Here is a 55,054-nt window from a genome sequence, read left to right as displayed (position 1 = left end):
GGCCACGAACCCAGCCGTCCCACCCCGGCCCGCGGGCCGACTCGAAGTCATCGCCGGACCGATGTTCTCCGGCAAGTCCGAGGAGCTCATGCGGCGGGTGCGCCGGGCCACGATCGCCGGCATCAATGTTCTCGTCGTCTCCCATGCCCTCGACACACGCGCCGAACTCACCGCGGTCACTTCGCACAACGGAGTGAACATCCCGGCGATTCCCATCGGCGACGTCGCAAGTCTCGCTCGAACGGTCCGGTCCGAGGCTTACGACCTCATTGCCATCGACGAGGCGCAGTTCTTCGGCGAGGGACTGGTTCCCCTGGTCGAAGAACTCATCGCCGAGGGCGCCACCGTGATCGTGGAGGGACTGTGCGTGACGTTCGACGGGGGACCGTTCGAGCCGATGCCCCAGTTCATGGCCATCGCCGAGGCCGTCCTCAAGCTCACAGCGATCTGCACCGTCTGCGGCCGCGATGCCGTCTTCCACCAACGACTCGACCGCACCTATGCCGAGACGGAGACGACATCCGCCGAACCCGCTTCGGCCGAACCCGCGGCCACTGACATCGACGCCAGCCATATCGGCGGACTCGAATCCTATGCCGCTCGCTGTCGCGAACACTTCATGCCCGGGTCCCACACTCTCTGAGACGGCCGTTGGGACCTGACAGGGGCCTCAGTCGCCGATGCCCTCCCAGACCTCACGCCAGATTCGGGCAAGGTCGGGTATCTGATAATGGGCGTTGAGTCCGCTGGGCTGCGGGACGACGTGGAGTCCGATGTCCTCGGGCCATCCCTCGATGAGACTGGTGTCCTGCTCACCGAGCTGCGCCTTCCGTTGAGAGAACCCGATCCGGAACGAGGTGATCCCGGCGATCGCCACGCTGCGGGGTCGAATCTCGCCGAGGCGGTCGACCAGACGGGCCGCCCCGTCGCGGAGCTCCTGATCGTCGAGTTCGTCGGCACGGGCAGTGGCGCGACCGACGAGGTTCGTGATCCCGATCCCGCGGCCGAGCAGCTGCTGTTCGTCCGAGGCTGAGAGTCCGCGGGATGCATCGACGAGAGTGTCGGTCAGAGCGGCCTGGTGCAGGGACGGCCAGAATCTGTTTCCGGGGCGAGCGAAGGGCGCGTTGACCGCGGCCGTCCACAGTCCCGGGTTGATGCCGACGATGAGCATCCGCAGCGAACCGGGTTCGGCCGGGAGCACATCGTCGATGGCGTCGGGATCGTCGGTGGCGAAGTCCGCGAGATCGTCCTTCGTCGGCTTCCGGCCCTGCAGAGGAGAAGGACGGCGGCGCGAGCGGGGTGTTTCGTCATTCACGGCTTCCACACTACCGTCGAGGCATGGACCACCGACATGTGAGCACGGCACCGGGGGCGTCAGCCCCGTTCCACTTCGACAATCTGTGGCGGGTCAATGCTTCGCCGGCCGCAGTGTGGCAGGTGCTGACCCGCGTCGAAGCCTGGCCACAGTGGTGGCCTGGCCTGCCGGTGGCCGAACCCGCCGATGACACCGTGGCCCCGGGCAGTCGCGCGCACCTGCTGGTCACCAGCCCGATCGGACTCAGCCTCGATTTCGATATCGAGCTGCGCGATATCAGGACCGAACGATTCGCCGGCTTCACGGCAACCGGAGACCTCCGGGGTGTCGGCGAATGGTCGCTGAGCAGGAACGGACCGATCACGACCATCGAATCCACCTGGTGTGTGACGACGACTCGCAGATCGATCAGACTGCTCCGTCTCCTCGCGGCCCGCCTCCACGATTCGGTGATGCGGGCGGGCGAACGAGGACTCGCCGCCCACCTGGCCCAAGAACCTCAGCGTCCCTGAGGCGTACCGGTACCGCTGCTCGCTGACCAGGCGTCGATGCCGCCCGACAGCGATCGGATCCGCACCCGGGCGGGAGCACCCGCTGTGAGGATGTCGACCGCCTCGGCGGAGCGGACCCCGGACTTGCAGTGCACGATGATCTCGCGGACCGTGTCCGTGCCGACGACCATTCTCTCGGCGCTGGTATCGACAAGCGGTGCCACCGCATCCCATCCGCGGGACCGAACAGCGCCGAGCGGCACACGCACCGAACCGGGAATCGAAGACAGCTCACGTTCCCAGTCCTCGCGCACATCGATGAGCAGCCGCCCACCCTCGCCGGTGAGGAACTCAGCCAGACCGATCTCCGTATTCGATGCCGCCTGCGCAGGACCTGCCCCGTCGTCGGCGGTGTGGTCCCTGGCAGCGCAGGCCACGGCCACCTCGGCGAGGTCGGTGACCGGGGGACGATCCGGATCGGGGGAGAAACGCAGCGTCGACGACTCACCGCTGAGCGCGTCGTAGCGCAGCAGCCGACCGATGTACGGTGCGCCGATGCCGCAGATGAGCTTGATCGCCTCGGTCGCCATCGCCGAACCGACGGTCCCGCACAGCACCCCGAAGACTCCGCCCTCGGCGCAGTTCGGCACCGAATCGGCCTCGGGGATGTCGGGGAACAGGTCGCGCAGCATCGGCCCATGGTCGGGGACGAAGGTGCTCACCTGACCGGAGAAGCGGAAGATCGTTCCCCACACCAAAGGCGTGCCCGTGAGCTCGGCGGCATCATTGGACAGATACCGGGTCGCGAAGTTGTCGGCCCCGTCGATGACGAGATCATGGGAGGCGAAGAGCTCGAGCGCATTGTCCGGGCTCAACCGGTTCCTGATCGCCCGCACCCGTGCGTTCGGGTCGAGCCGGAGGAGCGCATCCCGCGCCGAATCGACCTTCGCCCGGGAGACGTCGGCATCGCGATGGAGGATCTGTCGCTGCAGGTTCGAGGTTTCGACGACATCGTCATCGATGACCGTGAGCGCACCGACTCCCGCCGCTGCGAGGTACTGCAGCACGGGTGCGCCGAGTCCGCCCGCCCCGATGACGAGCACCGAGGCGGCCCGCAGCCGCCGCTGTCCCTCGAGACCGATGCCCGGCAGGCTCAGGTGGCGGGCATAACGAGCGAGTTCGTCCCGGGAGAGCTCTTCCCCGGGTTCCACCAACGGCCCGGGATTGATCGCCGTGCTCACAGCGACTCCACCATTCCGGCGAAGCTCGAGGACGCGAGCGCCAAGGGCCGTTTCGGGATCCGACCGGCACCGGCGGCGAGATGTCCGGCCTCGACGGCCAGAGCCATCGCTCGGGCCATGGAGTTCGCATCGTGGGCGCGGGTGACCGCTGAGGCCAGGAGCACCGCGGTGCACCCGAGCTCCATCGCCAGAGCGGCATCGGAGGCGGTGCCGACACCGGCATCGAGGATGATCGGCACCTGCGCCCTGGCAACGATGGTTTCGATGTTGTGCGGGTTGAGGATGCCCAGACCGCTGCCGATCGGGGCCCCGGCGGGCATGACCGCGGCCACCCCGGCGTCTTCGAGCCGTTTGGCCAGGGCCGGATCGTCGTTCGTATAGGCGAAGACGGTGAACCCGTCGAGGACGAGTTCCTCGGCGGCGCGGAAGAGTTCGATCGGGTCGGGCAGCAGCGTGTCCTCATCGGCGATGACCTCGAGCTTCACCCAGTTCGTCTCGAGTGCCTCCCGCGCCAGCTGGGCGGTCAGTATCGCGTCCCTGGCCGTATAGCAGCCGGCGGTATTCGGCAGGACGCGGATGCCCAGGTCCTGCAGGAGTGCGAACACCGAATCGCGGGACTCGGCATCGAAGCGCCGCATCGCCACGGTCGTCAGCTCGGTGCCCGAAGCCTGCAGCGCCTCGGCGAGGATGCTCAGGGAACCGGCTCCGCCCGTGCCCATCACGAGGCGGGAGTTCATAGCCGCTCCATCGATGGTCCAGCTCATCTCAGCCTCCCTGCACAGCGGTGACGACGTCGACGGTGTGGCCTTCGTCCAGAGCGAACTCGGCCCATCGGCCGCGCCGGAGGACCTCTCCGTCGACGGCCACGGCGATGCCCAGACGTGTGCCGTCGCTCGGGGTGCCGTCGGGGCGAAGATCCCTGCCGACGATGCCGGCGACGAGCTCGAGCGCCGAGGTGGGGCCGGCGAGTTCGTGTTCCTCGCCGTTGAGTGTGATGGTCGTTGTCATGAGCGGCTCCTTGCCGTGGTCGCGTGCGGGGCAGTGAAGTTGAGGTCGGTGTCCGGGGGACGGATGTGGGCCGGAGTGGTGAACCGCTCCGGAGACACCGCATCGAGAGCCCCGGCCGGCAGCCACTCACAGTCCTCGTCGCAGGTGACTCCGCTGTCGGAGGCGAGTTCGGTGGCGAGTTCGGCGGTGAGTCTGCCGCCGAAGGGGGCGAGCAGGATGCCGTGGCGGAAATAGCCGGTCGAGATCACGCACCCCGGGTCGATGCGGCCGATGATCGGCACATCGTCGGGCGAACCGGGTCGGGCTCGGGTGGTGATGTCGGTGATCTCGGCGTCGAGGATGCCGGGGACGAGTCGTTCGCCGTCCTGGAGCAGCCGGTGGACTCCGCCGGCGTTGAGCCCGCCGCGTCCGTCCTCCCGGGAGGTGGCTCCGAGCACAAGCTCCCCGTCGGGTCGCGGCACAACATAGATGGGACGAGCATTGACCAGACCGCGGACGGTGCGGGTGAGCAGAGGCGGCGAACTCTCCGGTAAGCGCAGACGGATAACCTCGCCCCACACCTCACGCAGCGGCAGGCTCGGGGCCCCGATGATCTCATTGCAGCCAGCCCCGGCGGCGATGACGACCTGGTCGGCTTCGAGCCTGCCTCCGTCACCGAGGTCGACTCCGCAGGTGCGCTGCCCCGACCGGACCAGACCGGTCACTCGCTGGGTGACGAGATGATCGGAGACGGCCGAGAGAAGTGCCGCAGACAGCCGGCGAGGATCGATCGCATGGTCGCCGGGGATCCTCACCGCCCCGCACACGCCCGGCCCCAGCGAGGGTTCGAGCTCGCGGGCCGTCGACCCGCTGAGCAGCGTGGTCTCGAAGCCGTTCGCCTGCTGTAAGGCGGTGAGTTCGCGCAGCGAAGCGAGATCCGCCCGGTCTCCGGCGCAGACGAGGGTCTCGGCGTACGAATGCCCCAGATCGTGACCGGTCGCGCTCGCCACCGCTGCGGCGAACTCCGGGTAGAGCTCGGCGGAGGCGCGCATGAGCGGATACAGGGGAGACTGACCCCAGGCCACCTCGGCGGCGGGGGCGAGCATCCCAGCGGCGGCATGCGTGGCACCCGAGATGGGGGCAGGATCGACGATGGTGACGGCGGCACCGGAACGGCGCAGGAACCAGGCCGTCGACAGGCCGATGATCCCGGCCCCGACCACAATGGCGTGCATGGGCTTCTCCCTCCGGCGGCATGATCCGCATCAGGTCTGACGGTCGGCACGAAGCCCTCTCAGCCTCTTTATGAGGCTCCCGCGAACTCCTCTACTCTAGGATCATGGCCGCCGATAAGACAATGCGCACCGCAGTCCGAGACGCTCCGAGTCCGTCCGAGACCAGGACCAGAGGCTTCCGCGAAGACCGGCTCGAGGAGGCGAGGCTCTACGTCTGCACCGATGCCCGCAGTCAACGAGGCGACTTGGCCGAATTCCTCGACGCCGCCTATGCCGGAGGAGCCGATATCATCCAGCTCCGAGACAAGGGCCTCGAAGCCCGCGCGGAGATCGACGCGCTCATGGTGCTCAGAGAAGCAGCACACCGGCACGGAAAGCTGTTCTCCGTCAACGACCGTGCAGACGTCGCACTCCTCGTTGGCGCCGACGTCTTCCACGTCGGACAGGGAGATCTCACAAGTACGCAGGCACGGGACGTGCTGGGACCCGATGTGATCCTGGGGCGATCGACTCATTCCCTCGAGCAGGCGAAGGCCGCCGAGGCGGACCCCGACGTGGACTACCTGTGTCTGGGTCCCGTGTGGGAGACCCCCACCAAACCCGGCCGCGCAGCCATCGGGCTCGAGCCGCTGCGTGGCCTCGGTTCGGCGGTGAGCAAGCCCTGGTTCGCGATCGGCGGGATCTCTTACGGTGAGCGCCTCGCCGAGGTGACTGCGGCAGGAGCCGGTCGCATCGTCGTCGTCCGTGCGGTCACGGAGGCAGATGATCCCCGGGCGGCCGCAGGCGCGCTCAGGACCGCAGTGACGACGAATTCTGATGACAGCAGCGAGGTTCGCTGAGATGGGAGCACAGGACATGAAGATCCTCATCGCCGGCGCCGGAGCCACCGGCGGCGCGTTCGGAACCCGGCTGCTCGAAGCCGGACGTGACGTCACCTTCCTCGTCCGTCCGGCACGGGCGGAGAAGCTGCGCGCGAACGGCCTGCGCTTCATCGCCCCGGGGGAGGATCAGACGAACGACGTTGCCGTGCTCATTGCCTCCGAACTCGCCGAGGCGGCCGGGCCCGAACATGGCGACACCGCATTCGACCTGGTGATCGTCGCCGTCAAGGCCAACGGTCTCGAATCGATCATCGACGACATCCGCCCGGCGGTGGGCCCCGGAACGCAGATCATTCCCTTCCTCAACGGCATGGCACAGATCGACCGGCTGACGCAGGAGTTCCCCGGGCAGGTCCTCGGCGGACTCGTCAAGATCGTCGGCACCATCAAAGACGATGCGATCGTCCAGATGACGGATCTGGCGGTGATGACCATCGGCGATCTCGACGGAGCCGAGGTTCCGGCCGACATCAGTAAGACACTCGACGTCCCCGGCTTCAAGCTGCAGATCATCGGCACCATCGTCGACGGACTGTGGGAGAAATGGGTCTTCATCGCCGCCGCCGGTGTCGTCACCTGCCTGTTCCGAGCCCCGGTGGGAGCGATCATGGAAGCAGGCGGCCGGGACCATGTGGTCGCCATCGTCGACGAACTCGAGGCCATCGCCGCGGCCGCCGGTCATCCGGTGTCGAAGAGCTCGCGGGAGATGACACTGTCGATGCTCACCGCTGCAGGATCGGAATTCACCTCATCGCTCTACCGGGATGTGACAGCGGGTCTGCCGAGCGAGACGGAGCACATCCTCGGCGATCTGGCCCGAGCGGCGAGCGAACTCGGTGTGGCCACGCCCCTGCTCGACCTCACACTTGTGCAGCTGCGAGCGGGTGAGTCCCTCCGAGTGCGGTGACCTCGTCCTGACCGCGGCGCAGCATCGCCAGATAGGCCTCCGTCGGTACAGTGTGTTCGACGTCCGCGGCGCCGTGCGGGGCCGTGAACGTGATCAGCGGCACCTCGTCCCGGCGGCCGAGGACGAGCAGCGTCTCATAGCGTCCCGGTCCGACGGCATGAGAGGCACCGGAGGGCAGTTCGAAGGCGAGCCGCTCTACGGAATTCTCCGCAGACGGGGCGCGGTGCATCTCCTGTTCGGCGACATCCGCGAACTGTTCGGCGGTGATGAGATAGGCCTTGGCCGGCGTGGGACCGGGCACGGCGTGGTCGTAGGATGCCATGCCGCCGCCCCAGACACTGGAGTTCCCGGCGAAGTAGATCGAGCCGTGCAGTTCGATGCCGGACTCCGCCCGCGGCTGACTGTGGTCCCGCGCCCCGGGATAGGTGACGAACGCTCCCTCGGGACGACCGCCCTCGAGATAGCAGGCGAGCCTGTTCCGGGCCATGTTCGATCCGTAGCTGACGTACCAGACGAGTGATTCAGACATCTCCGTCTATCGTGCCATGTCGGCCTGAACTGTCGTCGAGCGGGTCGGTTCTCGGTGTGTCCGACCGGTGCCGTGCGGAGAGGATCGGTGCTCGGCGATCCGCCGGACCACCTCGGCGATGACGGTCACCACGAGGGCGATCCCGACTCCCAGCGCCACACCGAGCAGGGGACGGTCCTCGAAGACCAGCCCGCCCAGCAGGCCGATGGATGTGGAATAGCTTGCCCAGGCGAGCGCACCGAGGGAATCGAAGATCAGGAACCGTCCCACCGGAAACGCGAGCACCCCGGAGGCGATCGTCGCCGCCGTGCGCCCGCCGGGCACGAATCGGCCCGCGATGAGCGCGGCACCGCCTCGGCGGGAGAAGATCTCCTCGGAACGGGAGAGGACCCGGCCCAGGCGCGGATGGCGGCGCCACCGTTGGACCACTCCGCCCCCGCTGCGACCGACGAGGTGGGCGGCGAAGTCCCCGGCTACCGCACCGACGACGGCCGCGGTGAGCAGACCGAGAGGATGCGGCTGCCCGGTGGAGGCATAGGCGGCCGCCGTGATGAGCACCGTCTCGGACGGGACCACGGGCAGCAGCGAATCGAGTCCGGCGCAGACGAGGATGAGCAGGTACACCCATGGGGAGGTCACGGTGTCGGTGAGCATCTGCAGGGCGAGGTCCATACTCATCTACGGTAGTGACCCGCAGAGACGGCGGATACGAGGCACAGCGCAGGGCTGAGGTCGGTGGACCCGAGCACGGCCTGAGGTTCACCCGGGGCGTGCGCGCAGGCATGCCGGCGTCGGTATGCGGGAAACCGGAAGTTCGGACTGCGGTCGAACCCATGGGCGCGGGCAGACCCGCGTTGCTACGATCGACCCATGCCCTGGCCGATGTCGCTGACCGCTCGGATTCCCCGCGAGTCCCGCATGTTCGCGACCCGTTGGGCGGCAGCAGTGTGGGGCGTGCTCTGGGGCGGACTGCTGTTCCTGCCCCTCATCCTCGTCTCCTGCCTCCCGCCGAGCTCCCGGTGGGCGCACAGAGTCAGCGGCTGGGAGCGCGCACGCCAGTTCCGCGGCTTCGGGATCAGCCTGGGCCCGGATCCGGGACGACGCGTGTTCTTCTTCCTCAACGGCCTCATCGCCATCCTCATCCTCATCCCGGTCCTCAATCTGGCCAGCGGCTTCCTCTTCGTCACCCTCGGCTCGCTGATCCAGGGACTCTTCATCGGCGGCAGCATCACCATCGGCTTCGACGCCTGGACGATCACCCAGCCGACGCTGTTCGTCGGCGTCCTCTACGGGGCGGCGAACCTGCTGGGTGTGATCGCGCTCGCCGAGGCCGCGAGCTGGCTGCACGGGAAGGTCGACGGAATGGTCACCGAGGTGACCCGGCCGCATGCTCATCACACCCGCATCACCGAACTGCTCAAGACCCGACAGGGCGTGGTCGTGGCCATCGACGAGGAACGGCGCCGGATCGAACGCGACCTCCACGACGGGGTGCAGCAGAACGTCGTGTCCCTGTCGGTGCTCATCGCCCGGGCACAGCGTGCGCAGGATCCTGCCAAGGTCGCCCACCTCCTCGACGATGCGCTGGTCCAGTCCCAGGACCTCATCGATGAGATGCGGGAGGTCGCCTGGAGGGTCTACCCGACGGCACTGGACGAACACGGTCTGGGCACCGTGCTCAACCGGGTGGCAGATCACTGCCCGATCCCGGTGACGATCCTTACGGTCCCCGACCGACGGGTGCCCCAGGCCATCGAGTCCGCCGCCTACTTCGTCGTCCGGGAGGCAGTGACGAACGTCGTCAAGCACGCCGAGGCCGCATCCATCACGATCAGCGTCACCGCCGGGGAGCAGGCCCTCATCGCCGAGGTGGTCGATGACGGCCGTGGGGGAGCGGACCCGCACGGAAGCGGGCTGCAGGGACTCTCCCGCCGGGTGGGAGCCCTCGACGGCAGACTGAGCATCGACAGCGACGAGAAGACCGGAACCACTGTGAGAGCGGAGATCCCCTATGCCTGAGACCATTGCAACCCCGCACGCCTCGGAGACCGCCGAGGCGATGCGGGTCGTCCTCGCCGACGATGCTGTGCTGCTGCGTGAAGGAGTGCGCAGCCTCCTCGAAGACGAGGGCATCTCCGTCGTCGCCTCGGTCGATGACGGAGAGCAGCTGCTCGAAGCCGTGGCCGCACTGCGCCCGAACCTCGCCATCGTCGATGTCAGGATGCCGCCGACCCACACCACGGAGGGGCTCGAAGCGGCACTGACGATCAAACGCACCTACCCGGACATCGGGGTGCTCGTGCTCAGCCAGTACGTGCTGCGCGAATGCGCCACCGAGCTGCTGGGCACCGAAACCGTGGGAGTCGGGTACCTGCTGAAGAACCGGGTGACCGATATCGACCGGTTCCTCGAATCGGTTCAGCGGATCGCGGCGGGCGGCACCGTCATCGATCCCGATGTCGTCCGCCAGCTGCTCAACACCTCGGAGAAGCAGAATTCCCTGTCCGCGCTCACACCCCGGGAGAACGAAGTCCTCGAGGCCATGGCCGAAGGCCTGTCGAACCGCGGCATCGCCGAGCGGCTCTACGTCTCGATCAGCTCCGTCGAGAAGGCGATCAGTGCGATCTTCGACAAGCTCGGACTCCATGCGGGAGAGACGACGAGCCGTCGAGTGGCAGCGGTGCTGGCCTTCCTCGACCAGTCCTGAGGCCGCGCACCCCAGCCAAGGACACCTGAATGTGGTAAGAATGGCCGGGTCCCGGTTGGGACACCAGTTCTCCGACAGGCAAGGGACACGATGAACGCAACAGCCACCTCGGCGGGGGAGACCCGCCAACTCAGGCGGGGGCTGAAGTCCCGGCACCTGCAGATGATCGCCATCGGCGGAGCGATCGGCACCGGACTCTTCCTCGGCTCCGGCGGGACGATCTCCCAGGCCGGCCCCGGAGGTGCGCTGCTGGCCTACGCGGCGATCGGGATCATGGTCCTCTTCGTCATGCAGTCCCTCGGGGAGATGTCGACCCACCTGCCCGTGGCCGGTTCGTTCCACACCTACGGAACCAAATACGTCAGCCCCTCCTTCGGCTTCGCCATGGGCTGGAACTACTGGTTCAACTGGGCCATCACCCTGGCCGCCGAGCTCGTCGCCGCCGGCGTCATCATGTCCTTCTGGCTGCCCGATGTGCCCGCCTGGGTGTGGGCCGCGATCTTCCTCGCGCTGCTCGGTGGACTGAACTTCCTCTCGGCCAAGGCTTTCGGGGAAGGCGAGTTCTGGTTCGCCGCGATCAAGGTCGCCGCGGTGCTGGTCTTCCTCGTTCTCGGTGTGCTCATGATCGTCGACATCATCGGCGGAGACTCACCCGGGGTGAGCAACTGGACCCGAGGTGAAGCCCCGTTCGTCGGTGGTTGGGTCTCGATCATCAGCGTGTTCATGATCGCCGGCTTCTCCTTCCAAGGTACGGAACTCGTCGGCGTCACCGCCGGTGAGTCGGAGAATCCGCGTCGGGACATGCCCCGCGCCATCCGCACCGTGTTCTGGCGCATCATGCTCTTCTACATCGGCGCGATCGCCATCATCGGCTTCCTCCTGCCCTACACCGATCCGTCGCTGCTGACGGCGGCGAACAATGAGGACATCACGGCCTCGCCGTTCACTCTCGTGTTCGAACGCGCCGGGATCGCCGTGGCCGCCTCGGTGATGAATGCCGTCATCCTCACCGCCATCCTCTCGGCCGGCAACTCCGGCCTCTACGCTTCGACCCGCATGCTCTACGCCATGGCCAAGGAGGGAACCGCGCCGAGGCTGTTCGCCCGCCTCAACGAACGTGGAGTTCCCGTCATGGCGCTGTTGGCCACCGCAGCGATCGGTCTGTTCGGCTTCCTCACCGAGGTGATGGGAGACGGGGGTGCCTACACCTGGCTGATCAATGTCTCGGGCCTCTCCGGATTCATCGTCTGGGTCGGAGTCGCCTTGAGCCACTTCCGCTTCCGCCGTGCCTACGTCCGGCAGGGGAAGAACCTCGCCGATCTGCCCTACCGGGCCCCGCTGTTCCCGATCGGGCCGATCATCGCCCTCGTCATGCTCGTCGTCGTCATCATCGGACAGAACGTCCAGGCGGTCGTCGACGGTCACGTCCTCGAGGTGGCGTCGGCCTACATCGGTCTGCCGGCGTTCCTGCTGCTGTGGGGCATACACCGTCTGGTCACCGGCCGAGCGTCGCGCACGGTTAGACTTGAGGAGATGGACGTCGCGGGAATCGAGATCAAACCGGCCTGAGAGCCGATCCAGAGATTCGCGGAGGAGTGGCCGCAGGCCGTGGAGCGGGTTCGCGGCGAGTTCTCACAATGCGTTAAGCTAGGCTGGCCTAACACTTGAAGAAGGATCTCATGCGCAGAATTCTCGCTCCCATTTTCGCCTCCGTACTCCTGCTCTCCGCCTGCGGCGGCGGAGGGGGAGACAGCACCGAGGACACCGCCTCCGGCACCAGCGTCGACACCAAGTTCGGCAGCGTCGAGGTTCCTGCCGACCCGCAGAAGGTCGTCGCCCTCGGCTGGGGTGACGCTGAGACCGCTCTGGCCCTCGGCGTCCAGCCGGTCGGTGCCTCCGACTGGGTGGAGTTCGGCGGCAAGGGCGTCGGTCCCTGGGCCGAGGACCTCTACGACGAAGACCCCGAGATCATCGCCACCTTGGAACCCGACTATGAGGCGATTGCGGCCCTGGAGCCCGACCTCATCCTCGATACGAACAGCTCGGGCGAGCAGGAGCGCTACGACCGTCTCTCGGAGATCGCCCCGACCGTGGGTGTGCCCGAAGGCGGCGACAACTATCTGACGACCATGGATCAGCAGGTCGACCTCGTCTCGCAGGCGCTGGGCAAGCCCGACGATGGGCAGAAGCTCCTCGACGATCTCGACGGAAAGTACGAGGCGGCACGCAAGGCGCACCCCGAATTCGACGGCAAGTCGGTCACGGTCGCGGCGAAGACCGCCGACGGGTGGGGCGCCTACGTCGAAGAATCCGGACGCGTGCAGGTGATGAAGCAGCTCGGCTTCAAACAGTCCGAGACGATCGCCGCGCAGAAGGCCGAAGGCTTCTCGGTGCCGATCTCCGAGGAGAAGCTGAGCGATCTCGACGCCGATCTGCTCCTCGTTTTCCCGATCTACATCGAGGATTCCGAGGTCACCGACGACGCGGGGTTCAAGCGGATCCCGGCCGTCGAGGACGGACATGATCTGGTGCTGACCAACGACGAGGATGACATCCGCAAGGCCTTCTCGCTCAACTCGATCCTCTCGGCGGGCTACACCGCGGAGAAGCTTCCGGACCTCATCGCCGACAAGGTGAAGTAACGGCGCATCGGGAGGTGGCCTAGGTCACCCACCGGTGGGCTGGCCACCTCCCGATAGGCGGTCGCCTGCCGGTGACTCAGACTCACACAGCGGCGACTCACACAGCGGCGACCCGCACAGCGGAACCTCACACAGCGGCACGCCATGCATCAAGACCGATGTCGATGATGCGGGCGTGCCGTTCGTCTGCCAGCGAGTCGATCGACACCCATTCGGCGCGATCGGTCGTCCCGTCGACTTCGAGGGTGCCGAGCGTGCCACCGGTGATCCGAGCCTGATAGACGACCCGCACCCCTTTGAACGGACGCGGAGTCGACCTGCCGAAGGTGGGGCTGCGACGATTCTCGGTGAAGCTGTGGGTCGTCAGCGGTCGAACGAGCTCGGCATCGAAGCCGGTCTCCTCCTTGATCTCCCTGATCGTGCCGACCTCGATGCTCTCCTCGTATTCGATCCCGCCGCCGGGCAGCGTCCACAGCGCATGAGCGCGATCGTTGCCGCCGTTGAACCAGCTGAGCAGGATCTCATTGTCCTCGTTGACGATCACCGCATATCCGGCAAGTCGCGTGTCATAGTCGGAGAAGTGCATGAACTCACCCTACCTGCGCCGGCCTCTTCCCATCCCGGTGCGGGGTGAATAGGCTGTGACCATGGCCGAAGCAGCGACATACCCCAATGAGCACATCGTCCGCACTCGCGTGATCTCCGCCCCCGCCTCGGCGATCTTCGCCCTTCTCGCCGATCCCAACCGACACCCGGACACCGAACCGGGCGACTGGGTGAGAGGCGCCATCGACACCGGACCGATCACAGCGACCGGACAGATCTTCTCGATGGACATGTTCCACGAAGCGGCCGGCGGTGCCTACCGGATCGACAACACCGTGACCACCTTCGAACCCGACCGGGCGATTGCCTGGGATCCCGGCCAGGCCGACGAAGCGGGCACCGTCGTTCCTGGGGGATGGCGGTGGCGCTATGACCTCGATGAAGGCGAGTCCGGCACCGAGGTGACGCTGACCTACGACTGGTCGCGCACCACCGAGGAGACCCGGGAGGCCTTCGGCGGATTCCCCGTCGTCCCGCCCGAATACCTCGATGCCTCGCTGGAGACCGTGGAACGGGCCGTGACGGGAGCGGAATGAGCGTCCGGGTAGGCTGGTGATCGTGACTGAGATCGCCAGCAGACTGGTCGGTGACACCGGCCCACGCATCGTCTTCCTCCACGGGCTCTTCGGCCGCGGTAAGAACTTCACCTCGATTGTCAAGGCACTCGAACCCGAGTATTCGAGCCTGCTGATCGATCTGCCCGACCACGGGGATTCGGAGTGGACCGAGGAGTTCAGCTACATCGGCATCGCCGATTCCGTGGCGGAGAAGATCGCCGAGGTGACCGCCCCCGATGATCTGCCCGTGCACCTGGTCGGGCACTCCCTCGGCGGCAAGGTCGCCATGGTCCTGGCACTGCGGCATCCCGAGCTCATCGACCGCCTCGTCGTCGTCGACATCGCCCCGCAGGCCGGCGGCTCGCTCGGAGTGTTCGAGCATCTCCTCTCCAGCCTCCAAGCCCTCGATCTCGACGAGATCACGAACCGGTCCGGGGCCGACCGCGCCCTGCAGGGCCCGATTCCCGAGGACACGATCAGGGGATTCCTGCTCCAGAACCTCAGACCCACATCGGCGGGATATGCCTGGCAGCCCAACCTCGATCTCCTCTACCGGAGCCTGCCCGCCATCGGCGACTTCCCCGAGATGGACGGCCGCAGCTTCGACCACCCGGTGCTGTGGGTAGCGGGGGAGCGGTCGGACTACGTGTCCCGCGACGATCTGCCTGCCATGCGGGCCCTGTTCCCGCGCACGACTCTGCTCACGGTCAAAGGCTCGGGCCACTGGGTGCATTCGGAGAAGCCGCAGGCCTTCGTCTCCGCACTGCGGACCTTCCTCGCTCGAGGCTGAGCGCGCAGTCCTGCGTGGGCCCACTTCGAGTCGCCCCGCCTGCGCGACGACCCCGCGACACGGCGCTGCAGACCCACATGACGCCGGGAATGTCTTCTCGTTCCGTTGCGGAATATGCTGGTCGGAGACGCTGTTGAGTCACACAGCAGGACGATTGTCACGACGCCTCAGGAGGATTGAGTGAGCACAACCATTCCGGCCGATCCCACACCGAAGTTCGCCGACTACGCCGACGGCTCCCGATTGGTCAGCACCGAATGGGTCGCCGAACACGCCGGCCAGCCCGGGCTCGTCATCGTCGAAAGCGACGAGGACGTCCTCCTCTACGAAACCGGGCACATTCCCGGAGCCGTCAAGGTCGACTGGCACACCGAACTCAACGATCCCGTCACCCGCGACTACCTCGACGGCGAAGGCTTCGCGAAGCTGCTCTCGGCCAAAGGCATCTCCCGGGAGGACACGATCGTCTTCTACGGTGACAAATCCAACTGGTGGGCCGCCTACGCCCTGTGGGTCTTCTCACTGTTCGGGCACGAGGACGTCCGCCTGATGGACGGCGGACGCGCCAAGTGGCAGGAAGAGGGCCGCGAACTCACCACCGAGAAGCCAACCCTCGAACCCAGCGAATACCCGGTGATCGACCGCGATGACTCGCGCATCCGTGCCTTCCTCCCCGAAGTCCGCGACACCCTCGGCGACCTGCCGCTCATCGATGTCCGCAGCCCCGAGGAGTACTCCGGCGAACGCACCCATATGCCCGCCTATCCCGAAGAGGGAGCGCTGCGCGGCGGACACATCCCCGGTGCCCAGTCCGTGCCCTGGGCGAAGGCCGCGAACGAGGACGGTACGTTCAGAACCGCGGATGAACTGCGTGAGATCTACACCGATCAGGCAGGTCTGGGCACCTCCGACGAGGTCATTGCCTACTGCCGGATCGGGGAGCGCTCGAGCCACACGTGGTTCGTCCTCCAGCACCTCCTCGGCTATGACAATGTGCGCAACTACGACGGGTCCTGGACCGAATGGGGCAATGCTGTGCGCGTGCCCATCGCCACCGGCTCCGAGGCCGGAGAGGTTCCTGGCCGCTGATGACTGCCGACACCGACCCGATCGCACCCGAAACGACCGATCTTCCCGAGTCGCTGGCCGAGATCGTCACCGACTTCGCTGAGACCGATGCCGGGGACCGTCTGCAGCTGCTGCTTGAGTTCTCCTCCGAGCTGCCCGATGTGCCCGAGCGCTATGCCGACCACCCGGAGCTGCTCGAAGCCGTCCCCGAATGTCAGTCGCCGATCTTCCTCGTCACCGAGGTCGACAACGCCGAGGCGGGGGAGGAGGCCACCGTGCACCTGCACTTCTCGGCTCCACCTGAGGCACCGACGACCCGCGGGTTCGCTGGCATCCTTCATGAAGGACTGGACGGCCAGAATGCGGGAGTGGTGCTGGCGATTCCCGCCGACCTTCCTCTGCGGCTGTCGATGACGGAAATCGTCAGCCCCCTGCGTCTGCGGGGCATGAGCGGAATGCTCGCCCGTATCCAGAGGCAGGTGGCCGAGAGGATCGGAAAGATCACAGCGAACTGAGGCCGAAATCGTTTGGCTGAGCGAATGGTTTGAGCTACATTGTGGTTAGCCTGCCCTTAACTCGCCAACGCTGAAGGACCACATCTATGACCGGTCTCGCCACCACACCTCAGGCGAGCGCATCAGCCCAGATCGGTCAGAAGACCTCGAAGGGCCTGCGCGCGAAGCGGGCTATCGGCCTCGTCGCCGCGATCATCGTGCTCGTCCTCGTGGTCTTGGCCTCGCTGGCCATCGGTACGAGAGACATGCCGCTCTCAGAGGTTCTCGACGCATTCTTCAACCCCAGCGGCTCCGATGATCAGCTCGTCGTCCTGGAGTTGCGACTGCCCAGAACGCTGCTCGGGATCCTTGTGGGCATGGGGCTCGGTCTCGCCGGCGGACTGATCCAGGCGCTGACACGCAACCCGCTGGCCGATCCGGGAATCCTCGGAGTCAATGCCGGAGCCTCGTTCGCCGTCACGATCGGCATCGGCTTCTTCGGTGTCACCTCGATCAACGGATACATCTGGTTCGCCTTCGTGGGAGCGCTGCTGGCCACCACCGGCGTGTACATCATCGGGTCCTCCGGCCGGAACCGTTCCGTCGATCCGATCCGTCTGACCTTGGCAGGTGTTGCCGTCGCGGCCGTGCTGGCCGGTCTGACGAAGGGCATCCTGCTCACCAACGAACGGGCCTTCGACGCCTTCCGCTCCTGGGATGTGGGAGCGATCGCCGGACGCGGGTTCGACACGATCACCGCGGTTGCGCCGTTCATCATCATCGGCATCGTGCTCGCGCTGTTCCTCTCCCACTCACTCAACGCTGTGGCCCTCGGTGACGATCTGGCTGCCAGCCTCGGCACCTCGGTCAACCGCACCAGGGTGTTCTCGATCCTCGCCGTCACCCTGTTGGCCGGCGGAGCCACCGCTGCGGCCGGCCCGATCGGGTTCATCGGACTGATGATCCCGCACATCGCCCGGTGGATCGTCGGGCCCGACCAACGGTGGATCCTGAGCTATTCGGTCATCCTCTCGCCGATCCTCCTCCTCGTCTCCGACGTTCTCGGTCGCATCGTGATGAAACCGGGTGAGCTGCAGGTCGGAGTCGTCACCGCGTTCGTGGGAGCGCCCGTGCTCATCGCCCTCGTCCGTCGAAAGAAGGCAAGCGGCCTGTGAAATCAACGAATACCTCCGCGCCGTCCGCGGAGCTGGTTCCCCGGAAGGGCTCTGTGGCCGGGGAGAAGATCGATTTCGGTCGCCCCATGGTGCGCGTCTTCGGTCATCGCATCGATGTCCGGGTCGTCGCCACCGCGGGCATCGTCATGCTCCTCGCGTTGGCCTGCGGCTTCGCCGGTCTGCTGCTCGGCAAGTTCTCGCTGACTCCGATCGAGGTCTTCCAGGGACTGTTCGGACAGGCTGAGAAGCGCATCGTCAATACCGTCGTCGGGGAGTGGCGGGCACCGCGAGTCCTTGCCGGCATCGTGCTCGGGGCGGGGCTCGGTGTCTCCGGTGCCGTGTTCCAGTCGCTGACCCGCAACCCTCTGGGCAGCCCCGACATCATCGGCTTCTCCACCGGCGCGTACACCGGCGGCATCGTCACCATCATCTTCTTCGGGACGAGCTTCGTCTCCACCGCCTTCGGTGCGATCGTCGGGGGCATCCTCACCGCGGCCCTGGTCTATGTGCTGACCTGGAAGGGCGGAGTCCAGGGCTTCCGACTCATTATCGTCGGCATCGCCCTGACCGCCATGCTCAATGCCTTCAACACGTGGCTGATCATGCGTGCGGACCTCGACCTTGCGATGGCCGCCGCCACTTGGGGTGCCGGCTCACTCAACGGAATGGGTTGGTCGACGATCCTGCCAGCGGCGATCGGCACCATCCTCCTCGGCCTCGGCTGCGGTCTGTTCGCCCGGGATCTCGGAACACTCGAACTCGGCGACGACACCGCGAAGGCACTTGGTGCGCGCAACGAACCGGTCCGTGCCGTGCTCATCCTCGTCGCCGTCGCCCTCGTCGCCGTGGTCACCGCGGCGGCAGGACCGATCGCATTCGTGGCGCTGGCAGCGCCGCAGATCGGACGTCGGATTGCCAAGGCACAGGGCACGAGCATGCTCAGCGCGGCCGCCGTCGGCGCGCTTCTGCTGGTGGCCGCCGACCTCATCGCCCAGCATGCTTTGGGCGACATCCAACTTCCCGTCGGTGTCGTCACCGTCTGCATCGGCGGAATCTACTTGATCTGGCTCCTCATCCAAGAAGCTCGGAAGGCACAATGAGCATCATCACCGAACCCTCACAGGCACCGTTGGTCGCGCAGGATCTGGATCTCGCCTACGACAATCGGCAGATCGTCAGCGACCTCAATGTCGCTATCCCGGAGAGGAAGTTCACCGTCATCGTCGGGCCCAACGCCTGCGGCAAGTCGACTCTGCTGCGTGCACTGGCGCGTCTGCTTCCCCCGGCCAAGGGCGCGGTGCTGCTCGATGGCAGCAACATCGCGAAATTGAAGACGAAGCAGATCGCTCGTCGCCTGGGTCTGCTGCCGCAGAGCTCGATCGCTCCCGAGGGCATCACCGTCGGCGAACTCGTCTCTCGCGGCAGGCATCCGCACCAGTCGTTCCTCAAGCAGTGGACCGATGCCGATGAGACCGCGGTGCTGGCAGCGCTGCGGGCGACGAACACGGAGATCCTGTCCTCCCGCCTCGTCGATGAGCTCTCCGGCGGACAGCGTCAGCGCGTCTGGGTGGCCATGGTGCTGGCGCAGGAGACTCCGCTGCTGCTACTCGACGAACCGACGACCTTCCTCGACGTGGCCTTCCAGATCGAGCTGCTCGACTTGTTCTCCCAGCTCAACAACGAACACGGTCACACACTCGTCGCGGTCCTCCACGATCTCAACCAGGCGTGCCGCTACGCCGACGAGATCATCGCGATGAAGAACGGTGCCGTCGTCGCTCAGGGTGCGCCTTCCCAGATCGTCACCTCGGAGCTCGTGCATGAGGTCTTCGGAATCGAATGCACCGTCATCGATGATCCGGTCACCGGGGCGCCGATGATCGTGGCGGGCAAGCCGAAGAAGACCTTCGCCGAACGAGATGCGTCCACCAGGCTCTGAGTTTGTCGAGGAACCCTCACACGGCCGGGCTCCCATCACCACCCGACTGACAAAGGAATAGCAGATGAAGCGCATCTCGATCACCGTGTCCGCCATTGCCGCCTCCGCCCTCCTGCTCGCCGGATGCTCTGGCGCGGAATCGGCCGCCGATGAGTCCTCGGAAGCCCCCATCACCGTTAAAACCGGTCAGGGCGAGGTCGAGGTTCCGGCGAACCCTGAACGGATCGTTGCTCTGCAATCTGCGGCAGCCGACGTGGCGGCGGCGCTTGGGAAGGCACCGAGCGCTGTGGCCGGTTCGACCATGGCCGGTGAGGACGGACGCTATCCCTGGCAGCAGAATATCGACGCCGAGACGGTCGATATCACGCTCGTCGGGGAAGAGGACTTCACCGTCGACGTGGAGAAGATCGCTGCACTCGAGCCCGACCTCATCTTCGCAGCACCCTGGAACGTCACCGATAAGAAGGTGTACGAACAGCTCTCGGAGATCGCACCGGTGGTGACACCGGACTCGGAGGCAGCCAATCCCGACTGGGACTCCACAGTGAAGACAGTGGGTTCGGCGCTTGGTCTTGATGACGAAGCCGAGGATCTCATCAGTTCGACAGAGTCAGAACTCGGCGAGGAAGGCAAAGAACTCGGCGTCCAGGGCAAGACGTATCAGCTGATCTCTCCGCAGCGGGGTTCGATCTTCTTCGGCAAGGCGAAACCGCTCGAACTCTACGGACTCGAACCGGGCAAGCATCAGAGCGAAGACGAGGTCAACAGCTACGAACTTTCGTTCGAGAAGATGAGCGAACTCGATGCCGACTACCTGCTGATCTGGCCCTTGGACGATCAGGGCAAGAAACAAGTCGAAGAGAATCCGGCATATGACTCCCTGCCATCGGTGAAGAACGGAAACGCGGAATTCGTCGACACGGAGTTCGACTCGGCGCTCAACGGTGCGAGTCCGGCCAGTCTGACCTGGCTGAATGAGCAGGGCGGGATGAAGGAGATCTTGGGAAAGTAGGATCGCGGTCGCCCAGAGTCGCCGGTCTTGTGGTCAGGCCTCTGCGGTCCTGTGCTTGCCGCCCTTGAACAGCTTCGTGAAGGCGATGGCAATGCCGGCGACGATCGCTCCCCAGATGGCCCCGAGGATGAGTGAGAAGAAGGTGTTGACCAGCCAGGCGAGGAATCCTCCCACGCCTGCAACCGCGGCCAGGGGTTCCTCGAGGTGGTGGACGAAGCCGTAGAGCGCGTGCCAGCCGAGCTCGTCAGTGCCGACGAGGATGATGTGGCCGCCGACCCAGAGCATCGCGAAGGTGCCGACGACGGACAGGCCGGCCAGCAGCTTCGGCATAGCTTGGACGAGGAAACGGCCGAACTTCTGGGGTCCCGGTGCGACCCTCTGTGCCATGTGCAGGCCGATGTCATCCATCTTCACGATGAGTGCGACGACTCCATAGACGCCGATGGTGATGGCCAGAGCGACGATGACGAGGATGATGGCCCGGGGCAGGAGCGCTTCACTGGTCACCTCGTTGAGGGCGATGACCATGATCTCGCAGCTGAGCACGAAGTCGGTGGTGATGGCGGAGCGGACGATCTTCTTCTCGGCGTCTCCGTCGTCGGACTTCCCGTGCTTCGATTCCTTCTTCGGTTCCTGGTGGTGTTCGATCCAGCCGAACTTCTCGAAGATCTTCTCCGCGCCTTCGAAGCACAGGTAGGTGCCGCCGACCATCAGCAGGGGCGTCAGCAGCCAGGGCACGAACTGGCTGAGCAGAAGGATGATCGGCAGGATGATGACGATCTTGTTGACCAGCGAGCCCAGGGCGATGCGTTTGATGATCGGGAGTTCGCGGGCGGGGTTGACGCCCTCGACGAATTTCGGGGTCACTGCGGCATCGTCGACGACGACGCCGACGGTCTTCGCTCCTGCGCGTGAGGCACCCGCGGCGACGTCATCGAGGCTGGCTGCGGAGAGCTTGACCAGAGCCGCGACGTCGTCGAGGAGTGCGAAGAGGCCTCCGGCCATCTATCGTCGCCCGCCGCTGGTGTCGGGGCTTTCGGCAGCTTCGTCTCTGATGAGCACCCCGAGGTTGTTGTCTTCTGAGTCGTAGAGCTTGAGTTCTCTGCCGTCGGGTTCGACTCGACGCGCCTTCGTCACCCAGGTCACCATGTTGGGCGCTGCCATGAGCGTCGTGAGCGAGGGCTTCACAGTGGGGCCGTTCTCTTCATCAGTCCAAGTGGTGACGATCCGGTTGGCCCCGTCGCTGCCGGAGAGCGAGCCGTCTTCTTTGAACTCGAGGAATGCGCGTGCGTTCTGCTCGGCAACCCATTTTCCGATGACCGAATGTGTCATTTGTCTTCCTTCTCCAGTCCGCCGATGACTTTGCCTTGACCGTCCATGACCTTCATGACATTGCCTTCGATCGATGCGCTGGCTGCTTTGCTCAGCCAGGTGTCCACTCCGGCGCAGGCCTTCTGTGTGGACATGAACGATTCGATGGTCACTGTGTCGTCTTCGACCTTCCACGTCGTCGAGATCGCGTTGCACCCGTCCGAGCCTTTGAGCGAGCCGTCTTCGGCGAACGCGAGGAATGGGTCGCCAGCTTCGGGGGAGGTCCATTTTCCGGTGGGATCGAGGGCGCCGGCGTCATAGGTCGGGCTCTCGCTGGCAGCGGATTCGCTCGGGGACGAAGTGCTCGGTTGTCGGGGGTCGACCCCGGTGTCGCAGGCGGCGAGTGGAAGAGCACAGGCGAGGATCACCACGCCCAGGGCGAGTCGGGCGCCGCCCCGGGACACGGCTGAGGTTCTGAACAGAGTGTGGTTCGGCATGTCCCGATCATAACTGGGGCTCTTGGCCGTCGTCTGGACACAACGCTGAGAAGCCGATGAATCCGACTTCTGTAAGTTGTGTTCACGAGCAACATGCATTGTTCTTGCACCTCGTCGTGATCAAACCGTAATCTTTCAGAGGTTGAAAGACTGCGCCCGGTCGCCGGGTCAGACGATCGCAACAGAGAATCCGATCAAGGGAATCAAAGAGTATGCAGAAGAAGCTCGTTCAGAGTTCGCTGGCATTGAGCGCCGCAGCGGCGCTCGGCCTCGGCGGTGCGCTCACTGCGTCGCCAGCCATGGCCGACAACGGTCCGCAGAAGTTGGATGTCCAGAGCGAAACTCAGGTCCAGAAGGCCCTTGCCGACGTCGACGGCATCAACGCATATGGTGCCAAGGGCGGCAAGCTCAACCTCGGCGTCGAGAAGAAGACTTCCGAGATCAAAGATCTCGAGAAGAAGTACAAGAACATCAATGTCACCGAGGGCGTCAAAGAACTCAAGCGCTACGCCGAGAACGATGTCGTGGGCGGCGCCGGTTACCTCGCCGAAGTCGACGGGGGATCGGGAGCATGCTCGACCGGATTCTCCGGTTGGGACGGTGACGGCAACCCGGTCATCCTGACCGCTGGTCACTGCTCGAAGATCATCGAAGAGTCCGGTGAGATCACTGGTGATTCCACCGTCAGTGAGACCGAAGAGCCTAAGTCCGCGCCCGCCAACGGCGGAGAAGGCTTTAAGAAGTCCGGCAATGGAGTGCTCGGTGACTGGGGCTACCACAGTTACGGCAGCGGAGATCTGCTCGATGGAAGTGAGGACCCGTCGACTGCCAAGGCCAGCGACATCGACTTCGCCGTAATCAACGTCGACAAGTCGAAGTACAACGTCAAGAATGGCGTGACCGATTGGTCGAGCGCAGATTCGAACGACCTGTCGTCGAAGTTGGCCACTGACATCACCAAGGTCGGTGCACACAAAGACGGAAAGATCCAGAAGTCGGGCCGGACTACAGGACTGACTGAAGGGGATGTCTTCACCGAGTACAACGATCAATTTGACTACGCGAACGTCGGCGGATACTGGGTCCACGGCTTCGGCGTGACTTCTCCCGAAAGCAAGCCCTTCTCACAGCCGGGCGACTCCGGTGGCGCAGTCTTCCAGGGAGACACCGCAGTCGGCGTCATCTCCGGTGGCGGACCTCTGGACGACGGCAGCGATCGCCAGTTCGGCTGGGTTGCCGATCTCGATCACTCGCTCGAGGAGTCCGGTGTCGATTTCAGCCTCAAGGACCCTGCCGATGAGACCCCAGAGGCCCCGGACGCTCCCGAAGCCAAGGATCAGACGATCGAACCCAAGGGTGATGTGAAGGGCAAGGCCGCAGCCGGTGCCGAGGTCAAGGTCGAGTGGCACGCCGCCAAGGGGGCCCAGGCCGCCAAGGATGGTTCTGAAACGGTGAAGGCCGACAAGGACGGCAACTTCACTCTCGAGGGCCCCGAAGCCGAAGGCGACTACGACTACTCGGCGACCGCTGTCGTCGATGGGCAGGAATCCGATTCGACCGACTTCACCGTCACGGTGAAGGAAGACGAGACCGAGACTCCTGCTCCTGTAGAGCGCGAGATCAACGTTGACCCCAAGGAGATCGCTGCCTCTGACTTCGTGAAGGAAGACAAGGGCGTGACGGTCTCGGTCAAGGGCTTCGAAGAGGGCGAGAAGGTCACCCTCAAGGTTGCTTCCGGTCCTGAGAACGTCAAGGGCATCACCCTCGACGAGACCGCCAATGAGGAAGGCGTTGCTGCATTCTCCATCTACGGAACCAGCGACTCCGACCCCTCGGTCTACCTCGGCAAGTACGACGTCCAGGTCACCGGCGCCAACGACACGGACGATGAGAAGGCTCTGGCCGGATCGTTCAACGTCGTCGAGGACGAAGACGGAAACGGCGGCGGCAACGGCGGCGATGACGATGGCAACGGTGATGGCGGATCGGATCTGCCTCGCACCGGTGCTGAGCTGACCGGCCTCGCGGCTGGTGCAGGTCTCCTCGTTGTCGGTGGAACCGCGGTGTTCCTGACCCTGCGTCGAAACAAGAAGAACTGAATACGGCTCACAAGGTCGCGTCAGTGACCTGCTGAGTGCACAGCTGAGCGCCCCTGGTCTTCGGACCAGGGGCGTTCTGTATTGTCGGCGGCTCCCGGGGGCGGACTGCGGGTCGAGGGCATTCAGCAACGCCCTTTGTTTCGTTCATTTAGTTCACAGTTTTCGAGCCCATTTCTTGGTACTCGCTGACCGCAGGCCGTAACCTTATCGTGACTTAGGTCATCAAGTTGTGATATTTCAAGCTCCCGATAAGAGAGACGAACACATATGCAGAAGAAACTCGTGCAGAGTTCGCTGGCACTGACCGCCGCAGCGGCGCTCGGTCTCGGCAGTGCGTTTGTTGCTGCCCCTGCCATGGCCGACGCCGGGCCGCAGAAGCTCAACGTGCAGAGCGACGCTCAAATTCAGAATGTACTTTCCGGCGTCGAAGGCGTGAACGCCTACGGCGAGAAAAATGGAAAGCTGAATCTCGGTGTGGTCGAGAAGACGGCCGACATGGAAAAGCTTGAGAAGAAGTACGAGAACGTTAACTTCGTCGAAGGGATCAAGCAACTTGATCCTTACGCGGAGAACGATCTCGTAGGTGGTGCAGGGTACCTCGCAAACTCTCCCGCGGGGAGTGGCGCTTGTTCGACAGGTTTCTCTGGATGGAACTCGGCGGGTGATCCCGTGGTTCTGACCGCTGGACACTGCTCAAAGAATTACAATCCAGACACCGGCGTGATCTCCGGCGACACTACCGTCAACGAAACCGAGTTGCCTTCGACCGCTCCTGCCAATGATGGAGAAGGATTCGATCCATCGGGCAACGGCGTCATCGGCGAGTGGGGCTTCCACAGCTACGGAAGCGGGGATCTCCTCACCGGCAACGATCCGGATGCTTGGCCACAGCCGAAGGATTCGGACATCGACTTCGCTGTGATTAACGTTGACGATTCGAACTACGCTGTCAAGAATGGCGTGACCAACTGGGATTCCGCCAGCACAAACGACTTGGGTGCAGATCTTGCAACCGAAATCACCAAGGTCGGTGCGCATTCCGACGGCACTGTGAGTAAGTCCGGGCGCACCACGGGGCTGACCGAGGGTGAAGTCTTCACCAAGTACAACGACGCATTCGATTTCTCCAACATCGGTGGTTACTGGGTGCACGGCTTTGGTGTGCTCTCACCACAGTCGAAGCCGTTTTCGCAGCCGGGCGACTCAGGTGGTGCGGTATTCCAGGGTGAGACGGCGGTCGGAGTCATTTCCGGTGGTGGACCTTACGATGCGACTCAGCAGTTCGGCTGGGTAGCCGACCTTGACTACTCGCTGGAGCAGTCTGATGTCGACTTCTCGCTTGAGAAGCCGGACGAGGAGCCTCCGGGTGACGACGATCAGAACGCCGACGCCGCTGCTGAAGGTGACGACGCGAACGCTGATGACTCTGCCGATGGCAACGAAGCAGAAGCCGATGCAGATGCTGCCGCTGAAGGCGACAACGCTGATGCCGACGCCGCTGCTGAAGGTGACGACGCGAACGCAGATGCCGCCGATGACGCCAAGGGAGCAGAAGCTGACGCCGCTGCCGAGGGTGACGACGCGAACGCTGACGACTCTGCCGACGGCAAGGATGCGGAAGCCGATGCAGCTGCCGACGGCAAGGACGACGATGCTGACGGATCTGACGACGGTGACGAGCCGACCGCTCCAGATGCGCCCAAGGTCGGAGACCAGACTGTCGGCGAAGGCGGAAACATCACCGGCAAGGCTGCTCCCAATGCAGACGTGAAGCTGAGCTGGAAGGCCGCAGGCGATGCGCAGGCAGGCTCTGCAAAGGCACAGGCTGACGTCCCGGCAGCGGGCAATGTCACTGTCAAGGCTGACGGTGAAGGCAACTTCAAGGCTGAGGCTCCTGCCGAAGCCGGCGAGTACGCCTACACCGCCACTGCAACCGTCGACGGAGAAACCTCCGAGGCCACCAGCTTCGTGGTGACAGTCGAAGCCTCCGACGACGCTCCTGTTGAGCGCAAGCTGACCGTTGACCCGAAGGAGGTCACCGCCAGCGACTTCGTGAAGAAGGACAAGGGCGTGCAGATCAAGGCCGAAGGCTTCGAAGAGGGCGAGAAGGTCACCCTCAAGGTCACCTCGGGTCCTGACAACGTCGAAGGCATCACCCTCGACGAGACTGCCAACGAAGACGGCGTCGCCGGCTTCTCGATCTACGGCACCAGCGCCGCCGACCCGTCCGCTTACCTCGGTAAGTACGACGTCCAGGTCACCGGCGCCAACGACACCGCTGACGAAGAGGCCCTCAACGGCTCCTTCGAGGTCGTTTCCGATGAAGACGGAAACGGTGGCGGCGGTAACGATGGTGACGACGACGGCAATGGTGACGGCGGATCTGATCTGCCTCGCACCGGTGCTGAACTGACCGGCCTCGCGGCTGGTGCGGGACTCCTCCTCGTCGGTGGTGCCGCAGTGGTTCTGACCCTGCGTCGCAACAAGCAGAACTGAAGACAGCGTTGACGGTCACACAGTGACTGCCAACTGAGAGTTCACAGGAATGCCCCCGGTCTTCGGACCGGGGGCATTCTCTATGCGCGAGAACGGGCAGCGAACCGAGCTGCCGGCTGAATCCTGAGGAAGCCGACGGCAGTGCCGTGCTCCCACTCCTCACACAGAATCGCGTAAGCCACCGTGTCACGTGCATGACCGTCCGCAGTCGGCCAAGCACGACGATAATGCGCTTCCTTCGTCCACCCAGCACGTTCGAACATCGCCGTGTCATCCTGCAGATCTTCGAAGCGCAGATATCCGACCCTGCCCAGGACATCGTCATCGAGCCAATAGGCGGCAGTTTCGTCGCTGCAGAAGTCTCCCGCGTCGATGTGGTCTTCGATCTGGACACGCGTCCACGGCCCGGATCGCACATGGAACGGAAAGTCGTTGCTCGTGAAGAACTCGATGAGCGCTTCCCGGTCGGAGCCCTGCGGGTCGATGCGGTTCAGCGTTATGCTCATGCTTACAGACTAGAGGCACCTGCGGCGGCGACCGCGGGCGAAGCGGCAGAGGGGAGTCGTCAAGTGAGCATCGAAGACGATCCGTTCGACTATCAAGTGACGAAATCCGGTGTGCTCATAATCCGCCGAGGCGGACGAGCAGTGAGGAAAGAAGGCTGCCGCCCTGATTCCGAAGCTCGGACGAAGTGACGAGGCTGATCAGCAGGTGCTCGCGCGAGTCACCGGGAACTACCGCCGAGGCAATGAAAGGCAGACCCAGAGGCCGCACTGACTGTACGATCGTTCAGTACTTGGTAATGTGTCTCACATGAACCCATCGTCACAGAGCGAGTTCGCTCGAGCCACCGCCGTCGAACGCCGATCCGCGAACACCTACTCAGCAGAAATCGGCACCGGCTGGAGCGTTGCCGGAGCCGTCAACGGGGGATATCTCCTGGCTCTGGCAGGACGCACCCTGCGGGAAGCCAGCCCGAACACCCCCGATCCGCTCGTGGTCTCGATGTACTACCTCGGCCCCGGAGGAGAAGGCCCAGCGGACATCAGCACACGCACCATTCGTGAAGGCAGGTCCAGCGCCACCTTCGCGCTCGACCTCGCCCAAGCCGGCGCCCCGAAGATCACCGCACTGGCGACGATGGGCAACCTCGGCGGGCTTCCCGATGATGTGGCGACCACGGCCACGCCGCCTGACATGCCGTCTCCTGACTCATGCATCGATGTCGCCGAGGCGAGCGAGGAGTTCCTGGCGGTCGCGCCCCTGCTCGGACGATACGAGATGCGCCTGGACCCGGCCACCACCGGCTTCGCCGTGGGCAAGCCCAGCGGGCGCGGCCTGCTGCAGGGCTGGGTCCGCTTCGCCGATGGGACCGAACCCGACTCGCTGGCGCTTCTGGCGTTCCTCGACGCGTTCCCGCCGGTGATGTTCGACCTCGGGCGGTTCAACTGGGCGCCGACCATGGAACTGACTGCGCATGTTCGGGCGGTTCCGGCCCCCGGGTGGATCGGGGTGAAGGTCTCTACGCGCAATATCGCCGGCGGGATGTTCGAAGAGGACTGCGAGCTGTGGGACTCCGCAGGCCGGCTCGTCGCCCAGTCTCGACAGTTGGCCAGGCAGCCCCGTGACTGAGCTCGGACTCGTGCCCAACTTCGAAAACAGAGCATCGGCGGTCAGGTGAGACGTGCAATGACCCTCGGTGACGGGCGAAGACGGCCGATGGACACCGATGACGGCACCGGTGCCCGTGTCATCGGACCGGGCTAGAGTGGGAGGCACGAACCGGTCACCTGGAAAGGACCTGTGCCATGGCATCGCTGTCGTCATTGAGCATCACCTTCGACTGCAAAGACGTCGCCATCCAATCGCTGTTCTGGGCCGAACTGCTCGGCGCCGAGATCGATGAGGGAGCCAATGACCAGGTCGCAAGCATCGGCGGCGTCCACAACGGCGAATCGCCGACTCCGGGCATGCTCTTCCTCCGGGTCGATGACCGGGCGGAGAGCAAGAACCCGTTGCACATCGACCTCGACGATCCGAACTACCCCGCCGACGTCGACAAGGCGCTCTCACTGGGTGCCGAACGTTTGGCCTCCTTCGACGAATACGGCATCGAATGGACCACGCTGAAGGACCCAGAGGGCAATGTCTTCGACATCGGCCGCAAGAAGCAGACCGGAGAGAGCGAGCCTGCCGCATGAGTGATCCGCTGATCGAGCCCGCGGATGCTCCGAGCGAACGTCAGGGCCTCGAAGAATTCCTCGACTACTACCGGCAGGTGATGCGACGAAAGGTCTCCGGACTCGATTCGACTGCGCTCTCACACACGATCGCCTCCTCGACTCTCACCCTCGGCGGAATCATCAAACACCTCAGCCTCGTCGAAGAGTCATGGTTCGCCGAAGACATCCTCGGCCAGGAACTGGGCGAACCCTGGGCTGACATCGACTGGAAAGCCGATCCGGAGTGGGAATTCCGCACCGCTGCCGATGACTCTCCTGAATATCTGCTCGGCCTCTATGATCGCGCCTGTGAGCGTTCACGGGAGATACTGGCGGGTATCGACGACCTCGACACACTGGTCGCCCGCGAGAGCAGCTCGGGACACCGATTCAACGTCCGCTGGGTGCTCATCCATATGATCGAGGAATATGCCCGTCACGCCGGCCATGCCGACCTCATTCGTGAGGACATCGACGGTGTGACTGGGGACTGAACGGGTGTGAGCAATGACGCTGCACATCATCGAGGTCAAACCCCATAGGGTAGAGGCATGACGGCGAACTCCCCTTCAGAATCAGCTGCTGAGAATACTCATACCACGAGCCCGCCACGGTCGAAGGCGTGGATTCCCCTCGACCTGATCCGCGGCTTCCTCATCGGCAGTGCAGAACTCGTCCCGGGAGTCTCCGGCGGCACCATCGCCCTGGTGACCGGAGTCTACGATCAGCTCATCGACTCCGCCGCCCACGTCGTCAAGGCAGCCAGAATCCTGGTCACCGGCCCGAACCGTGTGCGGGGAGCCCTCTCCGAACTGCGCCGCACCGATTGGTTCCTCATCGTCCCGGTGCTGCTGGGTATGGTGACGGCGGTGTTCGGGATCGCCGGACTGATGGAATCCTTCGTCACCGCCAACCCCGAACTCGCCCGCGGTCTCTTCTTCGGCCTCGTCGCCGCCAGCATCGCTGTGCCCCTGCGGATGCTGCCGACCCGAACGTCCCGTCAACCGCTGCTGTTGGGTCTGCTCGCGTTCATCGCCGCAGCCGGGCTGGCCTTCTGGCTGACAGGATTGGCAGGAGGCTCCGATGTGGAGGATCCCTCCTATATCGCCGTCTTCTTCGTCGCCTCGATCGCAATCTGCGCGCTCGTCGTGCCCGGCGTTTCGGGATCGTTCTTCCTCCTCGCCGTCGGCCTGTACTCGACGACACTGAGAGCCGTGGATGAACGCGACCTCGGATACCTCGGCGTCTTCATGCTCGGGGCGATTCTCGGACTCGCGCTCTTCGTCAACATCCTGCGCTACCTCCTCCACAACCACCGGTGGTGGACCCTCGTCGTCATGGCCGGACTCATGCTCGGGTCCCTGAGGGCACTCTGGCCCTGGCAGTCCGCTGCCGAGACTGGTGCGGACGGAGAGCCCCATGGTGCCGGCGGACTGCTTGCTCCCTACGACCCGACCGGCGGTCCGATTCTCCTTGCCGTGATCGGTGCGGCACTCGTTGTCGCGCTCATCATCATCGAAGCGAAGTTCTCGACCGCCAAAACGGAGGCCCATCTCGACAAGGAGAGCTGACAACAGTGTTTGTTAAGTTTTCTCCCACGATTCGCTCAGACTTCAGGGTATTCAGGCTAGAGTGAGAGACCTGAATCACAGTCATCTCGTCTGAACTCCTGGAGACTCATGCGTCTGCGCACCCTTGCCTCGTCCACTCTGGCACTGACCCTCATCGTCACTGGCCCCGCCGCTGCCTCGGCAGCCGTACTCGGGGACGGAGCATCCACCGGCGATGCGCAAGCCGCCGCCTCCGGTGAGCTCACACTGCTGGCAACCACCGATGTCCACGGCCACGTGCTGAACTGGGACTACTTCGCCAACAAACCGTTCCCTGACGGCGAGGAACTGGGCATGTCACGGGCCTCCACCCTGATCAAGGGAGTCCGCGAGGAGAAGGGGTCCGACTCGGTGCTCCTGGTCGACAACGGAGACACGATTCAGGGCAACCCGCTCGCTTACTACTATGCGAAACAGGAACGCATCACCGACACCGGTGAGACCCACCCTCTGGCGAAGACGTTCAACCATCTCGACTACGACGCGCAAGTCGTCGGGAACCATGAGTTCAACTACGGGCTCGACCTCCTCGCGAAGTACAAGGAGCAGGTCGACTTCCCTGTCCTCGGCGGCAACGTCATCGACGACGATGACAACGATCCGCACCTCGACCCCTACACCATGGTCAAGAAGCAGGTCGACGGCCAGGAGATCACCGTCGGCGTCCTCGGCGTGACGACACCCGGCAGCCGGATCTGGGACAAGAACAACCTCTCGGGCAAAGTCCACTTCGACGACCCCGTCGAGACCGCACAGAAGTACGTCCCCGAGATGAAGAAGGCCGGAGCCGATGTCGTCGTCGTTCTCTCGCACTCCGGTAAGGACCCGAAGGGCCAGACCTGGGATCCGGAGAAGCTCCAAGAGAACGTGAGCACCTCGGTGGCCAAGGTTCCCGGAGTCGACGTCCTCGTCGCCGGGCACACCCACCAGAACGAACCGAGCGAGGTCGTCACCCGCGAGGACGGATCCAAGGTGCTCATCACCCAGCCCAACTACTGGGCTCGCTCGGTCTCCGAGGTCGACCTGCCGATCAATCTGGACACCGGCCAGGTCGACTGGGGCACCGCAGAACCCGGAGCCACTCCGTTGGCGACCCAGGGCGATGTTGCCGAAGATCCTGAGATCAAGGACCTCGTCGCCTCCCAGCACGAGAAGACCATCGACTATGTGAACACGAAGATCGGCTCGGTCACGGAGACCCTGTCGGCGAAGACGTCCTACTACGAGGACACCGCGATCCTCGACTTCATCTCCAATGTGCAGACCGAAACGGTGGAGTCCGCTCTCGCCGGGACCGAATACGAGGACCTGCCGGTGATCTCACAGGCCTCACCATTCAGCCGCACCGCCGAATTCCCGGCCGGAGACATCACCATCCGCGACGTCGCCGGACTCTACGTCTTCGACAACACCCTCGGGGGAGTCGAGATCAACGGAGCGCAGCTGCGCGACTACCTCGAGTACTCGGCCCGGTACTTCAACCAGACCGAGGAGGGCGCAGAGTTCGACCCCGAGACCGGGACGAACGCGGTCGACGAGGCCAGCGGTGCCCCGATTCCCGACTACAACTATGACGCCCTGGCCGGCGTCGACTACGACATCAACGTGTCGAAGCCGGTGGGTGAGCGGATCGAGAATCTCACCGACGCCGAGGGCAAGGACATCGGCGACGATGACAGATTCGTCCTCGCGATCAACAACTACCGTCAGTCCGGCGGTGGCGACTATCCCGTCGGTGACCTCAAAGAGGTCTACAACGAACAGGTCGAGGTGCGGCAGGCCCTCATCGATTGGGTGGAGGATCGGGAAGTCGTCGATCCGAAGGACTTCTCCGACGAGAACTGGCGGGTCGTGACCAGCAGCCAGGATCCCGGTGATGATGATGCCGGAGACGACGCGGATGCTGGAGACGATGCCGACGGCGGCGACTCCGCGGCCGGCAGTGATACCGCCGACGGCAGCGACAGCGCAGACGATGGAAACGGCGCCGAGGCGGACGCGGACGGTGCGCAGGCCGGCGCAGACGCCGACGGCACGGACGACGCGGAGGGCGGGACCGCCTCGGCGTCGGGATCCGAGGATGCAGGAGCCGGATCGGACTCCGGCACTGACGGCTCCAGCACCGGCGATGACGGTTCCGGCGATTCCGACGGTGGGGGAGACCTGCCGCGCACCGGTGCCGAGATCGCGACCGCGATCGGACTGGCCGTCGGCGCCATCGCCATCGGTGCGGCACTGCTCATCTTCGCCCGTCGTCGCCGCATCTGAACAGCAGATTCCGCTCACCGCCCACTCACGTAGAGTGGGCGGTGACAGCAGTCAGAACTGATGAAGGAGAAAGCGAAGAATGGCGAACACAGCATTTCAGGGAACTCCGGTCAAGACCGTCGGCGAGCTTCCGGGCACGGGTGAGCAGGCTCCTGCCTTCAGCCTCGTCGGCACCGACCTCGGAGAGGTCAACTCCCAGGACACAGCGGGCAAGCGCGTCGTGCTCAACATCTTCCCCAGCGTCGACACCGGTGTGTGCGCCGCCTCGGTGCGCAAGTTCAACGAACTCGCCGCAAGCCTGGACAACACCACCGTCCTCTGCGTCTCCAACGATCTGCCGTTCGCCCAGGGACGGTTCTGCGGTGCCGAAGGCATCGAGAACGTCACCGCAGCCTCCGGATTCCGCAGCGCCTTCGGCAAGGAATTCGGCGTGACCATGGTCGACGGACCCCTGGCCGGTCTGCTGGCCCGCTCGGTCGTCGTCCTCGATGAGAAGGGCACCGTGGTCTACACGCAGCTCGTCGATGAGATCGGCACCGAACCCGACTACGACTCCGCGGTCGCGGCGCTCGGCGCCTGATCCTGGCGTAAAACTGCTGATGGCGGCCGGTATCCGGCCGCCATCAGCGTCTCACATCTCGAAGACCTGCACGGGCAGCGCGCACTCCACGCCTGCCCGTGTTCCGGCTTCCGAGGCGATCCCCGGGATCATCTCGTTCGGAGCAGGGTGGTCGCTCAGCGCTTCGAGATAGACCCGGTGTGCTTCGAGTGAGTGCACCGCCCGATCGACATGCTCCCGCTCGAGTTCGACGGCGTGCGTGGCCTCGGCACCGTTGACCAGGAGCTTCTCGGCCTTCCAGGGGTCGAGGCCCTCGTCGCTGAGTTCGGGGAAGAGCCACGGATTGTCCGCGTCGCGGATCGCATCGACCGTGGCGATCCCTGCCGCCCTGTGGTCGACATGGTTGAGTCCCCACGGGGTCTTGAGGTCCCAATTGGTGACCATCACCGCGTCGGGGCGGAACTGGCGGATCTTCTTCGCTATCGCCCGCCGCAGCTGCAGGTCGGGTTCGAGGAGTCCATCGGGGAAGTCGAGGATCTCGAGGTCGTCGACCCCGACGATGGTGCAGGCTTCGCGCTGTTCGCCTTCGCGCAGGGCGGCTACCTCGTCGGGATGCATATCGCGGATGCCGGCCTCGCCGCGGGTCAGCAGCAGGTAGGCGACCTCTTTGCCCTGAGCGGTCCACTTCGCCACCGCCGCTGAGGCGCCGTATTCCATGTCATCGGGATGGGCGACGATGCACAGGAGGCGGGTGACGTCGTTGTCATCGAAGAGCGGGAGTTCAGTCATAGTCCCCAGGCTATTCGCCGGGACGCGAATCGGCCAGAGTTCTCCGCGTTCGGGCTTTGCTGGGTACGATGAAGCAGTCAGATCGGCACACTGAAGGTGGGATGAATGCGACGGAGACCTCTGCTCATCGGTGCCCTTGCCTGCAGTCTGCTCGTCTCCGGGTGTTCGGCGCTGAAGATCAGCACAGCAGACGGCGATTCCGGACCGGGGAGGATCGGGATCAGCAGCGGTGAGCAGGATCCTCAGCCCGAGGAGTCGTCGTCCGCAGCGCTGCCCGAGGGGATGGAGGCGGTCACCGCCGACCTCGGCTCCGAATGCCCGATCGAGATGTCGCTGGCAATGGACTCCAGTTGGAGCGACGGAGCCGGATTCGACGGCTATCAGCTCTTCTCCAAGGACTCTGGTGCTATCATCACCCTCAACTGCAACGAGGACAGCGATGAGTCTCCGCAGGCGGTCATCGATTCGGCGAAGCGACAGATGTTCAGCGAGTCAGGATCGACGAACCTCGGCGAGAAGTTCGGTTCGCTGCCCGGAGGCCAGTACTGGACCTTCCACGGCGATCTCGCGGCTGCGGACCTGCGGGCCGTCGATGGTGAGGAGTCCGTGATGTACGGGGTGGTGGCTGGGGTCTCGAAGGACGGCCGGCTCTACAAGGTCACCGTCGACATGCTCGCCCAAGCCAGCGACACCGAAACCGACCAGGCGTTCGCGCAGATGCTGCCCACGGTGAGAATCGATGCCCAGGAACTCGAAGCTCCCGATCTGCGCTGAGCGACTCAGGCAGTATCTGCTGATCCCGACGCTGAGGTGGTCCGACTCCTGCGGCGGGAGCGCCCCAATCCGCCGGGGATGCGCTTGAGCAGTTCCCGGGCCGCGATGCGACCGGCCCGCGTAGCTCCCACGGTCGAACTGGCCGAGCCGTAGCCGACGAGGAAGAGGCGGGAATCGTCCTTGACCGCGACCTCGGAATCCATGGAGATCCCGCCATCGGGAGTGCGCAGTTGCAGAGGCGCCAGATGGTTGAGAGCAGCCCGGAAGCCCGTATTCCAGAAGATGACGTCGACCTCTTCGACGCGTTCCTCCGTAAACGGTGCCCACGATTCCGGGACCGCGAGACTGTCGCTGGCTGAAGGACCGAGACCCTCCGAACTGACCGCTTGCGTGCCCGACCAGCCGGGGAAGCGGACTCCGTGGGGGAGGATCCGATCGAACATGCCACGGGAGACGAGGACTCCGGAATCGATGCCCCGGCGGAACTCTTCCCTGATGGGCAGGCCGGTGGTGCGGACGACGCTGGCCGGGGCCAGTCCCGCAAGGGTCCGGGAGCGGACCGCACGCTCGACTTCGAGGCCCCAGTTGCCGTCGAATTCCCTCGACGTGAAGTTCGGGGGTCTGCGCGTGGCCCACAGCGTCTCGGTCACCTCGGCGAGTTCGAGCAGGAACTGGGTCGCGGAGATTCCGCCGCCGACGACGAGCGTACGCAGACCGCGGAAGTACTCGACATCGCGGAAGTTCGCGGTATGGAGCTGATGTCCTTCGAACTCGGCGATGCCGGGGACGAATGGAACGTACGGGTGTGTCCAGGTGCCGGTGGCATTGATGAGGTAGTCGCTGGAGAGATGAACACGTTCACCGTCGATATCGACGGTAATGCGGAGCCGACCGGAAGCGCGCTCCTCGGAAGTCACGGTGACCACCTCGGCGGGGCGGACGACGCAGAGTTCGAGTTCCCGTTCGAACCGCTGGTAATAGTCGGAGACCACCGTCGAGGCGGGGACGGAGGGGTCGGGTCTGCCCAGGGGGAATCCCGGCAGATCGGCGACATGGTTCGTCGATCCCAGGGTCAGCGAGTCCCAGCGTTCCCGCCAGGCCCCACCGGGTCCGTCTCCAGCGTCGAGGACGATGAAGTCCTTGCCGGGTTTGAGACCATCGCGCCAGAGATAATGCGCCGCCGAAAGTCCGGCCTGACCCGCACCGATGATGACGATCGGCCAGTGAGAGTCGATGAGGAGCTCGTTGATTCGGCAGACCATGCTGTCATTGTTCCAGGTTCTGTCCGCCGCCGTCGCCGAGTGATCGGTCACATGGCGGGAAACGCGGTTGACCGGGGTGGTGATCGGGACAATGATGAGTCGGTGACTTCTCAACCGGCTGCTCCGGCAAATCCCTGGCGGGCCCTGTGGGCCCTGTGCATCGGCTTCTTCATGATCCTCGTCGATTCGACGATCGTCTCCGTGGCGATCCGCGACATCATGAGCGATCTCAACGCCGATATCAACGCCGTCATCTGGGTGACCTCAGCGTATCTGCTCGCCTACGTCGTGCCCCTGCTCATCACCGGCAGGCTGGGAGATAAGTACGGGCCCAAACGCGTCTACATGGTCGGTCTCGTCGTGTTCACCGTCAGTTCCCTGTGGTGCGGTCTGACCGACAGCGTGGAGATGCTCATCGTCGCACGCGTGGTTCAGGGACTCGGCGCCGCGGCGATGACACCGCAGACCATGGCCGTGATCACCCGCATCTTCCCGCCGGATCGTCGCGGTGCGGCGATGGGCATGTGGGGTGCCGTCGCCGGCATCGCCACCTTGGTCGGTCCGATCCTCGGCGGCCTCCTCGTCGATGGTTTCGGCTGGGAGTGGATCTTCTTCATCAACGTTCCCGTCGGGCTCATCGCCCTGGTCATGGCCTGGCGGCTCGTGCCCCGACTGGAAACGCATCCGCACAGCTTCGATTGGCTCGGCGTCGTGCTCTCGGCGTGCGGTCTGTTCCTCCTCGTCTACGGCATTCAGCAGGCGCATGGGGTCGAATGGGGTGCCCTGATCGGGCCGATCACCGTGCCCTTCGTCATCGGCGGCGGCATCGTCTTCCTCATCGCCTTCGTGCTGTGGCAGAGATTCACCCGCGCCGAGGTGCTGGTGCCCCTGTCCCTGTTCAAAGACCGCAACTTCTCGTTGGCGGCCATCGCCATGACGACGGTCGGGTTCGGGGTGACGTCGATGGCCTTTCCGATCATGCTCTGGGCTCAGACCGTGCTCGGATACACGCCGACCCAATCGGCGCTGCTGTTGGCGCCGATGGCGATCCTCTCCGGAGCCCTCGCTCCGTTCGTGGGCAGGCTCGTCGACCACGGCAGTCCCCGAGTGCTCGCCGGCATCGGTCTGGGTTCGTTCTCGGCGGCATTGTTCTGGCTGGGCGCGATCCTCGACTCGGGCACTTCCCTATGGGCGGTGATTCCGCCGGTGCTGCTGCTCGGCGTGGCGAACGGCTTCATGTGGGCACCGATCAGTTCGACGGCGACGCGGAATCTGCCCCTGCATTACGCGGGAGCCGGGTCCGGTGTGTACAACACCGTGCGTCAGGTCGGGGCCGTGCTCGGCAGTGCTGCCATCGCGGTGGCGATGGAATCCCGGTTGGAGGCGAACATCGGTTCGTCGAGCGGGATGGCCGGTGGCGCCGGCGCCGGCGCCGAGGCGGGTGCTGAGTCTGGTGCGGGTGCCGCGGGCGGCATGTCCGGTGGTCTGCCGGACTCGATCGCATCAGGGTTCGCTCACGCCATGGGGCAGTCGCTGTGGGTGCCGGCGGCACTCGTTCTCATCGGCTTCGTCGCGGTGCTGTTCTTCGAGCGGCCGAAGGCACGCGTGCGCTGACTTTTGCCCGGGGGAGCCGTGTTTCGCTCTTGTCTTCAGACTGTTGTGGTCTATGTGCAGTCGGGACCGCTTGGATTCGCATAGCAGTCCTCATCGACGAGGTAGCGATGGAATCGGTAGACGTCGATGTCGATCTCATTGCTGGCGACGTGCGCATAGCCGTCGATGGGCAGCCAGGGGCCACCGTCGACGGAGAACTCTCCGGTGAACGTGGCCGTCATGACGACGGTTTTGGTGCCGGTCTTCTGGTATTCGTGTCCGATCTGAGGGTCTTCGCCGGGGAGTGGTTTCGATCCTTTGTCCGAGGTGGACCCGCCCGTGTCGTCGCCGAAGTCCCAGTTGAACTTCTCGGGAGTGACCTTGACCTGCACCGCGTAGGTCAGGAGGGTCATGTCGATATAGGCGACGTCGGAGTCGGTCCAGAAGGCGGCCGGTTTGCCGATGACGGCCCAGTCCTTGGGCCAGGCGTGGATAGTTGGTGCGGGGATGTCGAAGGTCTGGAACTGCGACTCCGGGATGCGGGTCGGCGGCTCCGGTCGAGCGGGAGCACCGCCACCACCGCCGCCCCCGCCTCCGCCGGGACCGGGGAGGCTCGAACAGATGTAGCCCGTCTCTTCAAGCGGGCAGTCGGGCAACTCGCCACTACCGCCGCCGCCACCGCCGGAACCACCGCCGCCGGAGCCGTCATCACCTGAACCTCCTCCGCCGCCGGACCCGCCGCCACCCGCGCCTCCGTCGCCATCGGAACCTCCGCCGCCACCGCCTGGGCCGGGGCCTGGTGCTGGAGGCTCAGTGACCCCACAATCACGCCCTGTCATGGAACCACAATCTGGGCCCGATGCGAGGCTCGGAATTGGTATCAAAAGCAGAATCGCGAATGCGACAAGAGCCGTGAACAGACGTACGCCGACTACAGTGAATCGCACGTTTTACTCCGCAAATATTGATTGGCGACTTTCCACTCCTCGTCTGAGAAGGTGACCACGTGTTGCATAGTGATTCCTTTAGGCGAATTGGAAGGAAGTTGCTTTCCCTCATCGACTACTTGCCACTCGGAGTCTTTCGTACAAAACAGGATTGAGACAGACTCTTGTACCGAGTCAACTTCTTCGATCTCGATGTCATATGTCTTGTATTTGCCGGCCATATATTGGTCTGACGACTGCATCCTTTTGGCCTCAGATTTTATCGAATCCAGAGATCCGTCACGAGCAAAGCGATCTATGTCTTCGTCGTCCTTCCCGCCGGACGAAAACACGCGATTGATCGTTTCAATGTACCCCTCGAACGCCACCAGCGCCCCTTCGACGGCTTCCTTCTCCTCATCGTTGAGGTCGAGTTCGGTATCGTATTCCGGGATGGACGGCTTGTCAGTTTCGCCCGACGAATCGTCAGCAGGATCCTGGGCTGGCAATGTGGAAGTCGGAGCCGCGACGGGGGAGTGATCGTCGCATGCGGTCAGTGCCAGCGGCAGCGTGACCGCAAGTGCCAAGGCAACGCAGGCTGATGCACGGTGTCGAACTCGTCGCTTGGCTCCAGTCTTCATTCCACGCCTCTGTGGTCAACAACTGCGGCGCCGACACAGCCCTGACGCCCGGAGTCCCTACATTATTCGAGAACGCGCACTTTGAGAACAGATGAAGTCAAATCTGTGGATAACTGATGTGCAAGTGGAAGAACCTACTGCTGCTCGGCCTTCGCCGCCTTCGCAGCGGCCTTCTGCTGCTTCTTGAACGCCCGGACTTCCAGCAATGTGCCCTCGTCGACGACATCGGCGATCGAGCGGCGACTGCCATCGGCGCCGTAATCACCGGCTGCTTCCTGCCATCCATCGGCGCTGAGGCCGAACTGCTTGCCCAACAGGGCCAGGAAGATCTTCGCCTTCTGCTCGCCGAAGCCGGGCAGCTTCTTCAGCCGTTTGAGCACCTCGGGGCCGGTCGGGTCATCCTTCGTCCAGATCGCCGCAGTATCGCCGTCATAATCATCGACGATCGCCTCGGCGAGCTTCTGCACCCGTGTGGCCATCGACTTGGGAAAGCGATGCACGGCGGGCTTGATCGAGAACTTCTCGAGGAAATCGTCGGGATTCATCTCAGCGATCTCCTCGACGTCGAGCTTGCCCAACCTCTCCGCCAACTTCGCCGGGCCGGCGAAGGCCACCTCCATCGGCACCTGCTGATCGAGGAGCATGCCCATCAGCAGTGCGAACGGATCATCGGCGAGGATGGCATCGGACTGAGGATCACCGGAGAGGAATACTGAGCTCATACCCCCATAATCGCATGCAATCGGACAGCGAGCACCCCCGGAGATATCATCGGCCCATGATCTGTCCCTGCTCCGGCCGACCGCCGGGAACCACCTACGACCTCTGCTGCCGCCCTGCCCTCGACGGCGAAATCTGGCCGACCACCGCCGAGGCGCTCATGCGATCCCGCTACACCGCGTTCGCTCTCGGCAACGACGACCACCTGTTCCGCACCTGGCACGCCCGGACTCGCCCCGCGGACGTCGGCGTCGATGATGACACGAGGTGGCAGGGTCTGACGATCCTCGACACTACGGACGGAGGCGAGAACGACACCACCGGGACGGTGCACTTCCGCGCCGCCTACAGGGACCACCTCGGCGACCATGTGCTCGAGGAGAACTCCATGTTCGTTCGACGTGCCGGTCGGTGGATGTACCTCGAGCCCTTGGAGTCCTGAGCACTAACTGCCTACAATTGCCCCAGCGGCGCATCCAACGCCCAGCCCAGATCGTGGCCCCAGCACACGATCGCATGGCGAAGGGGAGGAGATCCTCGGACGAAACCGGCACGGTGCTTTCCTGACCCCTGACCAGGTTTCGTGCTGGGGAGGAGCTTGGTTGTCGAAGGAAGACCACCATGACCAAGAACAAGGATTTCAAAACCCTCGTGCGTGCGCGGATGTCCGCGACCGGGGAGAACTACACCTCAGCCCGATCGGCGCTGATCACCCAGGATCTGCTCGAAGCCACGGCACATCAGTGTGCCGCGCACCCCGAAGATCCCGAACTCGACACCGCGCTCGAGGCCTTCAGACGCAAGACCCGATCTTCCTTCATGCCGGGGACGACCCTGCTCGCGATTCCGACGAAGCGGCGGGCCCTCGTCGTCATCCTTCTCGACCTCCTGACGACCTTCGACCCGGATCGGGTCTACACGGAACCTGAGGTCAACGACCACCTGCGACGATTCCACCCCGACTGCGCACGACTGCGCCGCGAACTCGTCGACTACGGCTACCTCGGACGCGATCCCCACACCGGTCGCTACTGGATGAACACGGCTCTTCCCGATCGGCGCGGCAACCAGGCACAAGAGGCGAAGGACCTCGAATCGTTTCTGCGGTGAGTCGGCGAACACGTATCCTGGACTCTCGGCCACCACCGGAAAATCAACTAGGAGTCTTCATGGGCCAGGCATATCACGCCGATTCGAGCGATCTCAACGACAAAGAGATTCTCACCTGGGACACATTCGGCACTTCGGCCAGAGACTTGGCGCAGACGATCGCGGACTCCGACTACGATCCGGAGATCGTCATCGCCGTGGCCCGCGGAGGACTGCTTCCCGCCGGTGCCCTGGCCTATGCGCTCGGCCTCAAGCTCTCCGACGCGATCAACGTCGAGTTCTACACCGACGTGCATGAGACCCTGCCCGACCCGATCCTGCTGGCCCCGATGCTCGACATCGACGCGATCAAGGGCAAGAAGCTGCTCGTCGTCGATGACGTCGCCGACTCCGGACGGACCCTGGCCCTCGTGCTCGAGCTGCTGCGCAAGCACGGCGCCGAGGCCCAGTCGGCCGTCATCTACGCGAAATCGGCGTCGATCATCGACCCCGACTTCGTGTGGAAGCGCACCGATCAGTGGATCGTCTTCCCCTGGTCGGCCGAACCCCCGGTCCAGCCCAGCAAGTAGGCACACCGACAGACCGGACCACCAGCAAGTAAGCTGACGACGTGAACACGACACGGGAGATCCATGCTCCGTGCGGACGCGTCCGCGCCTACGAAGCCGGCGAGGTGGTCCGGGCACGGGGCATCCGCTATGCCCGCGCAAAGCGCTTCGCCCCGCCGGTCGACGAACCGTCCGTCGACAGCATCGACGGAGCGGGACCGGGACCAGCCAGCCCGCAGCTGCGCCGCGATCCGAACGCGGGCATGACCTTCGATCAGCTCGGCGGCCTGCCGATCAGTGAAGACTGTCTACGCGTGAGCGTGACGATGCCTCGGGACGTGCACACGCCCACGGACGCTGCCGGCGCCGGTGCAGAGCCATCACGGCTGCCGGTCCTCGTCTGGATCCACGGCGGCGCCTACGTCGCAGGCGCCGGAGACGCGGAGATCTACAACCCGCACTCCCTCGTCACCGAACAGAACATCATCGTCGTCTCGGTCACCTACCGCTTGGGGATCCTCGGCTATCTGGGTCTGGGGAAGCCCGAGCACTCGAACCTCGGCCTGCTCGATCAGATCTCGGCCCTGCGCTGGGTCCAGCGCAATATCGCTGCGTTCGGGGGAGACCCGGACAACGTCACGATCGCCGGACAGAGTGCCGGCGCCGACGCCTGCGCACACCTGATGATCGCCGAGGCGACCGAGCACTTATTCCACCGCGTGATCATGGCCTCCGCCCCCTTGGGCCTGGCCGGAGGCACCGAACCGATGAACTGGGCGATGGCCAGAGTCGCGCAGAAGATGAACCCGGAGGCGAACCTCGCCGAGGTTCTCGCCACCCAGGAAGAGGTGCACAAGGCCGCGCTCGTCGGTGGTCTGCATGCCGGAATGTGCTTCGGCGTCCACTACGGTGACCACCCCCTGCCTCCACGCTCCGAGGCCGGGGCGGCCTGGGCCGAATCGGCTCGGAAATACGACGTGCTGATGACCCGCACCGAACGCGAGATGGCCTTCTTCGCCGGTTTCGTCCCCGCCATCCGCCGCCTCCACGACCGACAGCTGACCTCCCCGATGCTCGAATCGCTGATCTCGGGGATGACCTCGGCGGTGTACACACGAGCGGCGAAGGAATTCTACGATCGGCACCGCATGTCCGGCGGGCAAGGTGCCCGTCTGCTCATCGTCTCCCGCGGCGACGGCAGCTTCTTCGATGCCGCTCACGCCGGTGACCTGCCGCTGCTGTTCCCCGGTCAGATGTGGCACAAGAGTTTCCTCGACTACGGGGAGACCGCAGCGATCGCCGGTCCCGAGCTGCGGACCATCTGGGGTCGCTTCACTGCCACCGGAGCATTGCCGCGGGTTCCCGTGCCCGGTCTCATCGACATCCTCGGGTGAACCCCGGACCTCTCGACTATCGTTGAGCCATGGACACAAGTCAGGTCTCCGCCGCGCGTTTGATCTCCCAGGGGCTCATCGGCCCGGCACCGACGTCCCCGACCGGCAGCGCACTCTCCCCGGCAGCTGCTGTCGTCGAACACCTCGGGTGCGTGCAGGCACAAGCCTTCGGCGGAGCTCTCGTCTCGGTTGCCCTGCGCGCCGATTCCCGCCCGGGTGAGGACGCCCCGGACGGTTCGGGAACGGGCGTGGACGCGGTAAGAGCCGCCTTGGACTCCGGAGAGATCGTGCGCACCTGGACCCAGCGGGGAACCATCCACCTCACGACCGCGAAGGACGTCGGCTGGATCCTCGGCCTGACCGGACAGCGATTGATCAAGTCCACGGCCAAACGTCGCGAATTCTTCGGCATCACCGATGCCATGCTCGACACCGCCGCAGACCTGGCCGCCGAGGCGATCCGTGACCGTGGTCCTCTGACCAGGCAGGAACTCCTCGATGCCTTCGCCCCGCTCGACGCCGGAGACGAATACGGGCACGACCGGTACCTCATCACCACCCTCGCGCTGCAGGGCATCATCGTCCAGGCCCCGACGATCACGGACAAAGACGATCTGAAGTACGTCCTCACCGACGAATGGGTGCCCCCACCGACCCTCCTCGATGCGGAGGCCGCCCTGCACGAATGGACCAGGCGCTATGTCCTCAGCCACGGCCCGGTCACCGTCGACGACACCGCCCGCTGGATGGGACTGCCGAAGACCGGAATCAAGAAGGCACTGGCAGCCGCGGTCGAATCCGGGGAGATCGTGCAGGCCCACGTCGATGGGATCGATGTCTTCCACGCCCCCGACCTCGAAGAACGACTGGCCGATTGGGAAAGAGACGCCCAGGCCACCCTGCTGCTGCCCGGCTTCGACGAGATCATCCTCGGCTACAAGGACCGCAGCGCCACACTCGCCCGGACACATGAGAAGGCCGTCGTCCCCGGCGGCAACGGCATGTTCAAGAACACGGTCATCCAAGCCACCACAGCCCGAGGCACGTGGAAGCGCTCACCCCGAAAGACCGGTCCGCGCGTGGTCATCGAACCCTTCGACGGTGAGAACCCGGACATTGAGGCCGCCGAGGCGGTCGCCGCGACCCATCCTGCCTTCGGCTGATCGCGCGCCCACAGCGGTGGGGTGGAGAAAGGAGGACAGGAAAATGGTCACGGATGACCTCGTGCACGTCGGAATCATCGTCAATCCCAAACATGCGCGCACCACGCGAGCCTACGCAGATCTGGTTCGGCGGCTCAGGGCACAGCGGATCCGGTATCGCAGCTTCTCGACGACACCCCAACGATCGGGCGCCTGGCAGGCGAGTGACCTCATCGCCTGGGGCGCGGACATCGTGATCATCCTCGGAGGGGACGGAACGATCCGCGCCGCCGCACCGGTGCTGGCGGCCGCCGAAACACCGGTGATGCTGGTTCCGACCGGGACGGCGAATGTGCTCAGCCGACATGTGGGGATCCGGTCCCACCGGCATGCCATCGCGACGTGCGTCAGCCACGCCATCACGGCGTGCGCCAGCCGTGCCATCGCGGCGTGCGCCCAGCCCGGGTCGACGCGGGAGATCGGGGTTCCGATCAATGACGTCGAATACCTCGACGTCGACGGACACTGGCAGCGCAGCCACTTCATCTGCCTGGCAGGCCTCGGCGGAGACGCTCGGGCCGTGGCAGAGCACGGACGCGCCCCCGGCCTCCTCGGCTACGCCCTCGGAGGAGTGCGGGCACTCTTCGCCCCGAGCATGGACGCCCGAATCGATGCGCCCACCGCCGGGGTTCCCGATACCAACGGAGCACCATCGCCGAGGTGGTCGATCATGGCCTCGAAGGTTGCCCGCCCGGCCGGTCCCATCCCGGTGTTTCCGCAGGCCCGGATCGACGCGGACGACTTCTCGTTCCTCAGCGTCGGGCCACTGGCCGAGGAACCGGGGGACCGCCTTGGCGACTGGGCCCGCATCGCCGCCGCCTGCCTGCAGGGTCGACCGGGTGCGCCGGCGACCATGAACTATCGGACGGGCCGTGAACTCACGATCGGACTCGACTCCCCGGAGCCGGCGCATCTCGACGGGGACCCCATCGGAGACTGTCTGGGCATGCGCATCAGCGCCGGGACCACACGGCTGCGAGTCCTCGTCCCGGAGGCAGAGGACTGAGCATTCCGGACCTGATGCGGCATTCCGATCTTCAGGATCGGACCGAGCTGCCGCACCGGGCGGAGAACCCTAGCGGCGACGGCGTGAAGTGCCGAAGATGCCGCGGGCGATCTCCCTGGCGGCGGTGCGGGTGAACTGTTTGAACGCGGAGGACTTCACCACCTGGGAGAACATGTTCTCCTCCGCGGGCTCCTTCTTCGACCGGGACTTCGAACCCGGTGTCGACCCGGTTTCCTCCGGGAACGGCACCTTGTCCGCAGAGTCCGAGGAACCCTGAGGATCCGGCGTCCCCGGCGAGGACTGACCCGCGGCCTGCTCCTCGGCATGAGCCTCGGAACCGGATTCGAGGCGTTTGGCGAGGATCTCCCGGGCCGACTCGTTGTCGATCGCGGTCCCGTACTTCTCGTACTGATCCGATGCCTTGACCGCCGCGGTGACCTCGCCCTCACCCATCGGACCCATCTTCGATTCCGGTGCCCGCATCCGCGTCGGCGCCACGGGAGTGGGCACACCGTCGGGGTCCATCACGGTCACCACGGCCTCACCGGTACCCAGGGTCGTCAGCAGTTCGGCAAGGTCGTAATCGGACTTCGGGAAGGTCTGCACGGTCGCCTTGAGCGCCTTCGCATCATTGGGGGTGTGCGCCCGCAGCTGATGCTGGATCCGCGAACCCAACTGGGCGAGCACGTCCTCAGGCACATCCTTCGGCGTCTGGGTGACGAAGAAGACGCCCACGCCCTTGGACCTGATGAGGCGCACGGTCTGCGTCACCGACTGCAGGAACGCCTTCGAGGCATCGGCGAAGAGCAGGTGCGCCTCATCGAAGAAGAAGACGAGGGAGGGCTTGTCCGGATCGCCGACCTCGGGCAGATCCTGGAACAGGTCCGCGAGCAGCCACATGAGGAAGGTGGAGAAGAGGGCAGGGGACTGGTTGAGCTTCTGCAGCTCGAGCACGGAGACGATGCCGGCACCGTTGTCATCGGTGCGCAGCAGATCGGCTGTGTCGAACTCGGGTTCGCCGAAGAACACGTCTCCGCCCTGCGCGCTCAGCTCGGAGATCTTGCGCAGGATGACGCCCACGGTGGCCTTCGATGCCCCGCCGATGCTCTCGAGGTCGGCCTTGCCCTCAGCAGAGGTGAGGAAGTAGAGCACGGCCTGCAGATCGCTGAGATCGAGCAGGGCCAGTCCGGCCTTGTCCGCGTAGTGGAAGACGAGCGAGAGCACGGATTCCTGGGTGTCGTTGAGCTCGAGGACCTTGGCCAGCAGAATCGGACCGAAGGAAGTCACCGTCGCGCGCAGCGGAGTGCCGAGTCCGGAGTCGCCGAGCGTGTAGAACTCGGTCGGGTTGGCCTTCGGCTCCCACTCCTGACCGGCCGCGTCGAGGCGTTTGCGCAGCTTCTCGGATTCGGTTCCGGCCGCACCGATGCCCGAGAGGTCGCCCTTGATATCGGAGGCGAAGACCGGGACACCGGCGCGGGAGAGCTGTTCGGCGAGCACCTGCAGGGTCACGGTCTTGCCCGTTCCCGTGGCACCGGCGACCAGGCCGTGCCGGTTGAACATGCCCAGCGGGATCGAGATCGGGGTGTCCGGTGAGAGCTCCTCGCCGTCGAGGGCCACTCCCAGCTGAACTGTCGGAGTGTCGAAGGTGTAGCCGTCCTTGAGCGTCTGCAGTGGCTGAGTAGTCATAGGGCAATCTTTACACAGCCGCACCGAGGTGGTGGAGGAATTCTGCGTGGATTCGCAGGTCCTCACCCAGCTCGGGATGGAAGCTGGCACCCCACACATTCGCCGCTCGCACGAGGACCGGATGCCCGTCATGACGCGCGAGGATCTCGACTCCTGGGCCGCTGTCGAGGATCCGCGGCGCCCGGATGAAAGTGGCGGTGAAGTCTCCCGACAGGCCGGTGATCGCCACAGGCGCCGAGAACGACTCCCGCTGCCTGCCGTAGGCATTGCGCGCCACCGTGACATCGAGCCCGCCGAGGCGGTCGTACCCGTCCAGCGAATCGTCGCCGAGGCGATCGGCGAGCAGGATGAGACCGGCACAGGTGCCGAATGTCGGCAGTCCCGCCCGGATCGTGCGTCCGAGGACCGGGAAGAATCCGGTGCCGGCGGCGAGGCGGACCATGGCGCTGGATTCTCCGCCGGGCAGGACGATCGCATCGAGTCCGGGCAGATGCTCGGGGCGGGTGACCCGACGGGTCTCGGCCCCCAGGGAGGTGAGCATCGTGAGATGTTCGCGGAAGGCTCCCTGGAGGGCGAGGACGCCGACTCTCACCATCCGCGTTCGGCCAGACGGTGGGGTGCCGCAACGTCGGCGACATTGATCCCGACCATGGCGTCACCGAGTCCGCGGGAGGCATTCGCCACGGCTGCCGCATCATCGAAGTGGGTGGTCGCCTCGACGATGGCCTTCGCCCGGGCCTCGGGGTTGCCGGACTTGAAGACCCCCGAGCCGACGAAGACGCCGTCGGCTCCGAGCTGCATCATCATCGCCGCATCGGCCGGGGTGGCGATGCCGCCGGCGACGAAGGTGACCACGGGCAGTCGTCCGAGGCTCGCGACCTGCTTGACCAGTGGGTACGGCGCGGCGATCTCCTTGGCGGCGACGTAGAGCTCATCCTCGCTCTTGGCACTCAGGGCGCGGATCTCGGAGTTGATGGTCCGCAGGTGGCGCATCGCCTCGGAGACGTCGCCGGTCCCGGCCTCTCCCTTCGAGCGGATCATCGACGCACCTTCGGTGATGCGGCGCAGGGCCTCGCCGAGGTTGGTCGCCCCGCAGACGAAGGGCACTTCGAAGACGGACTTGTCGATGTGATTGACGAAGTCGGCGGGGGAGAGGACCTCAGATTCGTCGATGTAGTCGACACCGAGGGTCTGCAGGATCTGGGCCTCGACGAAGTGTCCGATGCGGGCCTTGGCCATGACCGGAATTGAGACCGTCTCGATGATCGACTCGATGAGCTCTGGATCGCTCATCCGGGCGACGCCGCCCTGGGCGCGGATGTCGGCGGGCACGCGTTCGAGGGCCATGACGGCCGAGGCGCCGGCGGCTTCGGCGATGCGGGCCTGCTCGGCGTTGACGACATCCATGATGACGCCGCCCTTGAGCATCTGGGCCAGGCCGGTGTTGAGCAGAGTCTGTGTCTGGGTCATTGCGGTGATTTCCGTTCACTTCGGGTATGCGCATCTGCCGCCGACGGTCGACGAAGAGAGTCGGTGGCAGATCTGAACTGATGGGTGAACGGCCGTTCTCGTTCAGCCTAAACCGACCTTTGGCTCAGTGAGAGTGCCAGAGATCGCGCAGAATTTTGGGCCAGTATGATCGGAGCATGGACACATCACTGCGGAACGGACGGCCGCCTCGGCGAGGTGAGTCGACCTCACCCGGATCTGCGGTCGCACCGATGCCGCGCGCCGACGGTGTCGCACTGCCGGTCGAGGTGAGCCGGGAGAGTTCCACGCCCCTGCCCGATCAGCTCGCCCAGGAGATCCGCCGACTCATCGCCTCCGGAACGCTGCGCCCCGGCGAACCGGTGCCCTCGAGCCGGAGGCTGTCGGCGCATCTCGGGATCTCTCGCGGGTCGGTCGAGACCGCCTATACCCAGCTCGGGGTCGAAGGGTTCCTCGTCAGCGCCGAGCGCTCGGCCACGCGGGTCAACCCTGAGCTCTCCGGCACCGGGCACCTCAGCGTTCACCGGCCGGCCACGTCGGAGTCTCCGCGCCGGCGGCTGCGCAACTACGTCGACCTGCGGCCGGGCTTCGGCGGTGACGACCCCCTCCGCGAGCCCGCCTTCCGACGTGCCTGGCGTGAATCGCTCGACACCGATCCCGGGCCGATCGATCCGCTCGGGCAGCCGAGCGCCCGGTGGGCGATCGCGGACTATCTGCGTCTGAGCCGTGGGATGGCCGTCGACCCTGATGATGTGATTCTCACGAGCGGCTCACGCGACGGTCTGCGGCTGCTGCTGACGGTGGGAATCACCGGGGCGATCGCGGTCGAGAACCCCGGCTTCCCGGGCCTGCGACAGGCGATGGCCGATCGCGATCTCGTACCCCTCGACTCCGCGGTCGATCCCACCGCCTCCTCGGATCCTCGTGTGGGTGCCGTGGTCGTCACTCCCAACCACCAGTTCCCCCATGGGACCCCGATGCCGGTCGACGAACGGGTCAGGCTGCTCGAATGGGCGGCACGCAACGACGTCATCGTCATCGAGGACGACTATGACAGCGAAGCCCGCCTGACCCGCACGCTCGTGCCCACGCTCTACGACCTCGCCGAATCCGGCAGCTCGTCGGCGCAGGTCGTGCACATCGGGACGTTCTCGACCCTTCTCACCTCGGCGGTGTCGACCGGGTACCTCGTCGCCCGCGGCAGCATCGGCATCCGACTGATGGAGCTGCGTACGGCGCTCGGTCCTGCGTTCTCCCCGGTGATGCAGACGGCGATCGGCTCGTACCTCAGCTCCGGCGGACTGCGACGACGCATCTCCCGGGGCCGCCGCAGGCTGCGCGCGGCCGAGTCGGTGGTCTCCGGCATCGGTGAGATCCCCGGACTCGTCCACGACGGACGCACACTCGTCATCGAAACCGGCGAGGCGGAGGCGCAGACGCTGCGGACCCAGCTGAGGGAACGCGGCATCCTCGTGGCCTCCCTGGCCGAAGGATGGGCCGGCGCGAACGATGTCCGACACGGCATCGTCATCGCGCATTCGAACGTCGAGGCCGAGGTACTCCGGCAGGCGCTTGAGACGCTGCAGACCCTGTTGAGTAGGCTGGTTCCATGTTGAAGTTCGGGTTCGTCGCCGATGGCGTCTTCAAGCTGCTCGTCGCCGGCGCGATCTGCGTCTTCCTGCCTGCAGTGGAGAGCTTCCTCCTCGCGCCGAGGTGGTTGTCCATCACGGCCGTGGTGCTCCTCTTCCTCAGCGCGGCCACGGAGATCTCCTACGGAGTGCGCAAGGGTGAGAGGAGCCACGCCAGATACCTGGCGCTCTTCGACTCCCTGTGGCTGTTGTCGACGATCGTCGCGGTGGTCCTTGCACTGGAGGACAATCCGGCGGCGGCCTTCGTGTGGTTCGGCTATCTGGGACTCGGCTCCCTGGGCGTCGCCGTGGTCTTCACCACCGGCGCCAACGGCCCCGACTTCGCCGGAGACGAGGCAGACGATCGCGCTCAGTGACCTTCTGAGGGTCATTCCCCTTGCACGGGCTTCTCAGTCCACAGTTCCGTCGTCAACACCGTCTCCCGAGACGGTGTTGACGACGGAACTGTGGATCGAGGGCGAAAGCCTCTCGCTGACGCCTCGTGTCTGCGACCGATCCGACGGGCTGCACAGACTTCGAGTCAGCGGTTGAAGGCGATTGCGGCGCGGTAGCTCTCGGGAATGCCCGCCACGAGGTCGTCGATCTCGACGTCCGGATGCGGTGACTGCGGTGCAGTGCCCGTGCCGATGTAGTCCATCCCGGGGTCGCGGGCCAGTCCGGTGCTCAGCGCTTTGAGGAAGGCTTCTTTGCGCGCCCAGACGCGCACGAACTCTTCGGCCAGGGATTCCTCGGGAAGCTGTTCGAGCTCGGCGCGCTCCTGTGGGTGCAGCAGCTGCATCGCCTCGGCGGCCACGGCGTGCTCGGGAACGGCTTCCAGATCGACTCCCACCGGATCCTCACCTACCGCCACGAGGACCAGGCGCCGGGCGCGGGTGACGGAGAATTCGCATTCGTCGACCCGGGGCTTGCCGGCCGAGTCGAGGCGGATCTCGATCGATGCGGGGTCCTTCTCGAGGTGGGAGCCGAGGACGTGCCGCAACACGACTCGTCCGGCCGACCAGGTCGTCGCGACCTCGGGGTCGAACTCGGCGGCATAGTTGATCTCCTGCTCGGTGAGCACGGAGTCATCGGTGCGGGCCCATTCGGCAACCGCGGCGGTGTCGGCGAGGACGAGGGCGGCAGGGAGCTCAGTGGGCAGAACGGTGAAACTGGGGTGGAACGCCATCGATCAGCGGCCCAGCGCCTTGTCGATCTTCTTGAGCTTGCGGCTGAGAACGAAGATGCGCACAGAGCCGATGATGCCGGCAATGAAGATGCCGCCGATGGCCGCGAAGAGCATGGCGACTCCGAGCGGCAGCTGGAACTGCCAGCCGAAGTACTGGAAGTCGGCGGGAACATTGTTCTGCAGAATGAAGATCAGGAGCAGTACGACGATGACGGCGCCGAGGATGAGGGAGATCCACATCCCCGCCGACATTCCGGACCCGCCCTTGGCTGTGGGCAGCTCGGATTTCCGGCCGGCAGGGGTCGGCTGCTGACCGCCCTGCGTGACCTCGCCACCTCGTGTGGCGCCTCCGCCCTGCGGTTCGACTTCGCGAGTGTCACCGGTCGTCGGAGCGTCCTCACCCAATACGGATTGGGTCTCGGCCAACAGCTCTTCGGGCGTCTGGGATTCGCCACGCGGGTCTTGAGTACTCATGCGCCCCATCATAGTCGCTGATGAGGCGCATGAGTCGGTGGTCCCGGAACGGATCGAACCGAGTCGATCAGACCTTTTCGCTGAGGGTGGCGATGATCTCGTTGAGCGTGGCCGAGGGGCGCATGGCCGCTTCGGTCTTCGCATCGTTGGGGTAGTAGTAGCCGCCCAGGTCGACGGGGCTGCCCTGGATCTCGAGCAGTTCGGCCGTGATCGTGTCGGCCTTCTCCGTGAGTGCCTTCGCCACCGGTGCGATCGCCTCGGCCAGTGCCTCGTCGGAGGTCTGTGCCGCCAGCTCCTGCGCCCAGTAGAGGGTGAGGAAGAAGTGGCTGCCGCGGTTGTCGATCTCGCCAACTTTGCGTGAAGGCGACTTGTTCTCTTCGAGGAACTTGCCAGTGGCCGCATCGAGGGTGTCGGCGAGCACGCCGGCACGCTCGTTGCCGTGGACGTTGAACTCGTGGCGGAAGGATTCGGCCAGGGCGAGGAACTCGCCGAGGGAATCCCAACGCAGGTGGTTCTCTTCGACCAGCTGCTGCACGTGCTTCGGGGCCGAACCGCCGGCACCGGTCTCGAATAGTCCGCCACCGGCGATGAGCGGAACCACGGAGAGCATCTTCGCCGAGGTGCCGAGCTCGAGGATCGGGAACAGGTCGGTGTTGTAGTCACGCAGCACGTTGCCGGTCACCGAGATGGTGTCCTTGCCTTCGCGGATCCGGTCGATCGAGAACTGGGTGGCCTCCACCGGGTTCATGATCCGGATGTCGAGGCCTTCGGTGTCATGATCGCCCAGGTACTGTTCGACCTTCGCCCGGATGTTGCGATCGTGGGCGCGGGTCTCATCGAGCCAGAACACGGCCGGGGTCTCCGACAGGCGGGCCCGTGTGACGGCGAGCTTGACCCAGTCGCGGACCGGGATGTCCTTGGTCTGGCAGGCACGCCAGATGTCACCGGCGGCGACCTCGTGGCTGAGCAGCACCTCGCCGGCGGAGTTGACGACCTCGACGACACCCGCCTCGGCGATCTCGAAGGTCTTGTCGTGGCTGCCGTACTCTTCGGCCTTCTGCGCCATCAGACCGACGTTGGGAACGGTGCCCATCGTCGTCGGGTCGAAGGCGCCCTTGGCGCGGCAGTCCTCGATCACGGTCTGGTAGACCCCGGCATAAGAGGAATCGGGGATGACAGCCAGCGTGTCCTGGGTCTGGTCGTCCTTGTTCCACATCTTGCCGCCGACGCGGATCATCGCCGGCATCGAGGCATCGACGATGACGTCGGAGGGCACGTGGAGGTTGGTGATGCCCTTGTCGGAGTTGACCATGGCCAGGGACGGGCCGTCGGTCAGGCCCTTCTCGATTCCGGCCTTGACTCCGGCGGCGACGTCGGCAGCGAGCTCGTCGAGCCCGCCGATGATGGCGGCCAGGCCGTTGTCGGAGGTCAGTCCCGCCTCGGCGAGGGCCTCACCGTATTCGGCGAAGACCTCGGGGAAGAAGGCCTCGATGACCTTGCCGAAGAGGATGGGGTCGGAGACCTTCATCATCGTGGCCTTGAGGTGGACGGAGAAGAGAACCCCTTCGGCCTTGGCGCGTTCGATCTGAGCCGTGACGAACTCGCCGAGGGCGGCGGCGTCCATCTTCGTGGCATCGACGATCTCTCCGGCGAGCACAGGCAGGGACTCCTTGAGTACCGTGGTCTCTCCGGCGGCAGTGCGCAGGCGGATCTGCAGGGTGTCATCGGCCTCGAGGATCACTGACTTCTCGTTGTCACGGAAGTCGCCTGCCGCCATCGTCGCGACATTGGTCTTCGAATCAGCGGACCAATCGCCCATGGAGTGCGGGTGGGCCTTGGCGAAGTTCTTCACGGCCTCGGGTGCGCGACGATCGGAGTTGCCTTCACGCAGGACCGGGTTGACGGCCGAGCCCTTGACCTTGTCGTAGCGGGAGCGAACGTCCTTCTCCTCGGCGGTGGCAGGCTCCTCCGGGTAGTCGGGGAGATCGTAGCCCTGCGACTGCAGCTCGGCGATCGTGGCCTTGAGCTGGGGCACCGAGGCAGAGATGTTGGGCAGCTTGATGATGTTCGCGTCCGGAGTCTGAGCGAGCTCGCCCAGTTCGGCCAGCGAGTCGGCGACCTGCTGGTTCTCGGGGAGGCGATCGTTGAACTGCGCCAGCACGCGCGCGGCGAGGGAGATGTCTCGGGTCTCGACCTCGACACCCGCCGAGGTGGCGAAGGCTTCGATGATCGGCTTGAGCGAGTACGTCGCCAGAAGCGGCGCTTCATCCGTGCGCGTGTAAATGATTTTAGCCATAGTGATGGACTACTCCGCATCGTCTTGGGGTTTGTCAGCTTCATCTTACCTTTCCTGTGATTTCGGTAGACGGCGGCCTGTGATGAGAGTGCTCACACGCGGGGGCGGAACCGGCAGACGGAACCGGTAGTCTTCTGTGTCGGCACGGACAGTCGCCACGGGCAGTCGGCACGGACAACAGAAAGAGGAGCACGGTGGCCAAACTCTACTTCCGCTACGGGGCGATGAACTCCGGCAAGTCGACCGCGCTGCTCCAGGCCGCCTTCAACTACGAGGAGCGCGGACAGCGGGTGCTGCTGGCCAAACCGGACATCGACACGAAGGGCGCCTCGGAGATCGTCTCCCGCCTCGGCGTCACCCGGGAGGTCGACTTCCTCATCCCACCCGAGGCCGATGTCGAGACCATCTATGCCGAGCACGCCGACTACGTCGACCACGACGCTCTCCTCGAATCCATCGACACTCCGAAGGCTCCCGTGGCCTGCCTGCTCATCGACGAGGCGCAGTTCCTCAGCCCCACACAGGTCGATTCGCTCATGCGCATCGCCACCAACGCCTCGGTGCCGGTGATGTGCTACGGAATTCGCACGGACTTCCGGACCAAGGCCTTCCCCGGATCGGGCCGACTGCTCGAGATCGCCCACACCCTCGAAGAACTCAAGACCATCTGCCGCTGCGGTCGCAAGGCGATGT

The 55,054-nt window shown here is 64.9% G+C and carries 58 protein-coding genes and 1 riboswitch (2 of these 59 only partly in view); of the genes, 36 read left to right on the top strand and 22 right to left on the bottom strand.

Annotated elements, in window-relative coordinates:
• Positions 1–643 carry the 3' portion of a thymidine kinase gene (locus ACH82I_RS03615; protein WP_413335544.1) on the top strand. Its footprint begins 2 nt before the window's first position, so the window shows 643 of its 645 coding nt (coding positions 3–645); only part of the start codon is in view: it crosses the left edge, with 1 base visible at position 1; it ends in the stop codon at positions 641–643.
• Between the two features lie 27 nt (positions 644–670).
• Here ACH82I_RS03615 and ACH82I_RS03610 read toward each other — a convergent pair whose 3' ends face one another.
• On the bottom strand, positions 671–1,315 hold the full coding sequence (locus ACH82I_RS03610; protein WP_413335542.1) for a mismatch-specific DNA-glycosylase: 645 nt from the start codon (positions 1,313–1,315) through the stop codon (positions 671–673).
• Between the two features lie 23 nt (positions 1,316–1,338).
• Between ACH82I_RS03610 and ACH82I_RS03605 the strand changes: the two genes are divergently transcribed.
• Positions 1,339–1,827: an SRPBCC family protein gene (locus ACH82I_RS03605; protein WP_413335540.1), complete on the top strand. Its 489-nt coding sequence runs from the start codon at positions 1,339–1,341 to the stop codon at positions 1,825–1,827.
• On the opposite strand, the gene moeB is transcribed toward ACH82I_RS03605, so the two are convergent.
• The 4 genes from moeB to thiO all read right to left on the bottom strand — a co-directional run bounded on the left by moeB (position 1,815) and on the right by thiO (position 5,269).
• A complete protein-coding gene (gene moeB, locus ACH82I_RS03600) occupies positions 1,815–3,047 on the bottom strand; it encodes a molybdopterin-synthase adenylyltransferase MoeB (protein ID WP_413335538.1) in 1,233 nt (410 codons plus the stop codon). The two genes, ACH82I_RS03605 and moeB, sit on opposite strands and share 13 nt — an antisense overlap.
• Positions 3,044–3,811: a thiazole synthase gene (locus tag ACH82I_RS03595; protein WP_413335536.1), complete on the bottom strand. Its 768-nt coding sequence runs from the start codon at positions 3,809–3,811 to the stop codon at positions 3,044–3,046. Before ACH82I_RS03595 ends, moeB begins: the two co-directional genes overlap by 4 nt.
• Before the next feature lies 1 nt (position 3,812).
• Positions 3,813–4,055: a sulfur carrier protein ThiS gene (gene thiS, locus ACH82I_RS03590; protein WP_413335534.1), complete on the bottom strand. Its 243-nt coding sequence runs from the start codon at positions 4,053–4,055 to the stop codon at positions 3,813–3,815.
• Positions 4,052–5,269, bottom strand: coding sequence for a glycine oxidase ThiO (gene thiO / locus ACH82I_RS03585; RefSeq protein WP_413335533.1), 1,218 nt, complete (start codon positions 5,267–5,269; stop codon positions 4,052–4,054). Before thiO ends, thiS begins: the two co-directional genes overlap by 4 nt.
• Positions 5,260–5,362: riboswitch (TPP riboswitch) on the bottom strand. (Overlaps the previous gene by 10 nt.)
• Positions 5,363–5,373: 11 nt before the next feature.
• Here thiO and thiE point away from each other — a divergent pair.
• Entirely contained in the window at positions 5,374–6,108 is a 735-nt protein-coding gene (gene thiE, locus ACH82I_RS03580) for a thiamine phosphate synthase (protein WP_413335531.1), read from the top strand.
• 1 nt (position 6,109) lies between these two features.
• Positions 6,110–7,057, top strand: coding sequence for a ketopantoate reductase family protein (locus tag ACH82I_RS03575; RefSeq protein ID WP_413335529.1), 948 nt, complete (start codon positions 6,110–6,112; stop codon positions 7,055–7,057).
• Here ACH82I_RS03575 and ACH82I_RS03570 read toward each other — a convergent pair.
• On the bottom strand, positions 7,011–7,586 hold the full coding sequence (locus tag ACH82I_RS03570; RefSeq protein ID WP_413335527.1) for a histone deacetylase: 576 nt from the start codon (positions 7,584–7,586) through the stop codon (positions 7,011–7,013). The two genes, ACH82I_RS03575 and ACH82I_RS03570, sit on opposite strands and share 47 nt — an antisense overlap.
• 6 nt (positions 7,587–7,592) lie before the next feature.
• Positions 7,593–8,264 (bottom strand): DedA family protein, encoded by a 672-nt coding sequence (locus ACH82I_RS03565; protein ID WP_413335525.1) that lies wholly within the window; start codon positions 8,262–8,264, stop codon positions 7,593–7,595.
• A gap of 192 nt (positions 8,265–8,456) precedes the next feature.
• Here ACH82I_RS03565 and ACH82I_RS03560 point away from each other — a divergent pair, with 192 nt between their 5' ends.
• From ACH82I_RS03560 to ACH82I_RS03545, 4 genes are all read left to right on the top strand, one after another.
• Positions 8,457–9,605 (top strand): histidine kinase, encoded by a 1,149-nt coding sequence (locus ACH82I_RS03560; protein ID WP_413335523.1) that lies wholly within the window; start codon positions 8,457–8,459, stop codon positions 9,603–9,605.
• Positions 9,606–9,645: 40 nt separating this feature from the next.
• Positions 9,646–10,293 carry a response regulator gene (locus ACH82I_RS03555; RefSeq protein WP_413336736.1) on the top strand — a complete coding sequence of 216 codons (648 nt, stop codon included), beginning with the start codon at positions 9,646–9,648 and terminating at the stop codon, positions 10,291–10,293.
• Positions 10,294–10,383: 90 nt separating this feature from the next.
• The gene (locus ACH82I_RS03550; RefSeq protein ID WP_413335522.1) at positions 10,384–11,862 is read left to right on the top strand and encodes an amino acid permease; all 1,479 of its coding nucleotides are present in this window, start codon (positions 10,384–10,386) and stop codon (positions 11,860–11,862) included.
• 110 nt (positions 11,863–11,972) lie between these two features.
• Positions 11,973–12,935 carry an ABC transporter substrate-binding protein gene (locus ACH82I_RS03545; protein WP_413335520.1) on the top strand — a complete coding sequence of 321 codons (963 nt, stop codon included), beginning with the start codon at positions 11,973–11,975 and terminating at the stop codon, positions 12,933–12,935.
• A 127-nt stretch (positions 12,936–13,062) separates the two neighbouring features.
• On the opposite strand, the gene ACH82I_RS03540 is transcribed toward ACH82I_RS03545, so the two are convergent.
• Positions 13,063–13,521 carry an NUDIX hydrolase gene (locus ACH82I_RS03540; protein WP_135447272.1) on the bottom strand — a complete coding sequence of 153 codons (459 nt, stop codon included), beginning with the start codon at positions 13,519–13,521 and terminating at the stop codon, positions 13,063–13,065.
• A gap of 61 nt (positions 13,522–13,582) precedes the next feature.
• Between ACH82I_RS03540 and ACH82I_RS03535 the strand changes: the two genes are divergently transcribed.
• The 8 genes from ACH82I_RS03535 to ACH82I_RS03500 all read left to right on the top strand — a co-directional run bounded on the left by ACH82I_RS03535 (position 13,583) and on the right by ACH82I_RS03500 (position 20,576).
• The gene (locus tag ACH82I_RS03535; protein ID WP_413335518.1) at positions 13,583–14,077 is read left to right on the top strand and encodes an ATPase; all 495 of its coding nucleotides are present in this window, start codon (positions 13,583–13,585) and stop codon (positions 14,075–14,077) included.
• A gap of 22 nt (positions 14,078–14,099) precedes the next feature.
• On the top strand, positions 14,100–14,888 hold the full coding sequence (locus ACH82I_RS03530) for an alpha/beta fold hydrolase (protein WP_413335516.1): 789 nt from the start codon (positions 14,100–14,102) through the stop codon (positions 14,886–14,888).
• 180 nt (positions 14,889–15,068) lie between these two features.
• The gene (locus ACH82I_RS03525) at positions 15,069–15,977 is read left to right on the top strand and encodes a sulfurtransferase (RefSeq protein ID WP_413335514.1); all 909 of its coding nucleotides are present in this window, start codon (positions 15,069–15,071) and stop codon (positions 15,975–15,977) included.
• Positions 15,977–16,471 carry a SufE family protein gene (locus ACH82I_RS03520; RefSeq protein WP_413335512.1) on the top strand — a complete coding sequence of 165 codons (495 nt, stop codon included), beginning with the start codon at positions 15,977–15,979 and terminating at the stop codon, positions 16,469–16,471. Before ACH82I_RS03525 ends, ACH82I_RS03520 begins: the two co-directional genes overlap by 1 nt.
• Before the next feature lie 86 nt (positions 16,472–16,557).
• Positions 16,558–17,625 carry an iron chelate uptake ABC transporter family permease subunit gene (locus ACH82I_RS03515; protein WP_413335510.1) on the top strand — a complete coding sequence of 356 codons (1,068 nt, stop codon included), beginning with the start codon at positions 16,558–16,560 and terminating at the stop codon, positions 17,623–17,625.
• An 86-nt stretch (positions 17,626–17,711) separates the two neighbouring features.
• Entirely contained in the window at positions 17,712–18,725 is a 1,014-nt protein-coding gene (locus tag ACH82I_RS03510) for a FecCD family ABC transporter permease (protein WP_413336735.1), read from the top strand.
• On the top strand, positions 18,722–19,564 hold the full coding sequence (locus ACH82I_RS03505; protein WP_230743711.1) for an ABC transporter ATP-binding protein: 843 nt from the start codon (positions 18,722–18,724) through the stop codon (positions 19,562–19,564). The genes ACH82I_RS03510 and ACH82I_RS03505 overlap by 4 nt, the downstream gene beginning before the upstream one ends.
• A gap of 64 nt (positions 19,565–19,628) precedes the next feature.
• Entirely contained in the window at positions 19,629–20,576 is a 948-nt protein-coding gene (locus ACH82I_RS03500; RefSeq protein ID WP_230743712.1) for an ABC transporter substrate-binding protein, read from the top strand.
• Positions 20,577–20,609: 33 nt separating this feature from the next.
• Here the strand turns inward: ACH82I_RS03500 and ACH82I_RS03495 are convergent, their stop codons facing one another.
• The 3 genes from ACH82I_RS03495 to ACH82I_RS03485 are packed head-to-tail and all read right to left on the bottom strand — an operon-like array spanning position 20,610 to position 22,384.
• Entirely contained in the window at positions 20,610–21,581 is a 972-nt protein-coding gene (locus tag ACH82I_RS03495) for a DUF808 domain-containing protein (protein ID WP_413335507.1), read from the bottom strand.
• Entirely contained in the window at positions 21,582–21,908 is a 327-nt protein-coding gene (locus tag ACH82I_RS03490) for an META domain-containing protein (RefSeq protein ID WP_413335505.1), read from the bottom strand.
• Positions 21,905–22,384: an META domain-containing protein gene (locus tag ACH82I_RS03485; RefSeq protein WP_230743715.1), complete on the bottom strand. Its 480-nt coding sequence runs from the start codon at positions 22,382–22,384 to the stop codon at positions 21,905–21,907. The genes ACH82I_RS03490 and ACH82I_RS03485 overlap by 4 nt, the downstream gene beginning before the upstream one ends.
• Before the next feature lie 212 nt (positions 22,385–22,596).
• Here ACH82I_RS03485 and ACH82I_RS03480 point away from each other — a divergent pair, with 212 nt between their 5' ends.
• The 9 genes from ACH82I_RS03480 to tpx all read left to right on the top strand — a co-directional run bounded on the left by ACH82I_RS03480 (position 22,597) and on the right by tpx (position 33,659).
• Positions 22,597–24,483, top strand: a complete 1,887-nt coding sequence (locus ACH82I_RS03480; RefSeq protein WP_230743716.1) for an LPXTG cell wall anchor domain-containing protein — start codon at positions 22,597–22,599, stop codon at positions 24,481–24,483.
• 267 nt (positions 24,484–24,750) lie between these two features.
• A complete protein-coding gene (locus ACH82I_RS03475; protein WP_413335504.1) occupies positions 24,751–26,979 on the top strand; it encodes a S1 family peptidase in 2,229 nt (742 codons plus the stop codon).
• A 227-nt stretch (positions 26,980–27,206) separates the two neighbouring features.
• Positions 27,207–27,674: a hypothetical protein gene (locus ACH82I_RS03470; protein WP_413335502.1), complete on the top strand. Its 468-nt coding sequence runs from the start codon at positions 27,207–27,209 to the stop codon at positions 27,672–27,674.
• A 118-nt stretch (positions 27,675–27,792) separates the two neighbouring features.
• A complete protein-coding gene (locus ACH82I_RS03465) occupies positions 27,793–28,611 on the top strand; it encodes a thioesterase family protein (protein ID WP_413335501.1) in 819 nt (272 codons plus the stop codon).
• A 176-nt stretch (positions 28,612–28,787) separates the two neighbouring features.
• Entirely contained in the window at positions 28,788–29,180 is a 393-nt protein-coding gene (locus tag ACH82I_RS03460; protein WP_413335499.1) for a VOC family protein, read from the top strand.
• Positions 29,177–29,695, top strand: a complete 519-nt coding sequence (locus ACH82I_RS03455) for a DinB family protein (protein WP_230743721.1) — start codon at positions 29,177–29,179, stop codon at positions 29,693–29,695. Before ACH82I_RS03460 ends, ACH82I_RS03455 begins: the two co-directional genes overlap by 4 nt.
• A gap of 57 nt (positions 29,696–29,752) precedes the next feature.
• Positions 29,753–30,772, top strand: coding sequence for a DUF368 domain-containing protein (locus ACH82I_RS03450; protein ID WP_230743722.1), 1,020 nt, complete (start codon positions 29,753–29,755; stop codon positions 30,770–30,772).
• 108 nt (positions 30,773–30,880) lie between these two features.
• The gene (locus ACH82I_RS03445; protein WP_413335496.1) at positions 30,881–33,079 is read left to right on the top strand and encodes a bifunctional metallophosphatase/5'-nucleotidase; all 2,199 of its coding nucleotides are present in this window, start codon (positions 30,881–30,883) and stop codon (positions 33,077–33,079) included.
• Between the two features lie 79 nt (positions 33,080–33,158).
• On the top strand, positions 33,159–33,659 hold the full coding sequence (gene tpx, locus ACH82I_RS03440) for a thiol peroxidase (RefSeq protein WP_230743724.1): 501 nt from the start codon (positions 33,159–33,161) through the stop codon (positions 33,657–33,659).
• Positions 33,660–33,710: 51 nt separating this feature from the next.
• On the opposite strand, the gene ACH82I_RS03435 is transcribed toward tpx, so the two are convergent.
• On the bottom strand, positions 33,711–34,427 hold the full coding sequence (locus ACH82I_RS03435) for a PIG-L deacetylase family protein (RefSeq protein ID WP_413335494.1): 717 nt from the start codon (positions 34,425–34,427) through the stop codon (positions 33,711–33,713).
• A 105-nt stretch (positions 34,428–34,532) separates the two neighbouring features.
• Here ACH82I_RS03435 and ACH82I_RS03430 point away from each other — a divergent pair, with 105 nt between their 5' ends.
• Entirely contained in the window at positions 34,533–35,201 is a 669-nt protein-coding gene (locus tag ACH82I_RS03430) for a hypothetical protein (RefSeq protein WP_230743726.1), read from the top strand.
• Between the two features lie 5 nt (positions 35,202–35,206).
• On the opposite strand, the gene ACH82I_RS03425 is transcribed toward ACH82I_RS03430, so the two are convergent.
• Positions 35,207–36,463, bottom strand: a complete 1,257-nt coding sequence (locus tag ACH82I_RS03425; RefSeq protein ID WP_413335492.1) for an NAD(P)-binding domain-containing protein — start codon at positions 36,461–36,463, stop codon at positions 35,207–35,209.
• 102 nt (positions 36,464–36,565) lie between these two features.
• On the opposite strand from ACH82I_RS03425, the gene ACH82I_RS03420 reads away from it, so the two are divergent.
• The gene (locus ACH82I_RS03420) at positions 36,566–38,077 is read left to right on the top strand and encodes a DHA2 family efflux MFS transporter permease subunit (protein WP_413335490.1); all 1,512 of its coding nucleotides are present in this window, start codon (positions 36,566–36,568) and stop codon (positions 38,075–38,077) included.
• A gap of 50 nt (positions 38,078–38,127) precedes the next feature.
• On the opposite strand, the gene ACH82I_RS03415 is transcribed toward ACH82I_RS03420, so the two are convergent.
• The 3 genes from ACH82I_RS03415 to ACH82I_RS03405 all read right to left on the bottom strand — a co-directional run bounded on the left by ACH82I_RS03415 (position 38,128) and on the right by ACH82I_RS03405 (position 40,345).
• A complete protein-coding gene (locus ACH82I_RS03415; RefSeq protein WP_413335488.1) occupies positions 38,128–38,712 on the bottom strand; it encodes a hypothetical protein in 585 nt (194 codons plus the stop codon).
• Between the two features lie 275 nt (positions 38,713–38,987).
• A complete protein-coding gene (locus ACH82I_RS03410; RefSeq protein WP_413335487.1) occupies positions 38,988–39,623 on the bottom strand; it encodes a hypothetical protein in 636 nt (211 codons plus the stop codon).
• 134 nt (positions 39,624–39,757) lie between these two features.
• Positions 39,758–40,345: an HhH-GPD-type base excision DNA repair protein gene (locus ACH82I_RS03405; protein WP_413335485.1), complete on the bottom strand. Its 588-nt coding sequence runs from the start codon at positions 40,343–40,345 to the stop codon at positions 39,758–39,760.
• A 56-nt stretch (positions 40,346–40,401) separates the two neighbouring features.
• Between ACH82I_RS03405 and ACH82I_RS03400 the strand changes: the two genes are divergently transcribed.
• The 6 genes from ACH82I_RS03400 to ACH82I_RS03375 all read left to right on the top strand — a co-directional run bounded on the left by ACH82I_RS03400 (position 40,402) and on the right by ACH82I_RS03375 (position 45,603).
• The gene (locus ACH82I_RS03400) at positions 40,402–40,785 is read left to right on the top strand and encodes a YchJ family protein (protein WP_413335483.1); all 384 of its coding nucleotides are present in this window, start codon (positions 40,402–40,404) and stop codon (positions 40,783–40,785) included.
• Positions 40,786–40,964: 179 nt separating this feature from the next.
• A complete protein-coding gene (locus tag ACH82I_RS03395; protein WP_413335481.1) occupies positions 40,965–41,453 on the top strand; it encodes a DUF2087 domain-containing protein in 489 nt (162 codons plus the stop codon).
• A gap of 59 nt (positions 41,454–41,512) precedes the next feature.
• The gene (locus ACH82I_RS03390; RefSeq protein WP_135447217.1) at positions 41,513–42,022 is read left to right on the top strand and encodes a phosphoribosyltransferase; all 510 of its coding nucleotides are present in this window, start codon (positions 41,513–41,515) and stop codon (positions 42,020–42,022) included.
• 41 nt (positions 42,023–42,063) lie between these two features.
• Complete coding sequence (locus tag ACH82I_RS03385) at positions 42,064–43,395, top strand: carboxylesterase family protein (protein WP_413335479.1); 1,332 nt, start codon at positions 42,064–42,066, stop codon at positions 43,393–43,395.
• Positions 43,396–43,424: 29 nt separating this feature from the next.
• Positions 43,425–44,558: a winged helix DNA-binding domain-containing protein gene (locus ACH82I_RS03380; RefSeq protein WP_413335477.1), complete on the top strand. Its 1,134-nt coding sequence runs from the start codon at positions 43,425–43,427 to the stop codon at positions 44,556–44,558.
• A gap of 43 nt (positions 44,559–44,601) precedes the next feature.
• Positions 44,602–45,603: a diacylglycerol/lipid kinase family protein gene (locus tag ACH82I_RS03375; RefSeq protein ID WP_413335475.1), complete on the top strand. Its 1,002-nt coding sequence runs from the start codon at positions 44,602–44,604 to the stop codon at positions 45,601–45,603.
• 69 nt (positions 45,604–45,672) lie between these two features.
• Here the strand turns inward: ACH82I_RS03375 and ACH82I_RS03370 are convergent, their stop codons facing one another.
• From ACH82I_RS03370 to pdxS, 3 genes are read right to left on the bottom strand one after another with little or no spacing between them, the layout of a single operon-like run.
• On the bottom strand, positions 45,673–47,289 hold the full coding sequence (locus tag ACH82I_RS03370; protein WP_413335473.1) for a helicase HerA-like domain-containing protein: 1,617 nt from the start codon (positions 47,287–47,289) through the stop codon (positions 45,673–45,675).
• Positions 47,290–47,299: 10 nt separating this feature from the next.
• Positions 47,300–47,884, bottom strand: coding sequence for a pyridoxal 5'-phosphate synthase glutaminase subunit PdxT (gene pdxT, locus ACH82I_RS03365; RefSeq protein ID WP_230743736.1), 585 nt, complete (start codon positions 47,882–47,884; stop codon positions 47,300–47,302).
• Positions 47,878–48,759, bottom strand: coding sequence for a pyridoxal 5'-phosphate synthase lyase subunit PdxS (gene pdxS, locus ACH82I_RS03360; RefSeq protein ID WP_413335471.1), 882 nt, complete (start codon positions 48,757–48,759; stop codon positions 47,878–47,880). The genes pdxT and pdxS overlap by 7 nt, the downstream gene beginning before the upstream one ends.
• A gap of 176 nt (positions 48,760–48,935) precedes the next feature.
• Here pdxS and ACH82I_RS03355 point away from each other — a divergent pair, with 176 nt between their 5' ends.
• Both ACH82I_RS03355 and ACH82I_RS03350 read left to right on the top strand, forming a co-directional pair.
• On the top strand, positions 48,936–50,393 hold the full coding sequence (locus tag ACH82I_RS03355) for a PLP-dependent aminotransferase family protein (protein WP_230743738.1): 1,458 nt from the start codon (positions 48,936–48,938) through the stop codon (positions 50,391–50,393).
• Positions 50,387–50,782: a hypothetical protein gene (locus ACH82I_RS03350; RefSeq protein WP_230743739.1), complete on the top strand. Its 396-nt coding sequence runs from the start codon at positions 50,387–50,389 to the stop codon at positions 50,780–50,782. Before ACH82I_RS03355 ends, ACH82I_RS03350 begins: the two co-directional genes overlap by 7 nt.
• A gap of 164 nt (positions 50,783–50,946) precedes the next feature.
• Here ACH82I_RS03350 and ACH82I_RS03345 read toward each other — a convergent pair whose 3' ends face one another.
• From ACH82I_RS03345 to ACH82I_RS03335, 3 genes are all read right to left on the bottom strand, one after another.
• Positions 50,947–51,591: a 4'-phosphopantetheinyl transferase family protein gene (locus tag ACH82I_RS03345; RefSeq protein WP_413335468.1), complete on the bottom strand. Its 645-nt coding sequence runs from the start codon at positions 51,589–51,591 to the stop codon at positions 50,947–50,949.
• Between the two features lie 3 nt (positions 51,592–51,594).
• Positions 51,595–52,065 carry a lipopolysaccharide assembly LapA domain-containing protein gene (locus ACH82I_RS03340; RefSeq protein ID WP_230743741.1) on the bottom strand — a complete coding sequence of 157 codons (471 nt, stop codon included), beginning with the start codon at positions 52,063–52,065 and terminating at the stop codon, positions 51,595–51,597.
• 67 nt (positions 52,066–52,132) lie between these two features.
• Positions 52,133–54,361 (bottom strand): NADP-dependent isocitrate dehydrogenase, encoded by a 2,229-nt coding sequence (locus tag ACH82I_RS03335; protein WP_413335466.1) that lies wholly within the window; start codon positions 54,359–54,361, stop codon positions 52,133–52,135.
• Between the two features lie 194 nt (positions 54,362–54,555).
• Here ACH82I_RS03335 and ACH82I_RS03330 point away from each other — a divergent pair, with 194 nt between their 5' ends.
• A protein-coding gene (locus tag ACH82I_RS03330; protein ID WP_230743743.1) for a thymidine kinase crosses the window boundary here: on the top strand, positions 54,556–55,054 show its 5' portion. Its footprint extends 143 nt past the window's final position; 499 of the gene's 642 nt are visible here — the first part of the coding sequence; it begins with the start codon at positions 54,556–54,558; the stop codon falls past the right edge of the window.

The organism is Brevibacterium sp. GP-SGM9 (assembly GCF_047300845.1).
Taxonomy (GTDB): Bacteria; Actinomycetota; Actinomycetes; order Actinomycetales; family Brevibacteriaceae; genus Brevibacterium.
This window is presented reverse-complemented; position numbering and strand designations above follow the sequence as displayed.

Excerpts from the sequence above, each read along its gene's own strand:
- ACH82I_RS03490 (WP_413335505.1), bottom strand. The coding sequence starts at position 21,908 with ATGACACATTCGGTCATCGGAAAATGGGTTGCCGAGCAGAACGCACGC.
- ACH82I_RS03480 (WP_230743716.1), top strand. The coding sequence starts at position 22,597 with ATGCAGAAGAAGCTCGTTCAGAGTTCGCTGGCATTGAGCGCCGCAGCG.
- ACH82I_RS03455 (WP_230743721.1), top strand. The coding sequence starts at position 29,177 with ATGAGTGATCCGCTGATCGAGCCCGCGGATGCTCCGAGCGAACGTCAG.
- ACH82I_RS03380 (WP_413335477.1), top strand. The coding sequence starts at position 43,425 with ATGGACACAAGTCAGGTCTCCGCCGCGCGTTTGATCTCCCAGGGGCTC.
- thiE (WP_413335531.1), top strand. The coding sequence starts at position 5,374 with ATGGCCGCCGATAAGACAATGCGCACCGCAGTCCGAGACGCTCCGAGT.
- ACH82I_RS03465 (WP_413335501.1), top strand. The coding sequence starts at position 27,793 with ATGAACCCATCGTCACAGAGCGAGTTCGCTCGAGCCACCGCCGTCGAA.
- ACH82I_RS03340 (WP_230743741.1), bottom strand. The coding sequence starts at position 52,065 with ATGAGTACTCAAGACCCGCGTGGCGAATCCCAGACGCCCGAAGAGCTG.
- ACH82I_RS03560 (WP_413335523.1), top strand. The coding sequence starts at position 8,457 with ATGCCCTGGCCGATGTCGCTGACCGCTCGGATTCCCCGCGAGTCCCGC.
- ACH82I_RS03495 (WP_413335507.1), bottom strand. The coding sequence starts at position 21,581 with ATGGCCGGAGGCCTCTTCGCACTCCTCGACGACGTCGCGGCTCTGGTC.
- ACH82I_RS03520 (WP_413335512.1), top strand. The coding sequence starts at position 15,977 with ATGACTGCCGACACCGACCCGATCGCACCCGAAACGACCGATCTTCCC.
- ACH82I_RS03605 (WP_413335540.1), top strand. The coding sequence starts at position 1,339 with ATGGACCACCGACATGTGAGCACGGCACCGGGGGCGTCAGCCCCGTTC.
- ACH82I_RS03345 (WP_413335468.1), bottom strand. The coding sequence starts at position 51,591 with ATGGCGTTCCACCCCAGTTTCACCGTTCTGCCCACTGAGCTCCCTGCC.
- ACH82I_RS03595 (WP_413335536.1), bottom strand. The coding sequence starts at position 3,811 with ATGAGCTGGACCATCGATGGAGCGGCTATGAACTCCCGCCTCGTGATG.
- ACH82I_RS03550 (WP_413335522.1), top strand. The coding sequence starts at position 10,384 with ATGAACGCAACAGCCACCTCGGCGGGGGAGACCCGCCAACTCAGGCGG.
- ACH82I_RS03450 (WP_230743722.1), top strand. The coding sequence starts at position 29,753 with ATGACGGCGAACTCCCCTTCAGAATCAGCTGCTGAGAATACTCATACC.
- ACH82I_RS03540 (WP_135447272.1), bottom strand. The coding sequence starts at position 13,521 with ATGCACTTCTCCGACTATGACACGCGACTTGCCGGATATGCGGTGATC.
- ACH82I_RS03505 (WP_230743711.1), top strand. The coding sequence starts at position 18,722 with ATGAGCATCATCACCGAACCCTCACAGGCACCGTTGGTCGCGCAGGAT.
- ACH82I_RS03350 (WP_230743739.1), top strand. The coding sequence starts at position 50,387 with ATGTTGAAGTTCGGGTTCGTCGCCGATGGCGTCTTCAAGCTGCTCGTC.
- ACH82I_RS03410 (WP_413335487.1), bottom strand. The coding sequence starts at position 39,623 with ATGAAGACTGGAGCCAAGCGACGAGTTCGACACCGTGCATCAGCCTGC.
- ACH82I_RS03355 (WP_230743738.1), top strand. The coding sequence starts at position 48,936 with ATGGACACATCACTGCGGAACGGACGGCCGCCTCGGCGAGGTGAGTCG.
- tpx (WP_230743724.1), top strand. The coding sequence starts at position 33,159 with ATGGCGAACACAGCATTTCAGGGAACTCCGGTCAAGACCGTCGGCGAG.
- ACH82I_RS03370 (WP_413335473.1), bottom strand. The coding sequence starts at position 47,289 with ATGACTACTCAGCCACTGCAGACGCTCAAGGACGGCTACACCTTCGAC.
- ACH82I_RS03545 (WP_413335520.1), top strand. The coding sequence starts at position 11,973 with ATGCGCAGAATTCTCGCTCCCATTTTCGCCTCCGTACTCCTGCTCTCC.
- thiO (WP_413335533.1), bottom strand. The coding sequence starts at position 5,269 with ATGCACGCCATTGTGGTCGGGGCCGGGATCATCGGCCTGTCGACGGCC.
- ACH82I_RS03445 (WP_413335496.1), top strand. The coding sequence starts at position 30,881 with ATGCGTCTGCGCACCCTTGCCTCGTCCACTCTGGCACTGACCCTCATC.
- ACH82I_RS03335 (WP_413335466.1), bottom strand. The coding sequence starts at position 54,361 with ATGGCTAAAATCATTTACACGCGCACGGATGAAGCGCCGCTTCTGGCG.
- ACH82I_RS03430 (WP_230743726.1), top strand. The coding sequence starts at position 34,533 with ATGCGACGGAGACCTCTGCTCATCGGTGCCCTTGCCTGCAGTCTGCTC.
- ACH82I_RS03535 (WP_413335518.1), top strand. The coding sequence starts at position 13,583 with ATGGCCGAAGCAGCGACATACCCCAATGAGCACATCGTCCGCACTCGC.
- ACH82I_RS03470 (WP_413335502.1), top strand. The coding sequence starts at position 27,207 with ATGCGCTTCCTTCGTCCACCCAGCACGTTCGAACATCGCCGTGTCATC.
- pdxT (WP_230743736.1), bottom strand. The coding sequence starts at position 47,884 with ATGGTGAGAGTCGGCGTCCTCGCCCTCCAGGGAGCCTTCCGCGAACAT.
- ACH82I_RS03435 (WP_413335494.1), bottom strand. The coding sequence starts at position 34,427 with ATGACTGAACTCCCGCTCTTCGATGACAACGACGTCACCCGCCTCCTG.
- ACH82I_RS03510 (WP_413336735.1), top strand. The coding sequence starts at position 17,712 with ATGGTGCGCGTCTTCGGTCATCGCATCGATGTCCGGGTCGTCGCCACC.
- ACH82I_RS03400 (WP_413335483.1), top strand. The coding sequence starts at position 40,402 with ATGATCTGTCCCTGCTCCGGCCGACCGCCGGGAACCACCTACGACCTC.
- pdxS (WP_413335471.1), bottom strand. The coding sequence starts at position 48,759 with ATGACCCAGACACAGACTCTGCTCAACACCGGCCTGGCCCAGATGCTC.
- ACH82I_RS03485 (WP_230743715.1), bottom strand. The coding sequence starts at position 22,384 with ATGCCGAACCACACTCTGTTCAGAACCTCAGCCGTGTCCCGGGGCGGC.
- ACH82I_RS03405 (WP_413335485.1), bottom strand. The coding sequence starts at position 40,345 with ATGAGCTCAGTATTCCTCTCCGGTGATCCTCAGTCCGATGCCATCCTC.
- ACH82I_RS03425 (WP_413335492.1), bottom strand. The coding sequence starts at position 36,463 with ATGGTCTGCCGAATCAACGAGCTCCTCATCGACTCTCACTGGCCGATC.
- ACH82I_RS03375 (WP_413335475.1), top strand. The coding sequence starts at position 44,602 with ATGGTCACGGATGACCTCGTGCACGTCGGAATCATCGTCAATCCCAAA.
- ACH82I_RS03390 (WP_135447217.1), top strand. The coding sequence starts at position 41,513 with ATGGGCCAGGCATATCACGCCGATTCGAGCGATCTCAACGACAAAGAG.
- thiS (WP_413335534.1), bottom strand. The coding sequence starts at position 4,055 with ATGACAACGACCATCACACTCAACGGCGAGGAACACGAACTCGCCGGC.
- ACH82I_RS03575 (WP_413335529.1), top strand. The coding sequence starts at position 6,110 with ATGGGAGCACAGGACATGAAGATCCTCATCGCCGGCGCCGGAGCCACC.
- ACH82I_RS03555 (WP_413336736.1), top strand. The coding sequence starts at position 9,646 with ATGCGGGTCGTCCTCGCCGACGATGCTGTGCTGCTGCGTGAAGGAGTG.
- ACH82I_RS03460 (WP_413335499.1), top strand. The coding sequence starts at position 28,788 with ATGGCATCGCTGTCGTCATTGAGCATCACCTTCGACTGCAAAGACGTC.
- ACH82I_RS03395 (WP_413335481.1), top strand. The coding sequence starts at position 40,965 with ATGACCAAGAACAAGGATTTCAAAACCCTCGTGCGTGCGCGGATGTCC.
- ACH82I_RS03500 (WP_230743712.1), top strand. The coding sequence starts at position 19,629 with ATGAAGCGCATCTCGATCACCGTGTCCGCCATTGCCGCCTCCGCCCTC.
- ACH82I_RS03565 (WP_413335525.1), bottom strand. The coding sequence starts at position 8,264 with ATGAGTATGGACCTCGCCCTGCAGATGCTCACCGACACCGTGACCTCC.
- ACH82I_RS03515 (WP_413335510.1), top strand. The coding sequence starts at position 16,558 with ATGACCGGTCTCGCCACCACACCTCAGGCGAGCGCATCAGCCCAGATC.
- ACH82I_RS03570 (WP_413335527.1), bottom strand. The coding sequence starts at position 7,586 with ATGTCTGAATCACTCGTCTGGTACGTCAGCTACGGATCGAACATGGCC.
- ACH82I_RS03475 (WP_413335504.1), top strand. The coding sequence starts at position 24,751 with ATGCAGAAGAAACTCGTGCAGAGTTCGCTGGCACTGACCGCCGCAGCG.